The 57,671-nt window shown below is 61.6% G+C and carries 53 protein-coding genes and 1 pseudogene (1 of these 54 running past the window's edge); 23 read left to right on the top strand and 31 right to left on the bottom strand.

Annotated elements, in window-relative coordinates; all coding sequences use genetic code 11:
* Together B0E55_RS19395 and B0E55_RS19390 are read right to left on the bottom strand one after the other, a co-directional pair.
* Nucleotides 1-795 carry the 5' portion of an MBL fold metallo-hydrolase gene (locus B0E55_RS19395; RefSeq protein ID WP_080910253.1) on the bottom strand. 87 nt of this gene lie to the left of the window's left edge, so only the first 795 of its 882 coding nucleotides appear in the window; it begins with the start codon at nt 793-795; the stop codon falls past the left edge of the window.
* 128 nt (nt 796-923) lie between these two features.
* Complete coding sequence (locus B0E55_RS19390) at nt 924-1,505, bottom strand: TetR/AcrR family transcriptional regulator (protein WP_021333266.1); 582 nt, start codon at nt 1,503-1,505, stop codon at nt 924-926.
* Nucleotides 1,506-1,582: 77 nt separating this feature from the next.
* On the opposite strand from B0E55_RS19390, the gene B0E55_RS19385 reads away from it, so the two are divergent.
* A complete protein-coding gene (locus tag B0E55_RS19385) occupies nt 1,583-2,266 on the top strand; it encodes an SDR family oxidoreductase (RefSeq protein ID WP_080910252.1) in 684 nt (227 codons plus the stop codon).
* Between the two features lie 25 nt (nt 2,267-2,291).
* On the opposite strand, the gene B0E55_RS19380 is transcribed toward B0E55_RS19385, so the two are convergent.
* Both B0E55_RS19380 and B0E55_RS19375 read right to left on the bottom strand, forming a co-directional pair.
* Nucleotides 2,292-2,696 (bottom strand): DUF4259 domain-containing protein, encoded by a 405-nt coding sequence (locus tag B0E55_RS19380; protein ID WP_029256654.1) that lies wholly within the window; start codon nt 2,694-2,696, stop codon nt 2,292-2,294.
* Between the two features lie 109 nt (nt 2,697-2,805).
* Nucleotides 2,806-3,891: a PQQ-dependent sugar dehydrogenase gene (locus tag B0E55_RS19375; protein WP_080910352.1), complete on the bottom strand. Its 1,086-nt coding sequence runs from the start codon at nt 3,889-3,891 to the stop codon at nt 2,806-2,808.
* Between the two features lie 178 nt (nt 3,892-4,069).
* On the opposite strand from B0E55_RS19375, the gene B0E55_RS19370 reads away from it, so the two are divergent.
* Nucleotides 4,070-5,278: an MFS transporter gene (locus B0E55_RS19370; protein ID WP_241896096.1), complete on the top strand. Its 1,209-nt coding sequence runs from the start codon at nt 4,070-4,072 to the stop codon at nt 5,276-5,278.
* 27 nt (nt 5,279-5,305) lie between these two features.
* Here B0E55_RS19370 and B0E55_RS19365 read toward each other — a convergent pair whose 3' ends face one another.
* Entirely contained in the window at nt 5,306-6,202 is an 897-nt protein-coding gene (locus B0E55_RS19365; RefSeq protein ID WP_080910251.1) for a helix-turn-helix transcriptional regulator, read from the bottom strand.
* A 134-nt stretch (nt 6,203-6,336) separates the two neighbouring features.
* Here B0E55_RS19365 and B0E55_RS19360 point away from each other — a divergent pair, with 134 nt between their 5' ends.
* From B0E55_RS19360 to B0E55_RS19350, 3 genes are all read left to right on the top strand, one after another.
* Entirely contained in the window at nt 6,337-7,359 is a 1,023-nt protein-coding gene (locus tag B0E55_RS19360; RefSeq protein WP_080910250.1) for a zinc-dependent alcohol dehydrogenase family protein, read from the top strand.
* Nucleotides 7,360-7,756: 397 nt separating this feature from the next.
* Nucleotides 7,757-9,592 (top strand): acyl-CoA dehydrogenase, encoded by a 1,836-nt coding sequence (locus B0E55_RS19355; protein WP_080910249.1) that lies wholly within the window; start codon nt 7,757-7,759, stop codon nt 9,590-9,592.
* Between the two features lie 20 nt (nt 9,593-9,612).
* Nucleotides 9,613-10,098 (top strand): hypothetical protein, encoded by a 486-nt coding sequence (locus B0E55_RS19350; protein WP_047272367.1) that lies wholly within the window; start codon nt 9,613-9,615, stop codon nt 10,096-10,098.
* A gap of 18 nt (nt 10,099-10,116) precedes the next feature.
* On the opposite strand, the gene B0E55_RS19345 is transcribed toward B0E55_RS19350, so the two are convergent.
* The 3 genes from B0E55_RS19345 to B0E55_RS19335 form a co-directional block, all read right to left on the bottom strand.
* Nucleotides 10,117-10,821 (bottom strand): hypothetical protein, encoded by a 705-nt coding sequence (locus tag B0E55_RS19345; RefSeq protein ID WP_080910248.1) that lies wholly within the window; start codon nt 10,819-10,821, stop codon nt 10,117-10,119.
* A complete protein-coding gene (locus B0E55_RS19340) occupies nt 10,818-11,846 on the bottom strand; it encodes an NAD(P)H-dependent flavin oxidoreductase (RefSeq protein ID WP_080910247.1) in 1,029 nt (342 codons plus the stop codon). Before B0E55_RS19340 ends, B0E55_RS19345 begins: the two co-directional genes overlap by 4 nt.
* A 62-nt stretch (nt 11,847-11,908) precedes the next feature.
* A complete protein-coding gene (locus B0E55_RS19335; RefSeq protein WP_108912718.1) occupies nt 11,909-13,093 on the bottom strand; it encodes a YbfB/YjiJ family MFS transporter in 1,185 nt (394 codons plus the stop codon).
* 95 nt (nt 13,094-13,188) lie between these two features.
* Between B0E55_RS19335 and B0E55_RS19330 the strand changes: the two genes are divergently transcribed.
* The 3 genes from B0E55_RS19330 (at nt 13,189) to B0E55_RS19320 (ending at nt 15,326) form a co-directional block, all read left to right on the top strand.
* Nucleotides 13,189-14,109 carry a LysR family transcriptional regulator gene (locus B0E55_RS19330; RefSeq protein WP_080910246.1) on the top strand — a complete coding sequence of 307 codons (921 nt, stop codon included), beginning with the start codon at nt 13,189-13,191 and terminating at the stop codon, nt 14,107-14,109.
* Entirely contained in the window at nt 14,106-14,792 is a 687-nt protein-coding gene (locus tag B0E55_RS19325; RefSeq protein ID WP_046379622.1) for a hypothetical protein, read from the top strand. Before B0E55_RS19330 ends, B0E55_RS19325 begins: the two co-directional genes overlap by 4 nt.
* A gap of 96 nt (nt 14,793-14,888) precedes the next feature.
* The gene (locus B0E55_RS19320) at nt 14,889-15,326 is read left to right on the top strand and encodes an SRPBCC family protein (RefSeq protein WP_007735601.1); all 438 of its coding nucleotides are present in this window, start codon (nt 14,889-14,891) and stop codon (nt 15,324-15,326) included.
* A gap of 19 nt (nt 15,327-15,345) precedes the next feature.
* Here the strand turns inward: B0E55_RS19320 and B0E55_RS19315 are convergent, their stop codons facing one another.
* Both B0E55_RS19315 and B0E55_RS19310 read right to left on the bottom strand, forming a co-directional pair.
* Nucleotides 15,346-15,813, bottom strand: a complete 468-nt coding sequence (locus B0E55_RS19315) for a hypothetical protein (RefSeq protein ID WP_080910245.1) — start codon at nt 15,811-15,813, stop codon at nt 15,346-15,348.
* Between the two features lie 119 nt (nt 15,814-15,932).
* Complete coding sequence (locus tag B0E55_RS19310) at nt 15,933-16,559, bottom strand: class I SAM-dependent methyltransferase (protein WP_198538434.1); 627 nt, start codon at nt 16,557-16,559, stop codon at nt 15,933-15,935.
* 108 nt (nt 16,560-16,667) lie between these two features.
* Here B0E55_RS19310 and B0E55_RS19305 point away from each other — a divergent pair, with 108 nt between their 5' ends.
* Nucleotides 16,668-16,913 carry a DUF3253 domain-containing protein gene (locus B0E55_RS19305; RefSeq protein ID WP_019745995.1) on the top strand — a complete coding sequence of 82 codons (246 nt, stop codon included), beginning with the start codon at nt 16,668-16,670 and terminating at the stop codon, nt 16,911-16,913.
* A 42-nt stretch (nt 16,914-16,955) separates the two neighbouring features.
* Here B0E55_RS19305 and B0E55_RS19300 read toward each other — a convergent pair whose 3' ends face one another.
* The 8 genes from B0E55_RS19300 to B0E55_RS19265 form a co-directional block, all read right to left on the bottom strand.
* Complete coding sequence (locus B0E55_RS19300; protein WP_241896095.1) at nt 16,956-17,867, bottom strand: NmrA family NAD(P)-binding protein; 912 nt, start codon at nt 17,865-17,867, stop codon at nt 16,956-16,958.
* A 10-nt stretch (nt 17,868-17,877) separates the two neighbouring features.
* Nucleotides 17,878-18,378, bottom strand: a complete 501-nt coding sequence (locus tag B0E55_RS19295) for a hypothetical protein (protein WP_080910244.1) — start codon at nt 18,376-18,378, stop codon at nt 17,878-17,880.
* 121 nt (nt 18,379-18,499) lie between these two features.
* Nucleotides 18,500-19,018 (bottom strand): MarR family winged helix-turn-helix transcriptional regulator, encoded by a 519-nt coding sequence (locus B0E55_RS19290; RefSeq protein WP_003943230.1) that lies wholly within the window; start codon nt 19,016-19,018, stop codon nt 18,500-18,502.
* A gap of 31 nt (nt 19,019-19,049) precedes the next feature.
* Nucleotides 19,050-20,516, bottom strand: a complete 1,467-nt coding sequence (locus tag B0E55_RS19285; RefSeq protein WP_080910243.1) for an amidase — start codon at nt 20,514-20,516, stop codon at nt 19,050-19,052.
* Between the two features lie 79 nt (nt 20,517-20,595).
* Entirely contained in the window at nt 20,596-22,104 is a 1,509-nt protein-coding gene (locus B0E55_RS19280) for a carboxyl transferase domain-containing protein (RefSeq protein WP_080910242.1), read from the bottom strand.
* A complete protein-coding gene (locus tag B0E55_RS19275; RefSeq protein WP_080910241.1) occupies nt 22,061-23,308 on the bottom strand; it encodes a CaiB/BaiF CoA transferase family protein in 1,248 nt (415 codons plus the stop codon). The genes B0E55_RS19280 and B0E55_RS19275 overlap by 44 nt, the downstream gene beginning before the upstream one ends.
* Nucleotides 23,309-23,354: 46 nt before the next feature.
* Entirely contained in the window at nt 23,355-24,707 is a 1,353-nt protein-coding gene (locus B0E55_RS19270) for an MFS transporter (protein ID WP_080910240.1), read from the bottom strand.
* Nucleotides 24,704-25,921: a M20 metallopeptidase family protein gene (locus B0E55_RS19265; protein WP_029256671.1), complete on the bottom strand. Its 1,218-nt coding sequence runs from the start codon at nt 25,919-25,921 to the stop codon at nt 24,704-24,706. Before B0E55_RS19265 ends, B0E55_RS19270 begins: the two co-directional genes overlap by 4 nt.
* A gap of 165 nt (nt 25,922-26,086) precedes the next feature.
* Between B0E55_RS19265 and B0E55_RS19260 the strand changes: the two genes are divergently transcribed.
* Nucleotides 26,087-27,160 (top strand): Lrp/AsnC family transcriptional regulator, encoded by a 1,074-nt coding sequence (locus B0E55_RS19260; protein WP_241896094.1) that lies wholly within the window; start codon nt 26,087-26,089, stop codon nt 27,158-27,160.
* A gap of 38 nt (nt 27,161-27,198) precedes the next feature.
* Here B0E55_RS19260 and B0E55_RS19255 read toward each other — a convergent pair whose 3' ends face one another.
* Nucleotides 27,199-27,831 (bottom strand): TetR/AcrR family transcriptional regulator, encoded by a 633-nt coding sequence (locus tag B0E55_RS19255; protein WP_080910238.1) that lies wholly within the window; start codon nt 27,829-27,831, stop codon nt 27,199-27,201.
* Between the two features lie 195 nt (nt 27,832-28,026).
* On the opposite strand from B0E55_RS19255, the gene B0E55_RS19250 reads away from it, so the two are divergent.
* From B0E55_RS19250 to B0E55_RS32650, 3 genes are all read left to right on the top strand, one after another.
* Nucleotides 28,027-29,439 (top strand): pyridoxal phosphate-dependent decarboxylase family protein, encoded by a 1,413-nt coding sequence (locus B0E55_RS19250; RefSeq protein ID WP_080910237.1) that lies wholly within the window; start codon nt 28,027-28,029, stop codon nt 29,437-29,439.
* Nucleotides 29,440-29,525: 86 nt separating this feature from the next.
* Nucleotides 29,526-29,864, top strand: coding sequence for a YidH family protein (locus B0E55_RS19245; RefSeq protein WP_241896093.1), 339 nt, complete (start codon nt 29,526-29,528; stop codon nt 29,862-29,864).
* Complete coding sequence (locus B0E55_RS32650; protein ID WP_050768631.1) at nt 29,861-30,190, top strand: DUF202 domain-containing protein; 330 nt, start codon at nt 29,861-29,863, stop codon at nt 30,188-30,190. The genes B0E55_RS19245 and B0E55_RS32650 overlap by 4 nt, the downstream gene beginning before the upstream one ends.
* A 109-nt stretch (nt 30,191-30,299) precedes the next feature.
* Here the strand turns inward: B0E55_RS32650 and B0E55_RS19235 are convergent, their stop codons facing one another.
* From B0E55_RS19235 to B0E55_RS19215, 5 genes are read right to left on the bottom strand one after another with little or no spacing between them, the layout of a single operon-like run.
* On the bottom strand, nt 30,300-32,225 hold the full coding sequence (locus B0E55_RS19235) for a hypothetical protein (RefSeq protein WP_080910235.1): 1,926 nt from the start codon (nt 32,223-32,225) through the stop codon (nt 30,300-30,302).
* Nucleotides 32,222-33,439 (bottom strand): VWA domain-containing protein, encoded by a 1,218-nt coding sequence (locus B0E55_RS19230; protein WP_080910234.1) that lies wholly within the window; start codon nt 33,437-33,439, stop codon nt 32,222-32,224. The genes B0E55_RS19235 and B0E55_RS19230 overlap by 4 nt, the downstream gene beginning before the upstream one ends.
* Nucleotides 33,436-35,688 (bottom strand): DUF5682 family protein, encoded by a 2,253-nt coding sequence (locus B0E55_RS19225; protein WP_133053428.1) that lies wholly within the window; start codon nt 35,686-35,688, stop codon nt 33,436-33,438. The genes B0E55_RS19230 and B0E55_RS19225 overlap by 4 nt, the downstream gene beginning before the upstream one ends.
* Nucleotides 35,643-36,731 (bottom strand): ATP-binding protein, encoded by a 1,089-nt coding sequence (locus tag B0E55_RS19220; protein ID WP_003943024.1) that lies wholly within the window; start codon nt 36,729-36,731, stop codon nt 35,643-35,645. Before B0E55_RS19220 ends, B0E55_RS19225 begins: the two co-directional genes overlap by 46 nt.
* On the bottom strand, nt 36,728-40,066 hold the full coding sequence (locus B0E55_RS19215; RefSeq protein ID WP_157902086.1) for a DUF4132 domain-containing protein: 3,339 nt from the start codon (nt 40,064-40,066) through the stop codon (nt 36,728-36,730). The genes B0E55_RS19220 and B0E55_RS19215 overlap by 4 nt, the downstream gene beginning before the upstream one ends.
* A gap of 323 nt (nt 40,067-40,389) precedes the next feature.
* Between B0E55_RS19215 and B0E55_RS19205 the strand changes: the two genes are divergently transcribed.
* On the top strand, nt 40,390-40,806 hold the full coding sequence (locus B0E55_RS19205) for a VOC family protein (RefSeq protein WP_020909695.1): 417 nt from the start codon (nt 40,390-40,392) through the stop codon (nt 40,804-40,806).
* A 22-nt stretch (nt 40,807-40,828) separates the two neighbouring features.
* Here B0E55_RS19205 and B0E55_RS19200 read toward each other — a convergent pair whose 3' ends face one another.
* Together B0E55_RS19200 and B0E55_RS19195 are read right to left on the bottom strand one after the other, a co-directional pair.
* Nucleotides 40,829-42,271, bottom strand: a complete 1,443-nt coding sequence (locus tag B0E55_RS19200; RefSeq protein WP_020909696.1) for an amidase — start codon at nt 42,269-42,271, stop codon at nt 40,829-40,831.
* A gap of 39 nt (nt 42,272-42,310) precedes the next feature.
* The gene (locus tag B0E55_RS19195; RefSeq protein WP_080910232.1) at nt 42,311-43,537 is read right to left on the bottom strand and encodes an MFS transporter; all 1,227 of its coding nucleotides are present in this window, start codon (nt 43,535-43,537) and stop codon (nt 42,311-42,313) included.
* A 119-nt stretch (nt 43,538-43,656) separates the two neighbouring features.
* Between B0E55_RS19195 and B0E55_RS19190 the strand changes: the two genes are divergently transcribed.
* Nucleotides 43,657-44,556: a LysR family transcriptional regulator gene (locus tag B0E55_RS19190; protein WP_080910231.1), complete on the top strand. Its 900-nt coding sequence runs from the start codon at nt 43,657-43,659 to the stop codon at nt 44,554-44,556.
* A gap of 68 nt (nt 44,557-44,624) precedes the next feature.
* The gene (locus B0E55_RS19185) at nt 44,625-45,113 is read left to right on the top strand and encodes a hypothetical protein (protein ID WP_070796002.1); all 489 of its coding nucleotides are present in this window, start codon (nt 44,625-44,627) and stop codon (nt 45,111-45,113) included.
* Nucleotides 45,114-45,176: 63 nt separating this feature from the next.
* On the opposite strand, the gene B0E55_RS19180 is transcribed toward B0E55_RS19185, so the two are convergent.
* The 3 genes from B0E55_RS19180 to B0E55_RS19170 form a co-directional block, all read right to left on the bottom strand.
* On the bottom strand, nt 45,177-46,037 hold the full coding sequence (locus tag B0E55_RS19180; RefSeq protein ID WP_007735589.1) for an alpha/beta hydrolase family protein: 861 nt from the start codon (nt 46,035-46,037) through the stop codon (nt 45,177-45,179).
* Nucleotides 46,038-46,222: 185 nt separating this feature from the next.
* Entirely contained in the window at nt 46,223-47,149 is a 927-nt protein-coding gene (locus tag B0E55_RS19175; RefSeq protein WP_020971334.1) for a LysR family transcriptional regulator, read from the bottom strand.
* Nucleotides 47,146-48,036 carry a LysR family transcriptional regulator gene (locus B0E55_RS19170; protein WP_080910230.1) on the bottom strand — a complete coding sequence of 297 codons (891 nt, stop codon included), beginning with the start codon at nt 48,034-48,036 and terminating at the stop codon, nt 47,146-47,148. Before B0E55_RS19170 ends, B0E55_RS19175 begins: the two co-directional genes overlap by 4 nt.
* 233 nt (nt 48,037-48,269) lie before the next feature.
* On the opposite strand from B0E55_RS19170, the gene B0E55_RS19165 reads away from it, so the two are divergent.
* The 6 genes from B0E55_RS19165 to B0E55_RS19140 all read left to right on the top strand — a co-directional run bounded on the left by B0E55_RS19165 (nt 48,270) and on the right by B0E55_RS19140 (nt 54,319).
* The gene (locus B0E55_RS19165; RefSeq protein ID WP_020909703.1) at nt 48,270-49,142 is read left to right on the top strand and encodes an ABC transporter permease; all 873 of its coding nucleotides are present in this window, start codon (nt 48,270-48,272) and stop codon (nt 49,140-49,142) included.
* A gap of 11 nt (nt 49,143-49,153) precedes the next feature.
* On the top strand, nt 49,154-49,927 hold the full coding sequence (locus B0E55_RS19160) for an ABC transporter ATP-binding protein (protein WP_225989415.1): 774 nt from the start codon (nt 49,154-49,156) through the stop codon (nt 49,925-49,927).
* A gap of 90 nt (nt 49,928-50,017) precedes the next feature.
* Nucleotides 50,018-50,974 (top strand): ABC transporter substrate-binding protein, encoded by a 957-nt coding sequence (locus tag B0E55_RS19155; protein ID WP_080910228.1) that lies wholly within the window; start codon nt 50,018-50,020, stop codon nt 50,972-50,974.
* A gap of 50 nt (nt 50,975-51,024) precedes the next feature.
* The gene (locus B0E55_RS19150) at nt 51,025-52,122 is read left to right on the top strand and encodes a hypothetical protein (protein ID WP_080910227.1); all 1,098 of its coding nucleotides are present in this window, start codon (nt 51,025-51,027) and stop codon (nt 52,120-52,122) included.
* Nucleotides 52,119-53,255: a CaiB/BaiF CoA transferase family protein gene (locus B0E55_RS19145; protein ID WP_080910226.1), complete on the top strand. Its 1,137-nt coding sequence runs from the start codon at nt 52,119-52,121 to the stop codon at nt 53,253-53,255. Before B0E55_RS19150 ends, B0E55_RS19145 begins: the two co-directional genes overlap by 4 nt.
* 80 nt (nt 53,256-53,335) lie before the next feature.
* The gene (locus B0E55_RS19140; protein ID WP_021346084.1) at nt 53,336-54,319 is read left to right on the top strand and encodes an NAD(P)H-dependent flavin oxidoreductase; all 984 of its coding nucleotides are present in this window, start codon (nt 53,336-53,338) and stop codon (nt 54,317-54,319) included.
* Nucleotides 54,320-54,736: 417 nt separating this feature from the next.
* Here the strand turns inward: B0E55_RS19140 and B0E55_RS19135 are convergent, their stop codons facing one another.
* Nucleotides 54,737-55,372, bottom strand: coding sequence for an isochorismatase family protein (locus tag B0E55_RS19135; RefSeq protein WP_174531781.1), 636 nt, complete (start codon nt 55,370-55,372; stop codon nt 54,737-54,739).
* 149 nt (nt 55,373-55,521) lie between these two features.
* On the opposite strand from B0E55_RS19135, the gene B0E55_RS19130 reads away from it, so the two are divergent.
* On the top strand, nt 55,522-56,535 hold the full coding sequence (locus tag B0E55_RS19130; RefSeq protein ID WP_021346086.1) for a GlxA family transcriptional regulator: 1,014 nt from the start codon (nt 55,522-55,524) through the stop codon (nt 56,533-56,535).
* A gap of 563 nt (nt 56,536-57,098) precedes the next feature.
* Here B0E55_RS19130 and B0E55_RS19125 read toward each other — a convergent pair.
* Nucleotides 57,099-57,671: pseudogene (locus B0E55_RS19125) on the bottom strand (mammalian cell entry protein); the annotation flags it as partial.

Below are 57,671 nucleotides of genomic sequence, written 5' to 3'. Positions count from 1 at the left end.
TTCGACTGCATCGACGTACGGCGCGTTGACGTGCGGACGGTAGACGAGGCGATGCGCGACGATGTCTTCCAACTGCCTTGGTTCACCGAGAAATTGGACGAGTCTTTCTTCGCGGCTGAGCAGTTTGTCGCGGTAGGCGGTCAGCCGGCGACGGAACTCGTCGCTGCCTTCGACGACGCCCTTTTGATGGAAGGTGCCGTACCACCGAGCGTCGATGCCCGCGGCGCGGTCGATGGAGGCGAGGAAGTCGTCGACGCTACTGCCCAGGTCGCCGTACATCGGGCCGAAGGAGGTGAGATCGATGTCGGCGACATAGAAGAAGCCGTCGGGCTCGATGAGGAGGCCACAATGTCCGGGAGTGTGACCAGGTAGGTGAATGACCGTCGCCGTGCGGTCTCCGAGGTCGAAGACGTGGCCGTCGGCGATCCCGGAAACGTCATCGTGCGTCGGGGGAATGCCGTACTGCGCTGCTATTGAATGTTCGACCTCAGCTCGCTCCTCGGGGCGGAGGCCGTAATTTGTGAGCATCGTGTCAAGGGAGGCGACCGACGGTGCGTCGAGGTTGTGCGCGTACGTCGGTGCTTGAAAATGCCGGAGACCGGCAACGTGGTCCTCGTGGCCGTGACTGATGAAGACGAGGTCTGCGCCCACGGGATCTCGGTCGAGGGAGAGGGACGGGTCGATCACCAGCCTGCGTTCGGATCCGTGCACGACCACGGTGTTTCCGAAGGGGACGGTCCCACCGTTCTCTGGTACCAGCACTGAGACTTTGCCAAATTCTGTGGGTGTGAACATCTCTCGCTTCTCCCTGCGGCCATCGGGTAGTGACGTTGCAGATCTCGAAGCAATCGAAGGTATCGCTGACAGAGACCTCAGTCAGTATGCATGGCCGGGTCAGCGGGCCGTACGCGGATCTTCCTGGACTACCCGGTGAGCTCTTCACGAGCAGCGACAAGGACTTCCTCGGAGAGGGACGATCCCTTGGTGGCTCGCGAGAGGACCAGAGCGCCGATCATGGTCGAGAGACGCACCAGCCCGTCATGCTCCTCATCCGCGAGCGCCTCGGCAAAATCACCGACCCCCTCGACATACACCCGACGGGCCTCACTGTCTGCCGGCTCGCGTGCCATGTCGGCGGCGAGTGCAGCAGCGGGACATCCGTCTGCCGGATTGTCGCGATGCTCCACGGAGAGGTAGTTGTCGATCAGGGCTTGTCGAGCCTCGTCACGCTGGCCAGCGTGCCTTTCGAGACCTGCTGCGTGCAGCTGCGCCAGTTCAGCGAAGGCATGGGTGGTCGCTTCGTCGATGAGCGCGTCCTTGGACGCGAACTGCTTGTAGAAACCACCGTGGGTCAGCCCCGACGCCTTCATCAAGTCAGCGACGCTGAGGTGAGTGCCCTTCTCCCGGAACAGACGAGCTGCGGTTTCCACGACGCGCCGACGGTTCTCTTCCGCTTGTTGCTGCGATACGCGGCCCATCACAACGCCTTCCAGTTTGGATTTCACTTGACATCTATCGTAGCCCACACTTAGATTTGATTCATAATCTAAATGTCACCGACAGTCACAACCCTGGGAGAATCATGGACCTGAACAAGACGGTTGCGGTCGTCACCGGAGCCAATCGCGGACTCGGCCGCCATCTGGCGGCAGGGCTCGTCGAGCGCGGCGCGAAGGTGTACGCGGCTGCCCGCAATCCGGAAACTGTCGATCTGCCCGGCGTCATCCCCCTGAGGTTGGACGTGACGGACGCCGAATCGATCACGGCCGCAGCGCAAATCGCATCGGATGTGACCTTGGTGATCAACAACGCCGGAATCTCTACCTCGGCACCCTTGATCGGAGGCGACATCGATGACGTTCGCCGCGAGATGGACGTCAATTTCTACGGCCCGCTTGCCGTGACCCGGGCGTTTACTCCGGTCGTCGAAGACAACGGAGGCGGAACAGTACTCAACGTTCTTTCGGTGCTGTCCTGGTTCCATCCGGCTGCGCTCGGGTCTTACGCGTCATCGAAGGCAGCGGCGTGGGCGATGACCGACGCCGTTCGAGAAGAACTGGCGCCGCGGGGAATCGCCGTCTCGGCACTGCACGTTGCATACATGGATACCGACATGGCTGCGGGCGTACCGGCCGAACAGAAGATCGATCCGGCCGATGTCGCCGCGCAGGCCCTGGACGGCATCGAACGTGGGCTGGCAGAGATCCTCGCCGACGACACCACCCGGTATGTCAAGGGGAGTCTGTCGTCGTCGAACTCCGAGTAACTAAGGGACTGTTGACGAGTGACACTCATCCCACCGTTTTGAGACTCGCCAATCTGCCCAGGATCGGTGCCCGCCAAGCCGCGAGGTCTTCCGGACCGTTTTCTTCCCACAACTCGTACAACTCCGACGTGTCGCTGTCTGCGACGGCACGCTCGAGTGCGGTGAGGACCCATGCCTTCTGCTCCGGACTCAAGCTTCCGGCGTACCCGGCGGCATCAATCTCGGCCAGCTGCACAGGCGCCGGCGCAACCCCGTGCGCAACCGCAAGGATCTCGGCGACGGCAATAGCTGTTTGAGCATCATCGGCATCGAGGTAGCCGTCGTCGGGGTGGCGTGCGTAATCGTCGATATCGTAGTCACCCGCCTGTACCGCGCTGAGCAGGTCGCCCGCTACGTCGTTGTCGAAAGGTCCTGAACCCCAAGTCCCCATGCTGTCTCTCCGATCCGTACCCGCGTCATCTGTCGTAACGATATTAGTGAATCACCGGCTTCGGCGAGGATCCTCGGGCTGGAAGTACTGCGTTCGCCGGAAATCGACATCAGCGCAACGGCACGCGAATGATGCGGTCATCACCGGGTTTGGGGTCGCCGCGTCCGTCGGTGTTGTTCGTCAGTATCCACAGCGACCCGTCCGGTGCGACTACAACATCACGGAGGCGCCCGTATTCATCGACGAATTGCTCGTCGGCGGTCGCGGGATCGGTCAAGGGCACCGTGCGGAGTCGCTCACCACGAAGATTGGCGATGTAGATCGTGCCGTCGTGGATGGCGATTCCGCTGGGACTGGCATCGTCAGGTGACCATTGTTGGAGCGGGTCGATGAATCCGTCTTCACTCGCAATTCCTTCGACCTCGGGCCAGCCGTAGTTTCCGCCTGCTTCGATCTTGTTGAGCTCGTCCCAGGTGTCCTGCCCGAACTCGCTGGCGTACATCGTGCCGTCCCCTGCCCAGGCAATGCCCTGGGAGTTGCGGTGGCCGTAGCTGTAGACAAACGAGTTCGGAAATGGATTATCTAGCGGCACATCGCCATCCGGAGTCATTCGAAGGATTTTCCCGGACATCGAGTCGAGGTCCTGAGCTCTGTCTCGACTACCGGCATCACCGACGGTCACGTACAGCATCCCGTCCGGGCCGAACGCGATGCGACCACCGTTGTGGTAGTTGGCCGAAGCGAGCCCGTCGAGAATCGTCTCGGCCGGCCCGAGCGCGAATTCCCCCGGAGCACCGATGATGTCGAAGCGTTCGATCCGGTTCTCCCCGTTCGCGGTGAAGTACGCGTACAGGCGGTTTTCACGTACTGCGATCCCTAATAAACCGCCCTCACCTCTGGGGCTGACGCCGTCGACGACTCCCACCTCGCGGCTGTTTCCGCCGGCGTCGAGTTCGAGGATTCGCGCGCTGTCGCGCTCACTGACAAGTGGTGTGTCGCCGTGGAATGCGATCGACCAGGGCGCGTCCAAGCCGTCGGTGACGGTCTCGGGTTCACCGAAGGCCGCGGCGGGCGCCGATCGTGTTGTCGTGCTTGCCTGCGGACGGGGCCCTTCAGGATCCTCGCTACCGCAGGCCGTCAGGAAGGCCGAGACGAGCACGGCGGCGCCCAGTCCTCGGATCTGTCGTCGTGTCATGGGCGCGTCTCCCGGGTTCAGGCAGTCTTTGCGCCGACGGTAGCGCGCAATCGGCCACACCGGGAGTCCCTTCGAGTACCCCCAACGACCGGGACTCCCTCGCAGGCGATGGGCGTGATGCCCTGGACGGGTGCGCCACGACATGCGCGTCGTCAACAGAAAGAGAACTGACCACCTCATGATTTCCGCCCCGACCGTCGAAGAAACCGGCCGCCTGCCGCTCGTGATCTACGTGCTGGCCGTCGGAGTTTTCTTGATGGGCACAACCGAATTCGTCGTCGCCGGCATTCTTCCCGAAATCGCGGGTGACCTCGGTACGTCGATCGCGAACGTCGGCCTGATGATCACCGTCTTCGCGATCGGAATGATCGTCGGCACGCCGGCGATGGCGATCTTGACACTCAGGGTTCCCCGACGCGTGACCTTGAGCTCGGCGCTGGTTGTTTTCGCGATCGGACACGTCATCGTCGCGCTCTCGTCCAACTTCGGACTCATTCTCGGCGCCCGCTTCCTCACAGCCGTGGCGACGGGCGCATTCTGGGCGGTCGCCGCGGTGGTCGGAGCAAAAGCGGCAGGCCCGGCGTCTTCCTCGCGCGCGCTCGGCATCGTCTTGGGCGGAGGCATGCTCGCGAACGTCATCGGTGTTCCGCTCGGCGCTCTGGCCGGTCAGAGCATCGGGTGGCGTGGTCCTTTCTGGGCCCTCGCCGCCCTCGCACTCGTCGCCGCGGCCGTCGTCCACCGATTGGTACCCGCCGACACCGACTCCGGTGCGGTGCCGTCCTGGCGAACGGAGATCGCGAGCCTACGGGACGGACGCATCTGGCTCGTTCTGTCCGGTTGCGCCGTCGTGTGCGGGTCGTCGCTGGCGGCGTACAGCTTCATCTCTCCGCTGTTGACCGAGAACACGGGACTTGCTGCGTCGGCAGTGCCACTGGTGCTTGTCGGCTACGGACTCGGTGCGTTCGTCGGCTCCAATCTCGGCGGGCGACTGGGTGCGAAGAATCAGTACGGCGTCTTGTTCGTCTCGGCAGCGATGACGTTTCTCGTACTCGGGGCGCTCTGCCTCTTCTCGCACAACGTGATCGTGACGGTGATTCTCGTAGTCATGCTGGGACTATTCGGCATGTCGACCAATCCCATCCTGATCGGGATGGCTGTGCGTTATGCCGATCAGGCGCCGACGATGGCTTCTGCTCTCAGCACCTCGTCGTTCAATCTGGGCACGGCGGTCGGCTCCTGGATCGCCGGGTTCGCGTTGGCCTCGAGTCTCGGTGCCACTGGGCCGGTGTTGGTAGGCACCGGCGTTGCCGCTCTCTACTTTCTGCCGCTGATGATCCTGTTGCGCAAGGAACGCACGAAGCGCACCGCCGTCGAAGTGGTCAACTGACGAACCGATCAACCGTCGCGCAGTTCGTCAGCCGTCCGTCAGCGACCGCTCCGACACGTGAGGCGCAGAGTCCGCATTCTCACTGGCTGCCAACGAGGCGAGTAACTGCATCCGTTCCGCGGACGGCGATCCCGGCTCTGCGGTGTAGATCGTGAGCGTCAACCCCGGCTCGGCGGCCATCTCCAAACCTTCGAAGGCAAGCGTCAGCTCGCCAACGGCGGAGTGGTGAAAAGTCTTGAATCCGGTGCCGTGATGGCGGACGTCGTGCGCGCCCCACCGACGCCGGAATTCCTCACTCCGAGTGCTGAGTTCACCGATCAGATCGTGCAATTCCTTGTTGTGAGGATCTCGCCCAGCCTCGGTTCGCAGAATCGAGACGGTCACCTCGGCAAACGCGTTCCAGTCCGGATAAAACTCGAAAGCCCTTTCGTCGAGGAACGTGAAGCGCGCGATGTTCGGGGGCTGCCCCGGCATGTCGTAAAGGTCCTTGTAGAACGCACGCGCGAGTGGGTTGACCGCAAGAAGATCCATGCGACCGTTCCGCACGAAAGCGGGTCCTGCGGTGACTGCGTCGAGCGCCCACTGCAGGCTCTGATGGGGCTTCCAGCCCTTCGCATTTCGCCGACGCGGGGGCCTGGCTGCCGGGCTTGCCGCGTGCGCGAGATCAAAAAGGTGGGCGCGCTCGGCGTCGTCGAGTCGTAGGGCCTTCGCGATACTGTCGAGTACACCTGGCGATGCGCCGCTGATCGCTCCGCGCTCGAGCCTCGTGTAGTACTCGACGCTCACTCCGGCGAGGGTTGCCACTTCACTTCGACGCAGACCTTCCACGCGGCGGTTCGATCCGGCCGGAAGTCCAACTTGTTCGGGCGTGACTCGGGCGCGCCGCGAGGTCAGGAATTCGCGTACTTGCGCTCGATCGTCCATGCCATCGAGGGTAAGTCAGTGACCGGTAGCGAGGGAGTCCCTCGCAGTACCACTATCGCGCGGGACTCCCGCACGCCGCCAAATCGTGATCAGGTTGAAGTGACACGAAGAAACCGATGGTGAGGAGCCACGTCATGCGCGCTGTCGTCATGCATGCCCCCGGCGATGTCCGGGTCGAAGAGATCGATGCACCGGTGATCGTCGAACCGACCGACGCGATCATTCGCGTTACAGCCACCTGCGTCTGCGGTTCCGACCTCTGGCCTTATCGCGGCATCGAAAAGCTGAATGGCCCGACGCCGATGGGACACGAATACGTGGGCGTCGTCGAACAGGTCGGCCCCGAGGTCAACGACATCGAAGTTGGAGACTTCGTCGTGGGCTCGTTCGTCGCGTCGGACAACACCTGCGAAATCTGCGAGGCGGGCTTTCAGTCTCGCTGTATCCACCAGGTCATGATGGGCTCGGTCGGCACCCAATCCGAATACGCTCGCATCCCGCTCGCGGACGGCACCCTCGTCCCTGTCCACGGAGAGCCGACCGAGCGGCAGGCCCGCAGCCTCCTTGCAGCCTCCGACGTACTCGGCACCGGTTGGTTCGCCGCCGTAGCTGCGGAAGCCGGACCTGGCAAAACAGTCGCCGTCGTCGGCGACGGCGCAGTCGGACTCCTGGCGATCCTCGCTGCCAGACAACTCGGCGCCGAGCGGATCATCGCCATGTCACGCCACGCCGACCGGCAGGCACTCGCCACGCAATTCGGCGCCACCGACATCGTCGAAGAGCGGGGCGACGCGGGCATCGCGAAGATCAAGGAACTCACCGGCGGCTACGGCGCCCACTCGACCGTCGAAGCCGTAGGCACCCAAGAATCGATGATGCAGGCTATCGGAGCTACCCGCCCCGGCGGACATGTCGGCTACGTCGGGGTATCCCACGGCGTCGAGCTCGACGGCATGAACCTGTTCTTCGCGACGGTGAGCCTGCTCGGCGGTCCCGCGCCGGTCAGGCGATTCCTACCCGAACTGATCGAGCTCATCATGACCGACCAGATCGACCCGGGCATCGTCTTCGACCTCACTCTCCCGTTGGAGGACGCCGCCGCCGGCTACCAGGCGATGGACGAGCGGCGCGCCACCAAAGTGCTACTCACCCTCTGACCGATACCAAAGGCTCACGAGACAGAACTGGGTTCTCCACGCCGATCGAGGAACGTCTCGGCTACCAACGAGAGGCGCTCTTGGTTTACCGAGCAGCATGTTCACTGATCACAGCGAATGCGTTTGATTCCGAAGGTGAGGATGGGCACTTCGATTGGTGCGCAGCTGCTTTGACCCAAGAGGATGCTACGCGACTGATATGCACCCCCACCAGCGGAAACCGATTGTACGAGTGAATGTTTCAATGAGAGCGGCTCGGCGCTACTTTGTAGCAACGAAACTCGTCTCTACCTACGGTTGCGTACTGAATTCCTTGTGGGGCAGGCTTTCTTGTGTACTGCTGACGAGCCGTATCTGCTGACGAATCGTATTGCTGACGAACCAAGGTCGGAGAACAATGGGTCACTACAAAAGCAACGTGCGTGATATCGAGTTCAATCTGTTCGAGGTGCTCGGGATCGGCGAACTGTTGGATGCCGGCGCATACGGGGACCTCGACACCGACACTGTGCGCAACATTCTTGCGGAAGTAGCGAGACTGGCAGAAGGCCCGGTCGCCGCGTCCTTCGCCGACGCGGATCGGAACCCTGTCGAATTCGACGCACCCAATCACGCAGTTGTGGTCCCGGAACCTCTACGCAAGACGGTCGAGGCGGTGAACGAGGCCGGTTGGTCGCGACTCGGCCTACCGGAAGGCATGGGTGGTGTTCCTGCTCCGGCGCCGTTGGTCTGGGCGATCGGCGAAATGTTGGTCGCGGCAAACGGATCCGCAAGCTTTTTCAACATGGGTCCACTGATGGCGAGCGTGCTCTACACCATCGGAAACGAACAGCAAAAACACTGGGCCAAAGAAGGATTCGAGCGCGGATGGGCCGGAACGATGGTGCTCACCGAACCAGACGCCGGATCCGATGTAGGCGCAGGCCGAACAAAGGCAATCGCGCAGGACGACGGCACGTGGCACATCGAGGGCGTCAAGCGATTCATCTCCGGCGGTGACGTCGGAGACACGGCCGAGAACCTCTTCCACTTGGTGCTTGCCCGGCCCGAGGGAGCCGGTCCAGGAACCAAAGGTTTGAGCCTGTTCTACGTTCCGAAGTCCCATTTTAACTCGGACACACTTGAACTGGGAGAGCGCAACGGTGTGTACGTCACCGGCGTCGAGCACAAGATGGGCCTCAAGTCTTCCCCAACTTGCGAGCTCACCTTCGGAGCGACGGACGTTCCTGCCGTCGGCTGGCTCGTGGGTGATGTCCACAACGGTATCGCCCAGATGTTCCAGGTCATCGAGAATGCTCGAATGATGGTGGGCACCAAGGCGACCGGGACACTGTCCACCGGCTATCTCAACGCCCTCGAGTACGCAAAAGAACGAATTCAAGGCGCAGACCTCACCGAGCTGACAAACAAGACCGCGCCCCGTGTGGCCATTACGCACCACCCCGACGTCCGACGCAGCCTGGCGATGCAGAAGGCCTACGCCGAAGGCCTCCGAGCGGTCTACCTCTACACCGCTGCACACCAGAATGCCGATGTCGCCGAGTTGGTTTCGGGTGCGGATGCCGAATTGGCGGCGCGGGTCAACGATCTGCTGCTGCCGATCGTCAAGGGCGTCGGCTCCGAGAAGGCCTACGAACTGCTCACCGAGAGCCTGCAGACCCTGGGCGGCTCCGGTTATCTTCAGGACTACCCCATCGAGCAGTACATCCGCGATGCCAAGATCGACACCCTGTACGAGGGCACCACGGCGATCCAGGCGCAGGACTTCTTCTTTCGAAAGATCGCACGCGACCGCGGCGTTGCACTCGCTCACGTAGCCGGTCGCATACGAGAGTTCATCGACAGTGAGGCCGGGAACGGTCGACTCAAGGCCGAGCGAGTCCTACTCGAGACCGCCTTGACCGACGTGCAGGAGATGGCCGGGACGCTCACCGGCTATCTGATGGCTTCCCAGGACCAACCCTCCGAGTTGTACAAGATAGGCCTCGGCTCGGTGCGCTTTCTGTACGCGGTAGGCGACCTGCTCATCGGATGGCGCCTGTTGGTGCAAGCGGAAGTCGCGTTGGCAGCCTTGGACCGTGACGCGCCGGCAAAGGACCGGTCGTTCTATCGGGGCAAGGTGGTCATCGCGTCGTACTTCGCCAAGAACATCCTGCCTATCCTGGCGTCGACGAAAGAAATCCTGGGTTCCCTCGACAACGAGATCATGGAACTCGAGGAAGACGCATTCTGACAACGTGCCATAGTGAAAGCATGTATCTGCCCGACTTCGACTACGTGGGAGTCTGGAGCTTTCCGATCATGGGGCCGGATGCACCAGACGACGCTCCCGCCAACGTCGTCGAGGCGTGCCAGGCTGTCGGCAGGGATCTGCAATGCCGCTGGCACGGCCCTGATACGTACATGCAGAACTGCGTGTGGACGGTGTCGATGCTCGATGACGGTCAGTGCCACCTCGCGCTCGACGCTGGACCACGGCCAAAGGGCAAGAGTGCAGGAACCAGTCCCCTGATCGGCGTCAGGGTCGTCGGGCCGCACATCGAACAGCCTGTACAGGAGTTGACGGCCCTGATCGCCGGCGAAGTCCAGGACGAGCTGGCCGGCGGATTTCCCTTTGTGCACTGGCCCATCGAGAAGGACCGACTCTTGATGCCGACATTGCGTGGCGGACGCGCGGTATGGGTGGTTCGCAGCGCTGATCGCATTGTCTCCGAGATCGGCGAACTCTGCCCGAGATGAAAATGCTTGCTGCGTGATTCAAACGTGGTCGTGAACCGGCGACGGAATCTTGTTGGAACGATACGAGTCTCCGCTCCGGTTCGGCCGCCAGAGACGCCAGTGTTTCGCGGACAACCGGAACGGGAGATGGTCTTGTAGGTGACGAGCACCGGACGACAACCGTTCGTCTGCAGGCAGGTTGAGCCACAGGGACAGTGAGGATGCGGCGTTGCCGAGGGTTGCGCGTATGCCTGACTCGCCGAGAATCCGGCCGTATCCATCCACGGCAAAACGGCCGAACGTGTCGGGGGTGATGTCGGGGTACGGCGCGCGGGTGTTGGGGTCGATCAGGCGTACGGGCGCGCTGCAGGTCAGCGCCGCCACAGAACGTCCGTGGGTTGTGACCGCATCGCAACCAACGAGGGCATCGAGCGCTTCGTTGACAGAACCAGGTGGGACGTTCCATTCGGTATGGGTTTGCGCTTTGTAGCGGGGCCCACCGAAGAGCTCGGTAGCGAACGATGACAACTGCGCGGTCGGCTCGGATGGCCCACTCTGGTAGATCTCGAACGTCCACGACGGCAACGACACTGGTTCGGTGCAGGATTCCAGGAACGTCTGCAGCCGCTGAAATGCAACATCGGGACGCTTGACTCGAAGCGAGTGTGCACCACCGGCGGACCCGGGCAACCCGTCGTATGTCACTACTTCCGGCAATCCGGCTTCCGGTGTCCGCGCCGTCACAGGTTAGCCAATCGCGAAAGCACTACCCCGGCTGGTTCCTCCGTCGCGTGGCGATAGCCAGTGCCGGCCCACAGGTGCATTCGCTCGGGATCTGCCTGCGCAACAGCGGCTTTACGCATCGGGTTGGTCAGGTGATGGATGGCCGGATACCCGATGGGCGCTTGTGCGTCGTAGCGATCGATGAACTCGTTCCGAAGTGCCCGTGCAGGACGTCCCGTGAAAGCTCTTGTGACGACCGTGTTCCCGCGGGACGTGTCGGCCAGAGCTGCCTTGTGCGGAGCCGAGGCACCACTCTCCTCGGTGCGCAGCAGTACGGTACCGACGACTGCCGCGTCCGCTCCGGCACGTAAGGCTGCAGCGACGTCGGCGGAGGTCGCCAGTCCACCGGCCGCCAATAGCGGAACAGAGGTGCGATGACGGATTTGTGCGATCAGTTCGGTGATCGGTGTTTCTGCCGGAACCTTCAGGGGAGTGAGAGTTCCGGAGTGGCCGCCGGCAGCCGACGATTGCACGACAAGCAGATCGGCACCGGCGTCGACGGCAAGGTGCGCCTCTGCCTCCGAAGTCACAGTGAGGACGACAAGTGAACCGGCAGCGCGCAGCGCCTTGATGACGCCGGGTGTGGGAAAGCCGAAGGTGAAGCTGACCACCGGAACCGGGCTGGCCAGGAGCAGATCGATCTTGTCCTCGAAGTAGTCGTCGTCTTCGACAGGCTCACCGTCAGCCAGTGTGATGCCGTAGCGATCCGCCTCGACCTGGATCGCCCTGGTATAGGCACGGTAGGCATCGACGTCGACAGGCACCGGGTTGGGCGCAAACACGTTGACACCGAACGACACTCCCTCGGCGCGCACGGTGTCGATCTGGTCGGACAGAGCCTGAGGCGTCTTGTACCCGGCGGCGAGGAATCCGAGACCGCCTGCGCGAGAGGCAGCAGCAACAAGTGCCGGTGTGGAAGCGCCGCCGGCCATGGGGGCTGCGATGACAGGGACCTTCAGGTCGAGATCGGTTGTGAGTGCGCTCATTCGAACATCTCCAGTCCTACGTCGGGTAGTGCTCCGGCGGTTTCGTCATCTGACATCAAAAACTACCTCCTCAGTCGAGGTGGCCGTCCGAGGGTCCGCATCGAGATCGGAAGGGAATCGGAACCGCAAACCGCGGCGGCCACTGCTGCGCCCAGAACGACGGCCGCACCCAACAGCAGAGCGTCGCGATACCCGTCTCGCAGCAACGGAGTGACAACGAGTGGGCCGAGAATCTGACCGACGCTGTATCCAGCGGTCAGCAACGCCACGGCGCGTGGGAACTGCAGGTGCGCGCCGATTGCCAACACAATTGACCCGATACCAAGGAAGGTGACACCGAACAGGAAAGCTGAAATCAGTGCGGGGCCGACGCCTCCGATCACAGCAGGAAGCGCTATGCCCACCGCCTGAATCAACAGGGCAACGAGAAGCAGAGTCGGCCTCGACCAACGCAGGCTGAGCCAAGCCCACAGGGCGCACGAGGGAAATGCGGCCAGACCGACCACTATCCAAGCGCCGCTGCCGACCCATTCTGGAGCGGCGAGATCGATTGCGGCAACAAGGAACGTGCCCGCGATGATGTAGCCGATGCCTTCCAGGAAATAACTGATGAACAAGGCAGTGAACCCGCGTTGGGAACTGGGAGTTCCCGGCGCGTCCGGTGTGATGATCGGACGCGGTTCCGGCGTCAATCCCCAGGCTGCGACCGCACACACCACTGCAAGGGCCGCAGATGCCAGCCAGGCTGTACTCCAGGTACCGATGAAGCGGACGACCAACACGAGGACCCCGGACAGGGCGATACCCAACCCAACTCCACCGAATCCCCATCCGGCCAAGAATTGGGACTGCCCCCGAAGGTGCGCGTGCAAAGCGCTGACGGCGATCATGAAGACGAGGGCACTGGCAATGCCTGCGACGAGCCGCAGGGCGAACCAGATGGATCCGTCGTGGGTAGTGGGCATGAGCGCCAAAGTCGCGATGAGGACCACCAACGACGTACGCATCACCGCTGCCGAGCGCACCACGCCGGGAATGAGGATTCCCGCGAGCGCACCGATCAGGTACCCGACGTAGTTGGCCGTCGCCAGGGTGGCGCCGAGCGAGGCGGACAGACCGGCCTGCGTGTGCATCAACGGCAGGATCGGTGTGTAGACGAATCGACCGATTCCCATGCTCGCCGCCAGCGCAGCGGCAGCTTGGACAGCGTGCGCTCGCGGGGAGACGCCGTTGTGGATTGTGGTCATGGTCTTATCGTGTGCCCCGGCCGCGCCGGACCGCCACGACCGCTTTGCTCCTGACTGATAGGCACAACCTCCCACCGCACGTAGCATGAAGGATCGTGGAGCTGCGTCAGCTGAGATATTTCGAGGTCGTCGCCGAGGAACTGCACTTCGGCCGAGCCGCGGCGCGGCTACTGATAGCCGGGCCGTCATTGTCGCAGCAGATCATGGCACTCGAGCGCGACCTCGGCGTCAAGCTGTTCGTCCGCGACCGCCGTTCCGTCGCTCTGACGCCAGCCGGCGCCGCCTTGCTCCCTGATGTCCGTGCGCTACTCGAGAGTGCCGAGAATCTGCGACGCCGCGCGGAGCGTCTGTCCGGAGCGGAGCCCGTCCGGATCGGCTACGTCAATTGGCTCCCCACGGATCTGATCGCGCGCACTTCAGGGGTCGCGCAACTGCACGTCGACGCCTGGGTGGTGCCTTCGCACGCGCAGGCCGCGCGGGTAGCGGACGGCAGCCTCGACCTGGCGATCGCCTGGGTGCGGAAAACCGATGTCGCCCAACATGCTCTGAGCGCAAGACTGCTCGGTGCGGATCGGCTGTACGCGGTCTCCACCGGAGAGGACACCACACCGGTGCGGGCACGCGACGTCGTCGTACTCGTCGACGACGACACCACCTCCTGGTATTCGTGGAACGTCTACGCCGAAGAATTCGCTCGCGATACCGGCGCACAGATCCTGCGCATCAACGACGGTGGTATCACCGGTCCGGCATTCTTCGATCACGTCCGTGCCGTCGGCCGTCCGGTCGTCAACTCGCCCAAAGGGCAGACCATCACGTTGCCAAGCGATCTCACTGCACGTCCGGTGATCGACCCCGCGGCGATCTGGACGTGGTCACTCCTGTGCCGCGAGAACGAAACGCGCCCTGCAGTTCTCGCGGCCGTCGACGCTCTCACCCGCGGCGTCACTGATCTCGAAATCCACGAAGACGGGATATGGCTACCCATGGACGATCCTTACCGGAGGACTCGATGACACGACGCGCTATTCGAGTTTTCTGGGGACGACGGCCGGAATCGGTGCAGGCCGTGGCCTCCCGGTGGCGTCGGACGTTGGAGCAAGTCGAATTCCTGTTGCCCGAGGTGGTCGGCGGGTCGTGGCAACAGATCCATTCCGCTGGACCTGCTACTGCCGTGACCGTCGACCAGTTGGCGCAGGTCCTCGAGAACGCGCAGGCCGCCGAAGACTGGTCGGATCGTCTGGGAATCGGATTGAGGCTCGCATCCAGTGGAGGGTCCGAATGGGGGCTCGAACTCTCCGGGTTGGCGGGCGGCGAACCTGAAATCGTCCTTCAGTCGATGATTATTGCCGTCAGCGCGCCGGACGCCGCCGAAGTTCCTGAGACAGAGCTACTTCGGATGCTCGCCGCGGTGTGGGAACCGGATTTCGGAGACGTCACCGACGACAACATCCTCGACGCTCTCGAAGACGAGTCCGACTATCGCGTCGGTGATCCCGTGATCGGCCGAGTCGGCTACCTCTCGTCCGCTCGCGCTGACGCGATCCCGGGTGACCTCGCAGCAGGCGTTGCCGCGTTACCGGGCGGCGTGTTGCTACAGATCGGGGCCGTCGATGGGGTCGTTCGGGCGTACGAGCGCCTGCGCGAGACCGGCGCACTCGATCCGCTTCCGCGTCCACTGGACCGCGCAGTCTTCTGAAGGTGGTTACCGTTTGTCGAGTTTGGGTAGCCCGGGCGTCGGAACGAACTCTCACCGCGGCACTACCGCCGAAAAATGAACCGAAAGGCCCACCGCATGGTTGACGTCACCCGCAAATTCACCGCCGAGGTACCGATCGAAAAGGCTGCGGCGTTTCTCCGCGACTTCGCCAATGCGCCGACGTGGGATCCGGGCACCGAGAGCTGCACGCAGATCTCCGACGGTCCTGTCGGCGTCGGAACCCAGTGGCACAACGTGTCCAAGCTATTCGGCGTCACCACGGAACTGACGTACACGCTGGTGACCGACGAGCTGAATCACGTTGTTCTCGAAGGAAAGAACAAGACTGCCACCAGTACCGACGACATCACCTTGACTTCGGTGGGTCCGAACTCGACCGAGATCGAATATCACGCGAACGTCGAGTTCAACGGTGCCGCCAAGATTGCGTCGCCTCTCCTGAAGGCGGGATTCGAAGCCAAAGTGGCACCAGAGACGGTGAAGAAGATGACGGAAGCCCTCGAAGCTCTCTGACAAGTCCGTCAGGTTCTTGTCACTGTGTGTTGCCGCCGCTCGCGCCACCGTTGCGAGCTTCGATGGCATCGATGGACTTCGCGAACGACTTTCCCAGCACTTGGGTGCCGACGAGTCCGAGTACCGACGCCAGGAGCTTTCCGTTGAGGTTCTTGCCGTCCCGGACCACGACGGCGTCGACATCGGTCAGACCCGTCGGCTGCCGGGTCAACGTGTAGGTATGGCTCGACGCCCCGCCCCACAGGTTGGAGTCGGTGGTTGTCATCACGACGCGGTGCGGGTCGGTCCAGTCATAGTGCAGACGCTCCCAGATACCACTGGAGCCCTCGGTGACATCAGCATCGTGGGGTCCTTGTTGGTGCACTTTCAGGTAGCTGTCCGCACTGCGGCCGAAGATTTCCTCACGGCCCGGGCCGAAGTCGGTCAGGCCGGCAAGGACCTGTTCGGGCGTCGCAGTGGTCGTCTTGTGAAGATGGATCGTGGTCATGGCGCCTTCTTTCAACTGTGGATGATCCGGTGCTGAAAAAGCCGGGGAGCGACTCATCCAGCACACCACTCACACGAAATGAATGAAAGACAATTGCTCGCCCGCCCAGTCTCGATCCGCTATTCGCCTCCGCGCCGGCTGGCAGTGATTGCGCCGTGCGGCCTGTAACCGCTCCCCGTCCGGGTATGGGTCTCGATCACGTCGAAACCCGCTGTGACCAGCACCTCGGCAAGTTCGGTCACCGGCCATCGATAACCAGTCGTCGCGGCATGATCAAAAGGCTCTACGGTTGCGCCTTCGAAGAAGCCCACCAGCAACCCACCACCTGGGCGGATCACGCGCGCGAATTCAGCGAGCGGTGCCTCGATATCTTGCGGGTGATGGTGAATGAGCGAGTACCAGGACAGCACGCCGCCCAGTGAATTCGTTTTCGCGTCCAATGCCTCGAAGCCCCCGACCTCGAAGGAGAGATCCGGGTATTGGTTGCGGGCTCGTTCGACGAACTCGGGCACGAGATCGATCCCGCTCACAGCCAGCCCGCTCTGGGCCAGGAAGTCTGTCCACTGCCCCGGCCCGCACCCGGCGTCGAGCACGGGGCCGGTCAAAGTGGCGGCCCAGCTGGTCACCAGGTCCCGATCAGATACGTGCGTCGAATCCATCGAGCCGAAGAGGTCCGTGTACTCCTGGGATCTGGCCGAATACGACTTTCGGACTACGTCGCGGCGCGTTGCACTCGAATTCTCCACGCCGTCAATAATTATCGATGTGCACCATTCCTTCGCCACAACTCGCCGAACCGAAGGTTCATACTCTGTTGAAGGCCTACGGTCACGTCCGGAAACTGAGGTCATACGGTGGAAGAGAAAGAACTGGCGGCGAAGATCCGCGAACTACTCAGTGCCCGATCGGCCGAGTCGAGCATCTGCCCCTCCGACGTGGCCCGCGCAGCGGCACCCGACAATTGGCGTCCGCTGATGGACCCCGTCCGAGAGGCTGCCCGCCACATGGTGGCCCACGGCGAAGTGCAGATCACCCAGGGCGGCGAAGTCGTCGACCCGGAATCCGTACGAGGTCCGATCAGGATTCGGTGGGCTCGTTGATCAACCGCGTGACTTCTGGCGGCACTGCTCTCGCAGCGTGAATCAGCGGAAACGGTCCAGATGCTCACGCAGGAACGCATCCAGGCTTCGTGGCTCACGCCCCAGGACACGTGCCACCGTGTCGGTGGGTGACTCCGGGCGCGAGACGGCAAGTTGCTGGATCTCCAGAATGTGCTCGGCCAGCCACGGAGGCATGTGGGCATGATCGACGAGGTTTTGCCGCAGTTCGTGCGGTGGCAGGTCGATGTATTGGACGGGGCGATCGAGCATGCGTGTCAGAGAATCGGCGATGCCGCCGTAGCCGACTGCCTCGCTGCCAGTAAGGACGTAGGTGCCGCCGGCGAGATCGGCGCGTGTGAGCACGGCCGCGGCGACGTCACCGATATCTCGGCAGTCGATCCAGTTGCACGGCGCGTCCCGCATCGCGCCCAGAATCACCCCCTGCGCAGCCACCGCCGGAGCCAGGAGCAACAGATTCTGCATGAACGCATAGGGGCGGAGCAGCGTATGGCGGATCCCGGATGCACGCAGGTGTTCACCGACGGCGTGGTGGCCGCGGGAGAGAGCTATGGGGGAGTCGGCCGCGGCGGCGGGATCAGAGATCTTGACGATGTGTTCGACGCCGCTCTCGGCGGCTATGTCGATCACACGCGTTTCGAGCTCGACCTGATCGAGTCCGTTGGCCATGGCGAGGAAAAGTTGTTCAGCCCCTTCGAAAGCCGTGCGTAGCGAAGTTGAGTCTGCGGCATCGGCCGACACTACTTCGACCAAACCGTCGGCCAAATCGCCGAGGTGGGCGCGCAGCCTGTCCGGGTCGCGGGACAACGCTCGGCTCGGCACACCCGAGGATGCGAGACTGCGTAGCAACGCGCCGCCTGTGGTTCCGGACGCTCCCATGATGACGATCATCGTGTTCCTTTCGGTCTTCCCCGCGAAGCCGGGGATCTTTGACATGTGTTGTCTGTCAGGGATTCTGACGGCGCCATCGCCAGCTGACGATGACGGCAGCCACAGCGGCAGATATCGGTAGATCGAGTTGCAGGCGAGCAAGCCAAGCGGTGTCGACCACGCTCGTGTGAGCTGGTAGCCAACGGGAGGCGAACCACCCGACGAGGCCTGCAATTGCAGCGGCTCCGACGGCAAGAATTGCCGCCACCATGACGCGAGGCAGGGCCGTGGTCCACGGCCGTGACCTCCCGCGACGCTGCAGCCAGGAGCCGATCAGCAACGCCACCGCTGCCGACGTGCCCGCAATGGACGTAAATGCCGCCATCGTGAGGCCCGATTGGCCGGATGCGACTCCGCCCGCACCCGCCATCAGCGCAGGGGCAAGGTACGCGACCAGCACCTCTCTCCACAGGGTGAATGATCGTGCGGCGCGACGATCGGCAACCGGGACGCGTCGATTGGAATCGGTTATCTCCCTTTTGTTTTCGCGACGGATCGGCGGGGTGAGTCCGGACATGAAGGAGACCAACTTTCCGATTTTAATTAGGTGGCTAACTATTTGGGCATGGAGGGAGAAGCCTTTGTCGAGAATTGACGACGATTCGAATCGCTACACGAATGCCTGGAATCCCAGCCGACTACTCCGCAGTCAGCGCACCGATACCGCGAACGACCCGCGAGAGCAGGTCCAGAAAAACCGCACGCTCGTCGACAGTGAGCTCGTCGACCATTTCCTCGAGACGAGCAAAGTGTTCGGGCGCCATGTCACGTAAACGCTGAGCGCCGCGAGCAGTCAGGACGACCACCGCACCACGCCCGTCCTCCGCGGACGGACGCCGAGCGACCAAACCCTCCTGCTCGAGGCCGTCGACCAGCCCGGTCACCGTGGCTCGCGAGACGCCGAGATCAGCGGCCAGTCGCGAGGGAGATTTCTCCCCGTCATGGTCTTCCAGATCCGCAAGCAATCGGTAACGGCCGGTCGACAGTCCATACCTCGCGAAGTGAACCTCGGTTGCTCGACCGAGCCGCGCGCCCGCCGAGATCAGCCGCACCGCAACCAGCACCGCCTGCGGATCGGACCCGAGGCCGTAATGCTCCAACTGCCGCCGCGCCTGATCCAACGTGGGTGAGTCGTGATCGGTTCCGTCCACTGCCATGCAACTAATATGGCACCTAACTACATTCTGGTCAACCCTTCACCGAGCGAGTGTCAACGCTGCCGAAGCCGTGCGCGAGTTGCAACAGGTCCAGATCGGCATGACTGCGAGCCAGAACCTGTATACCCATTGGCAGCCCCTCAGAATTGAAGCCTGCAGGCAGGCTGATGGCCGGCACACCGAGAAGCGTTGCGATTGTTGCAACCTCCATCCACCGGTGGTACGACGACATGGCCCTGCCGTCGATCGATGTGGGCCAGTCCATTTCGATGTCGAACGGAAACACCTGGACACTCGGTAGCACGATGAAGTCGTACGTATCGAAGAGAGTCAGGAACGCGTTGTACATCGCGGTGCGCTTCACCGAAGCCTCGTAAACGTCCAGCGCCCCGATGGGCGGACGCCCATCCGTTCCATCGACCAGGCCCTCCACCTCATATCGAGCTTCGGGCTTGAGCGCCGCCCGCGTGACCGCGTTGTAGTAGAGGGGGTACAGCTGAGAGCCGGCGAGCCAGTGCCGGAACGTCAGCCACAGCGGCCAGAGATCCTCATTTCCGTTGAACCCGACCGCTTTCGGCAGACCATGTTGTGAATCCATCTCGATTCCAAGCGCTTCGAAGATCTGCAGTGACGATTCACAGAGATCGAGCACTCCCGACTCCATCGGGAGATACCCACCGAGGTCACCCATCCACACTGCCCGTGCGCCGGAGAAATCTCGCTCCAACGTCGACGCCAGGCCTCCGTCCGAGTCGATGGACAACGGAGTGCGCGGATCGTATCCCGACATCGTTTGCAACAACATCGAGAGATCTGTAGCGGTGCGCGCCATCGGTCCGGGAACCCCCGCCTGTTGCACGAACACATCCGGCCCCTTCGCGGGTACGCGGCCGAAGGATGGACGAAGTCCGAGAATGTTGTTCCAAGCGGCTGGATTTCGAAGTGATCCCATGAAATCACTGCCGTCCGCTACCGGAACCATGTGGAGAGCCACTGCGACGGCAGCACCACCGCTACTTCCGCCCGCCGATCGGCTCGGGTCGTAGGCGTTGCCGGTTGCACCGAAGATCTCGTTGTAGGTGTGTGAGCCCAGACCGAATTCCGGAACATTGGTCTTGCCGACGAAGATCGCTCCCGCGTCCCGTATTCGAGCAACGTGAATCGAATCACTTTGCGCTGCAGGGATGTCGAACTCACCCCGAAAGAACCCGCGAGTCGTCTTGAATCCCGCCACATCGGCAGTGTCCTTGACCGCATGAGGGAACCCGTGCATCCATCCCATATCCTGGCCATCGGCCAGGAGCTTGTCGTGCTCTTGTGCCTCCTGCACCAATTCCTGTCGTGGGCGAAGACTGACAATCGCGTTGACCGAAGGGTTCACGGACTCGATCCGGTCGAGATAGGCATTCATCACCTCCTCGCATGACACTTGCCGATCATGAATTGCCGCCGACAAATCGGATGCGTCGAGTCGAACGATCTCGTTTCCAACGGGCAAAGTGGGCTGTGAAGACTTCAAGTGATGCTCCTCGAGTCGGTGCTGATCAGTAGTTCGGTGAATTGGAGCGCGGGCCGGTTTACATCGGTACCGCCACAGGGGATTCCCCGATGCGACTGAAGTGCGTCAGCCGTCCACTCAGGCGCTGTTCGGACGTCTCTCTCAGAGAGGAGACCAACGCGGCACGTAATGACTGGCCGACGCGTTCACAGAATTGGTCAGGTTCGTCGGCGGCATCGGGGTACTCGGGTATCACCGCATGCACAATGCCGTCTGCCAGTAGATCTGTTGATCGAATGTTCTGCGCCGAGACCATCTCCGGCGCATGGACGATGTCGCGGTAGATGATCGCGCTTGCACCTTCCGGCGGTAGCGGGGACAACCAACTGTGCTGAGCGGCGAGAATGCGGTCCGCCGGCAACAGCGCCAGTGCGCCTCCACCCGCACCCTGGCCGAGGAGCAGCGATACCGTCGGCGTCCTCAGCGCCAGGAGTTCTGCCAGGCACTTCGCAATTTGGTTCGAAAGTCCGCCTTCCTCAGCTTCTTTCGACAGATTCGCGCCGGGTGTGTCGATGACTGTCACGAGCGGCAGGTCAAGCTCTCGGGCAAGGCTGATTCCCCGGCGCGCCTGACGCAGTGATGCCGGGCCGAACGACTGTTGCCAGGTCTGGGCACGGCGATCCTGCCCGAGCAGAACGCACGAGATGTCCCCGAAGCGGACCAACGCAAGAATCAGAGCGGGGCTCTGTTGACTTTGTCCGGTTCCATTCAGGAGCAACATGTCTGAAGCTGAATGGCCAAGTAGCTCGCGGACGCCCGGCCGTCCGGAACGGCGGGAAGCAAGGACCGTTTCCCAGGCGGGTGTCGCGGGGTCACTGACATTCGGAAGCGCCAGTCCGCGCTCGTCAAGTGTCGGGCGCGAGGTCAAAACCCGCAATAGCACGTCCAGTGTCTCCGAGAGCTTGTCAGGAGAGCACACTGCATCCACCAGCCCGTGCGCGTGGAGGTTCTCGGCCGTCTGGACCCCAGGTGGAAACGCGACGCCGTACAAAGTTTTGTACACCCTGGGACCGAGGAATCCGATGAGCGCCCCGGGCTCCGCGATCGTCACGTGACCGAGCGAGCCCCAGGAAGCGAAAACTCCACCTGTGGTGGGATTTCGGAGATACACCAAGTATGGAAGGTGGGCTTCCTTGTGCGCGGTGACAGCGGCGGTGATCCTGACCATCTGAAGAAACGCCGTCGTTCCCTCCTGCATCCGTGTTCCACCGGAAACCGGCAGGGCGACAAGGGGTAGTGCTTCTCTCGTCGCCCGCTCGACGGCATCGACGAGGCGTCCGCCGGCCGCTACACCGATCGACCCCGCCAGAAATCCGAACTCACAGATCAGTACCGCGACTCGGCGTCCACGTACCGTTGCGGACCCGGTCATCACGGACTCGTCCAGTCCGGTCCGCTCGCGCGCCGCGGCCAGTTCGTCTGTGTACGCACCACGCGCCATGCTCTGACGGACACTCAAATCCCACGACTCCCACGAGTCAGGATCAAACGTGAGATCGATCAACTCGTGTGCCGTCAGACGATTCATTGCCTTGCTCTCCTAGCCATTTCATGATTTCTTCGCCATCCGCACCGAGCACAGGAGGCGGTCGATGTGCGGTTCGGGTGACCTCACTTCCGTCAGGATCGAAGAACCGCAACGGTGGTCCCGGGATGGTCAGCCTCCCGAGCGTTCGATGATCGACGTCGACGAGGAGCCCCTGCGAGCGGGTCTGTTCCCACTCGTAGACCTCACGCAGGTTTCGGACTTTTCCTGCCGGAACGCCGGTGGCGTCCAGCTTCGTCAACAGTTCTTCGGTCCCGTAGGCCCCGAAGACCGCTTCGACCAATTCGTTGACCTTCTTACGGTTCTCGACCCGTTCCGGGTTGGTCGCCATACCGTGTGTATCCGGGTCGATCCAGAATCCGTCGCAGAAACGTTTCCACAGACCTTCACTGCCGACTGCGATCTGTACGGCACCGTCTGCCGTCGGAAATAGTCCGTACGGACAGATCGACGGATGATGATTGCCCTGAGCCTCGCCGATCTCCCCTGCGACGGTCCATCTCGTCCCCTGAAAAGCATGCACCCCGACAACACTCGCCAGCAGGGAGGTTCGGACAACTTGTCCCCTGCCCGTCACCTCCCTCTCTCGAAGTGCTGCAAGAATTCCGAACGCTCCGTGCACTCCCGCAAGAAGATCGGCGATAGGAACGCCGACACGTTGTGGGTCATCGGGTGACGAACCGGTCAGAGACATCAATCCGGCTTCGCCTTGGGCGATCTGGTCGTACCCGGCGCGACCGCCTTCAGGACCGTCATGGCCGAATCCGCTGATCGACAGCACGACCAGTCCGGGGTTGATCTCCGCTAACCTTTCCATCGGGAATCCCAGGCGGTCCATCACGCCGGTGCGAAAATTCTCGATCAGAACGTCGGCGCGTGCGATCAGGGCTGTGAGAGTTCGACAACCGTTCTCGGACTTCAGATCCAAGGCGATTGATTCCTTGTTTCGGTTTGCCGACAGGAAGTACGTCGATTCACGTTCGCCACGGGCGGGGTCGACAAAAGGTGGACCCCACCCACGCGTGTCGTCTCCACCGTCAGGTGTTTCGACCTTGACGACGCGCGCTCCAAGATCCCCGAGCATCATGGCCGCATGCGGACCGGCCAGTGCCCTGCTCAGATCCACGACGACTGTACCTGCCAGCGGTCCTTGATAATTCGGTGTCACTGCTGCTTCTGCCGGCACTGCCAAATCCTCTCGGGCGATGGGAGATCTGCTCCGTATCTGTGAGCTAAACACTGGAAGGAGAGAGGGATTCGGAAACTTCTCCAGCAGCAGTGAGGTCCTTTCCTTTCGACTCGGGCAGGAAGAAGATCACGGTGGCGACCGAGATCGCCATCAGAACAATGGCGTACCAGTTGAAGACGCCGGGAATTCCCTTGTCGGCGAAGAAGGCCTGGAGATACGGCGTCGTGCCACCGAAAATTGCGACGGCAAGGGAAGTCGGCAATCCGATTCCCCCCGCGCGCATGCGAGTCGGGAACATCTCGGAGAACACAGCAGGACCGATGGACACTGTGCCGGCCATGAAGACCAGTGCAATTGCCATTGCCACGAACAACTGCCACGCCTGCCCCCGAATGATGGAGGTGAGCGGAAACAGCAAGGTGATCATCATGATTCCCGAGAAGATCAAAACCGGGCGCCGGCCGATTCGATCCGAGACGGTTCCCCAAACAGGCAGCATGATGATGAACACCACATTGGCGGCGGCTCCCGCCCACATTGCTCCCGAAGGATCCACGCCGTGGACACTGATGGCATACGCCGGAGTTGCCACGGCCCACACGTAATAGTTGACCGTCGATCCAACCGTCATGGCGGCGACTCGCACCAGCAGGCGACGGTGTTCACGGATCTGCGACCACAGCGAGGGCTTGGCCTGCTGCGATTCCGACTTCTGTGATTTGGCAGATGATTCGAAGATCTCTGTTTCCTGCAACCGTGATCGCAAGTACAGCGCGAACAGTCCGAAGACACCGCCGAGCACAAACGGAATTCGCCAACCGTAACTGCTCATTTGGGCGTCGGTGAGGATTCCTGAGAGGACCGCCGCCAGAACTGCGCCGCAGATGATGCCGATGGTTCCGGAGAAGTAGATCAAGCTGGCCCACAAGCCACGCTTCTCTCGCGGCGCCATCTCCGAGATATACGTATTGGCCGAAGGCAACTCTCCGCCATGAGCAAGACCCTGGATCATTCGACACGTCACCAACACGACGGCAGCCCAGGCCCCGATCGTCTCGTGCGTTGGGGTCAGTCCGATGATCAGACTCCCTACTGCGGCGAGCCCGACTGCCACCGTCATCGAAAACTGTCGGCCACGGCGATCCGCGATCAACCCGAAGAGCACTCCACCGAAAGGACGAGCGACGAACCCGACAGCGAAGACTCCAAAAGTCTTCAGCAGATCAGACATCGGGCTTCCGCTGGAAAAGAACTGTGGCGCGAAGAACACCGCGAAAAGCGCGTAGATGTTCCAGTCGAACCACTCCATCGCGTTGCCGGTGCCGATTCCGAACAGAACCTTGAGGTTCTTCTTCCTCGACGAGGGCGGTGTGGTTTCTTTGTGGTGATCGCTCATCGTGTGCCTCCAGCGGTGACGGCCAACTTTTCGACGGCCAGTGCCGAATAGACCGCGGCCGCATCCCCGAGCACACCCTCGAAGAACTGTGCACGCGGCGAATGGTTTGTCGGAGCAGCGACCGGATCGCAGCCCGGCATTGCAGCTCCGAGCCCGATGAACGCTCCCGGAACTCGGTCCAAGACATAGGAGAAGTCTTCAGAACTACTTGTCGGCCTTGGTGATTCCAGGTAATGCTCCTCGCCGAGCAATTCGCGGATCACGCCCTCACTGAACGCAACTTCCTCCGCATTGTTGACCGTCAAGGGGAACTGGGCACGGAAGTCGATGTCCACCTCTACGCCGTGCGCGGCGGCAATGCCCTCCAGTCCACGGCGAATCACTGCGCCGAGTTGTTCCTCGTTCTCAGCCGACCAGTGACGGACGGTGGCACCGAAATGTGCGGAATCGGGGATCACGTTGTTTGCCGTGCCCGCATCCACGACACCCACGGTGATGACAACCGGATCGAATGCGTCGAAATCCCTTGTCACGATGACCTGCAGCGATGTGATCATCTGCGCCGCAGCCGTGATCGGGTCCTTCGCGCGGTGCGGCGACGAACCGTGACCGCCCGCGCCTCGCACCGTCACGTCGAGCGTGTGCGACGCCGACATGATCGGCCCCGGCCTACTCACGAAGAGTCCGGCCGGGATCCCGTTGGCCATGACGTGCAGTCCGTACGCGTAGTCGGCACGGCTCCCTGATGCATCCAACACGCCCTCGTCGATCATGTTCTTGGCCCCACCCCAGCCCTCTTCACCGGGTTGGAACATGAACACGACGTCACCGGCCAAGTGATCGCGGTGATGTGAGAGCAGCCTTGCCGCGCCGACCAATGCGGTTGTGTGCAAGTCGTGTCCACACGCGTGCATGGCTCCGTTCGTGGAGGCGAAATCCACCCCGGTGCGCTCGTCGACCGGAAGCGCGTCCATGTCGGCTCGCAGCAGCACCGTCGTCGTATCGCCTGAATCCCTTGCTGCACCTCGCAGAACGGCTGTAACCGAGGTGCTCGAAGTTCCGGTGGAGATCTCGAGTGGGAGACCCTGCAGCGCTTCGAGCACCCGCTCCTGGGTTCGTGGCAGCTCGAGACCGATCTCCGGCTCACGGTGTAACTTGTGCCGCAGCGCGACGAGGTCGCCCTGCATCTCGTCTGCGTCATCTTTCAGGTTCACAGAATTTGGCCTTTCATTGGCAGGGGAAGACTCGCGAAGTTCCGGAGACAGACGCAGGTGCGATCTGCAGTTCTTGCAGCCCGGCACGGTGTGTCGTAGGTAACGATCTAGATAGCTATGATGAAGCTTCCCTTAGGAATGATCGAGAATTCGCAGGAATTTCGCATGAGTGATGAATCAATGAAGGAATTCGACATGCTCGACGCGGCGGACCAGGCAATGGTTCACGCTTTGCAGATCAACCCGAGGGCAAGTTGGGCGCAGATCGGGAAAGCTCTCGAGCTCGACCCGGTGACGCTGTCGCGTCGATGGATCCGTCTGGTCGACCGCGGTGCAGCGTGGATAGGGTGCAATCCTGGCCCGATCCTGGCCGCCTCCGGTCTGGGAAACCTTGCCTTCGTGGAAATCGACTGCGTCAACGGCAGCGTGCAAGCCGTGGCGCACGCGCTCAGTGAGCAGCGGATGGTGACCGGCATCGAACACGTGACGGGCGCACGAGATCTGCTGGTCACGGTGATGGTGACGGATTTGAGCGTCCTGTCGCAGTGGGTCACCGAGGAGTTGGGTGCCATTGCCGGCGTCGTATCGAGCCGCATCCAGCTCGCCGGGACGATCTACACCGGCGGTAGTCGGTGGAGGTTGCGTGCGCTGAGTTCGAGTCAGGCAGATGCTCTGGCCGCGACGCGCATCACGGTCGATCACCACGGCGCATTTCGGCCGACAGACATGGACCGACGCATCATGGTTGCACTGTCGGTGGACGGACGCACGTCGTACACCGAGTTGGCCGAGGAATGTGGCGCCAGCATCGACACGATTCGACGACGCGCACGGCGCCTCTTTGCCGCTGGAATGGCACGACCCCGCTGCGAAGTGGCCCGCCCCCTCTCCGGAAGCCAAGTGACCGTCATCCTCTGGGCCCAGGTTTCACCGTCTCAGATCGGCCATGCTGCACTGACGATCTCGGCTATGCCCGAGGTCCGCCGGTGCACGGGGGTCACTGGTCGCGACAACTTGCTGATTGTCGCGTGGGCACGGTCCGTGGACGACGCGCAACGGCTCGAAGGTCGGTTGTGCGAAGCACTACCCGGGCTCTCGATCGCAGATCGCGCGATCTCGCTGTGGACGATGAAGCTCAACGGTCATCTACTCGACGAGCGAGGGTACCGCGTGGGAGCGGTACCGATCAGCCCCGGTGAACCGGTCCGTCGCAGTGTGGAACCTTCCCCCTCGAGCTGAATGTTGCGCTCTTCGAAAGCCCTTGGAAAGCAGGACGATCAACTCTTTGCGGTGCCGGACAAACCGAGCGCAGTCGGCAGTATGTGACCGACCAGCATGTCGACGATGCGTTCAGCTTCGTCGGGATCGAGGAGGCTCGCGAACCGGACGGTCGAACCCGCGATGTGATTGCAGGTGAAGACAAGCTGATCGACGTCGTACTGCATGGACTCCGGCACGACACCCCGGATCACGTCAGCGATGAGAGCACTGGTCTGACGCGTGTTCTCCACATCGATCCGAGCGAGATCGGGGTTTGCGACGGCGGCTGACCACACCGCCGCGTACGTGGTGTCGTCGCGGAAGATCTGCCAGTAACCGCGGACCACGGAACTGATGACTTCGCGAGCGTCTTGCACCGTCCCGGCGGGAGCAATCGATTCGATGAGCCTGGCACGCACCAGAGTTTCGTATCGCTCGAGCAGCGTCTGCACGATGGCGGTCTTTCCCGGAAAGTACCGGTAAATCGACGGGAGCCGAAGGTCTGCTGCCGATGCCAGTTCACTCATGGTCATGGCATCGATTCCGTCGCGCGCGATGAGTTCTGCCGCACAGTCCAAGATGGCCTCGACGCGCGCCTTGCTGCGCTGCTGTTCCGGGAGGCGACGGGAGGGAACGGCGTCGGGCGTCATCGTGCAGTCTCCGTCATGGATACGAGAATATACGGCCTTCACCGCTTGACATGACAGAGTGTCACGTTCACCATATGTGAAAGGTTCTCACGTATCGGTTCGATTGTTCGCCGGTGCGCTGACGATCCACTTCGATCAGTTCGGCCTGACATCGCCGACGACCCAATCAAGTTGACACACAAGAGGAGTCAAGACGTGTTGGAAAAAGGTGTGCCGATCGACCAGGTACTGGCGGAGCTAGCCGAACGGCATCGAATGGATGATCCGTACGCAGATCGCCCGGGCATGGTCAACATGTACAACACTGGTCTCGACACCGTCGAGAAGGTCGCAACGGACGCCTTCGGAATGTACATCCATGTGAATCCCCTTTACTCGTCGACGTTTCCGAGTGTTTATGCGTTGGAGAAGGAGTTGGTCCGCGCCGCGAACGACATGCTGCACGCGCCCAACGACGCCACCGGCAACTGGACGATGGGTGGCAGCGAAAGCATCATGATGGCCACGAAGGCTGCCCGAGACGGGGCGAAGAACATCACGCGGCCGAACATGGTGCTTCCGATCTCGGCCCATGCGGCATGGTGGAAGGCAGCGCACTACCTCGGCGTCGAAGCTCGAACCACGACGGTGGATCCGGAGACGTACAAGGCCGACGTCGCTGCAATCAAAGCGGCCGTCGACGAGAACACGATCTTCGTGGTTCTGTCGGCCCCCCAGTACGGCCAGGGCGTGATCGATCCGATCGAAGAGATCGGTAAGTTCTGCCTGGAACAGGGGATTCGCCTGAACGTCGATGCCTGCATCGGCGGTTGGGTTCTTCCGTTCGCTGAACGCCAAGGATGCGAAATTCCGCTGTGGGACTTCAGAGTTCCCGGCGTCAGCTCGATCACCGTCGACCTGCAGAAGTACGGGTACACGAACAAGGGATGCTCGCTCGTTCTGTATCGCACTCGCGAACTGCGTCTTCCGCAGTTCTTCGCACACGCGAATTGGACTGGCTACCCGATCGTCAACTCCACGGTGATGAGTTCGAAACCAGGCGGGTTGCTCGCCGCAGCATGGTCGATCGTCAAACACATCGGTGACGACGGCTACATGCATCTCGTCGAGGAGGGTCTGCGGATTCGCCGGGAACTGGAAGCGGGGGTCGCCGCGATACCCGGGCTGCGAATCATGGGGAAGCCCGAATCCACACTCGCTGCAATCACCACCGATCCAGACGCGGACGAGGGCGTCGACTTCTTCCTCTGGATCGACGAACTCGCGAAGCGGAACTGGACCATGCAGCCGCAGTTGACGCAGCCCGGCGTTCCTCCGAGCATCCATTTCACGATCGCGAAACAGCACGGTAGTTACATGGCCGAGTTCATCGAGGTCATGCGAGAGGCCTTGGACGCAGCGCGCCTTCGTGATCCCTTGATTCCGGCGGAGCGCCTCGCCGAGATTCACGCCCTTCCGACGGACACGACCTTCGTCGACATCGTGCCCATCGTGATGGAGAGCTTCGAGGACGGCAAGCCGTCGACCAAGACTCACCTCGTGCTCGACGCCTTGCCGATGCCGCTGAGAGAGATGGCGATGCTCGCGTACTTCGACGCACTCACGTGAGCCGGCGATCAGTTTCGATCGACGAGACAACAACTCGGTCATACCGCGACTTCAAAGACCTCCTGTTCACTCGAAGGAGATCGTTGGTGGATCCGGACAGAGCTGATGAGAACGAGCCTGACTATCGATTCACTCTGGCGAACGAGCGAACTTTTCTTGCCTGGATCAGGACTGCATTCGGCCTTCTGGCAGGTGGCGTGGCGATCGATCAACTGATTGCACCGTCACCGGCCAGGACCGCAATCTCGATTGTATGTCTGTCGATGGCGACAGTGCTCGCGACCGGCGCCTATACCCGTTGGCGCCGTGTGCAACGCGCGATGCGGCAAGACAAGCCGCTGCCGAAGTCCGCACTGATGCCAGCAATCGCTTGCGCCAGTGGGATGATCGCTGTTATCGCGATGCTATCGGTGGCTCTGCCATGAACGGCGTCACAGCTCGCGATCGCGGACTTCAACTGGAACGCACGGCATTGTCCTGGCGGCGAACTGCTTTGGCATCTACATCCATCGCCGCTCTGTTCATCCACCAGGCCGCGAAGGAAGGATGGGAGGCATCTGCGATCGTCCCTCTCCTGGCCACCTTCACCTTGCTCGGGACGGCGTGCGCTGCATTCACACGAGACCGAACATTGCGGAGTGGATGCGTAAGACTTTCTCGATCAACGGCATTCGCGGTTTCTTGCGCAACCGCAGCTACGGCGGTCGGCACAGCAGTAATCCGCGTCACCGACACCGGATCGCAGCTGTGACCATCTCCTCAAACAGCGAGATGCTGAACTGCTGCAAACGAGCAACCACGCGTACCGACCCGGTACGAGACCATCGCCCCGGGTCGCAGGCGAGGTAAAGCCGGGTATCTCAACGTGATTCGATGGCCGTGACGATCCGGATCACAGCATGAACCCACGCATCTGCCGACGTCTCCAGCTCACCGAACGAAATCGCATCGGCTACGCACTCCACGGCTCGCGCCGTTGAAGCCATACCGACCATGACTACCCCTGCTGCACAACGACGAAGCGCAGAAATAGTAGGCTCAGCCGCATTTCTCAGCCCGCGGTGAGCGATGTCCGCGAGTACGGATAGAGCTCCCTCCAGTGCACTGTCGATGGCGTCCACACCGCCCGTCGCAACTGCACGAGTCATCGTCGCACTGCCGAGGCCTTCTTCGAGATCGGGAACGATGACGCCGAGGTCGCATGCAACAGCGAATGGTGTCATCCACAACGCACCGGCTCGGACAGTCAGCCGACCGCTCACGGCCCTCGGCCGGGCCGACATTGCCCGGACCATCGCGTCGATTGCACCGGGCGCATACGCTCGATGTACGACGCTCACCTGCGCCAGGTTGCCACGCCCATCTCCGACCCGCATTGTCCACATCTGTTCTGCAGGAGCGTAATCGGTGCTGATTACAGAATCTATTCGCATCACACCGACGCCATCGGTAGTCAGCCGGGCTCGGGCAAACGACGGCGGGCGCTCGATGAACCGGCGATGCATCTCGGCGTAATCGTCCACCACGTCAATCGATTTTTCCCACGCGTCGACGCCGAGAGGGAGAATGGAAGTACGCCCGATCCCTTTACGCCCGAGGCGGATTCTGTGGTTGGCACGGCGAACCGCTGATTCTGTGAGCACTGTCGATGAAGCCAAAGCGGCGACCGTCGAACCGGCAATTCGGCGAGTCGAGATCGCATACCCGGAGAGTGCCTCGTCGGATTCACTCGACCAATCGTGACTCATGAGAAAGACTGCATCCGAATCTGGTTCGGCGAAGTAGATATCGGCGGTAGTCGAATCGCCAGTCGCCGTCACCCTCGCGCCGAGGCTGATCAGACGTGAACGACGCAGCGGAGTTTCACCGGGAGTCTCGGTCCCTAGTGCTGTCCCGGCAAGCGATGAATCGACCGATTCACCGAGTTCGACCCTCGCATGAATCTCGGCGATGATCATCGCCACTCGTGTGCGACTGTGCCCGGCATGCCGCATCGAATAGGCCTCGATCTGGTCGGTCAGTTCTATGCACGCATCGGCCAACCAGATTGCGGAACCTGCCTCAATGGCGCGCGTGTCTCTGACGGCAGTGGCGTGTTGCACCGCCGTTGTGGTGGACAGACCGTCCACGAGGATCGTCCGCGCCAAGGCCCTTGCCAGAGCACTTCGATCAGCATCTCGCACGACTGAACTCCGACCCACGTGCACATGGTCGGTTCCGGATTCGTCCGCCGCCCGAACCGCCCACACGGCAAGTGCTATCGCTTCTGCCGTCGTGTGCGCAGATGCCGAAGAATGGGCGTGACTCAGTTCGTGTGGGACCAAGAACCGGACCGTGCAATGCGGGAGTTCGACTCGCACAACAGGATCTGTACCTCGAGCTCGATGCACTGTTGCCTGGTAGCCCTCCCGCCTGGTCCGATTCGCCCGTGCCAGTACCGCCGCTCCGAGAAATGCCTCCAGCGCCTCGTCATCGAATTCCCCTGGTGTCCAGTCTATGTGATCGAAGCTCGACCCGTGATTCGCCCGATAAACGAGAACAAGACCGACACGGTGCCGGCACACCGAGCTTGCGCCACACGTGCACGACGCTTCCGAGAATGGAACGCCGGCAGGAAGACTGGTTTCGACACCGTCGCCGTACCGGACGAGGATCCGTTCGCTCGTCACCAAGAGTTCAGGCGTTTCCTCGGCGAACATACGCGCGGCTCGCTTGACGAGCCCGCGATTGGCGACCAGCGCAAGCGCATCGTCGGTGAGCGCAGCCAGATCAGGCCGGGACGTCATCGAATACAACCGGCCACGAATTCGGCCAGCCCTCCGGGAGTCATCGCACCGACGTGCACACCCAATCGCGTCAAGCGACGGGCAATTTCACGGTCGTAATCAGGGTCACCAGCATCGTCGAGCGCAGCAAGCGCCAGGACACGCACACCATTGTCAGTGAGACCGGCAACGCTCCGGACGAACCGATCCGGTGCACTTTCGTACAGATCGGAGATGATGACGACAATCGTTCGTTGCGGCGTATCCACCAGTTGCGCGGCATAATCGACGGCCTTTGCACCGTCATTCCCGCCTCCCAATTGGACGCCCATCAAGAGCTCGACCGGGTCGAGAACCTCGGACGTGAGATCGACGACATTGGTGTCGTATGCAATGAGGTGAGTCCTCAATCCGGGGACATTCCAGAAACATGCAGCGGTGATCGCCGAGTGGATGACAGAGTCGATCATCGATCCGGACTGGTCGACCAACAGAATCAACGTCCACGTATCCGTGTGCCGACGAGTTCGCGAAGTGAACAAAGGCTTTTCGATAGCAATCTTGCGTGTTTGCGGTGACCAATGCTGCAGATTGGCGCGAACCGTTGCCTCGAAGTCGAAATTGCGCGAATTACGAAACGCTGTTCTGTGTCGGCTACGTTTGCCGTGGAAGGTCCTGCGGACGTCCACCGAGAGCCTCTCGATCAACTCGCGTACGACATTGTCGACAGCCTTTTTTGCCATCGCCAGAACTCGGGGATCCATCAGGTGTTTGGTACGCAGCACTGCTCGAAGCAGAGTCACGCTGGGCTCGATACGCTGCAACGCTTCCAAATCTGTCACCACTTCGGTGATTTCGTATTTCTCCACGGCGTCGCGTTCGAGTCGATGAACTGTCTCGCGAGGAAAAAGACGATGGATGTCGTCGAGCCAGTCCACGGCCGTCACCGTCGTTTCGCCGAGCCCATTGGGGCGATACCGCCCATCCTTGCGACTCGGCGGAACCGCACCCGGGGAACCGGGCGTATCTCCGCCACCCGGGTTGTCTCCAGTCGTTACGGAGTCGGTACCCTGCAGTCGGGAAGTTCCAGCGCGAACGCCCTGCGCGCTGCGAGCCGGGTCACGGCCGTACAGCCACTCCAACGCGTCGTCGCGTTCAGCCGCATCGCCCGTTGGATCACCGAGTACTCCGGCCGACGCATCACCCAGAATCAGCCGCCATCGTTCGATGTTCATCGCATACCGATCTGGGCAAGCGCGTCGTCCACCCGGGCGTCGAGCTGCCTTCCGACATCCAGGGAGTTCACGACTGCAGCCTCTGGTGTCGACGTTGTCAGGCGGCGCGCGATGATGTCGCGTTCACGGGGAGGGAAGAATTCGAAGGACTGCCGTAGCGCGGGAAGTGCTGTCAGGAACTCGTGTTCGGACAGTCTGCTCACGATTTCATCGACGGCGGTCAACACTGTGTCGCTGGATTCCGCGTCCAGAAAACGCTCACGTGCTACTCCGAACAGTCCGCACAACCAATCACCGAGGTGTTCTGCAGGAATCGATCGAACGGCGTCGACTGCTGCATCGGGGGGAATTCGATCCCAGGACGTTCCCAGGGCCGATCCCCTGATGTCGACCGCGGCACCATTGTCACGTGCCAGAGCGGTCAGTTCGTCGGCCGGATCAGTCGAGAGGATCTCCGTCGCATACTCCATCGCATCGGATAACGCTGCGAGAGCTGATATCCGGAGGAGATCAGCGCCACCGGTCGTGGCCCGAACTCGGTGCGCCAACGCAACGACCTGCGAGGATGCCGAATCAATTATCGCCCCGAGCAGTGTGGACCCTCGGCTCCCGAAGAGTGAATCGTCCCGCCACAGGTCCAGAGCGGCTCGAAGCAGCAGGCCTGTTCCCCCGAGATCTCCTACGCCCTTCAATGATTCGGATGCGATCGACTCGGTTCGGTCAGCCACCGAGTCGAGTCCACAAAGAACTGCATCGAACAGAATGTGTGCAAGACGCTCGACATCAGCCGCAGCCGAAGTCAGCGAAGATTCCAGGGTGGCCCCAGCTGCCTCTACCAGAGTATGGCCTTTGGCTGCAGCCTCGACCAGCACCGGGAGGCGGTCTGCGGAGTCGACAATCATCCACCGTTCTGTCGACACCACTGCAGAACCACTGCCTGGACCTGCAGTTCGCTCGAATCCTGGCACTCCCAGCACACGCAACTGATGTAGTGCACGACTACGCTGACGACTACGCTCGTCGGCCAAGTCGAGTACAACAGGGCCGGGCAAGAGGTCGAACTCCTCGAGGAGCATATCGACGTGACAAACCAATCCCGGCACCGGTGAATCAGGGTGTAGCGTGCCCCGCCGATCACCTCGCATCGTGCGCATACAGGCCGAGATGACGGGGTCGGGTTCGGGCCCCAGAGGTTCCCCTGCGAGTGTCCAAGGCAGCGGCGACGCCAACGCCTCACCCACCAATGTACTTGCTGCAGAATCTAATACATCTCGTCGCGTCGGCAGCGCGTGACCACGGATAGCGGCGAGTCCGCGGATCTGCGTACGGAATCCGATGAAATCCGTTGTCGAGACGCGTTGATTCCGGGATCGCAAATCACGGACGATCGCCGCGGCTGCAACCTCCCCGGCCGATGTCGTTTTCTGCCAGAGCTTCTCGTACCACCATGGTGATTCCAGGTCGAGACGACTGTAGGAATAGGGGACCAGGTAACTGCCGATGTCGACATCAGGGCCCGCGGTCGGAACGGCGGGCCAGGATCCGTCGGTCGGTCTACCGCGAGCCAGTTCGGACATGATCGCCGGCCGATGACGCCCGCCGCAGACGACAACGACAGCACCGCTTCCGGGGCGCTCGCGAGCGGCCCGTATCCACGATGCCATGTACTGTTCGCGCTCGGATACTGTGGCGTCACCTACCCGGATCGCATCGAAGTAGTCGTCGAGGACGGCAGTCAATTCCTCGACAGTGAGCGTATCGGCGCGCGACTCGACGACGTGATCCCACATCGCGTCGACCGTGTCCAGTCCCAGTCGGGCCGCCAATACTGTTGCAGCCACACTGTACTCGTCCGGCGGCCCGTCGAAAGCGGGGTGCCAGGCGGGAAGATCGATCAACCGAACCTCCGCCGACACCTTGGAGGCCGACCGAAGGGCGATCCATTCTGGAGACCAATCGGTGAAGGCAGCCCATGTCACACGTGTGTGCGCTCCTCGTCGCACGTGGGAGTACAGCGCGATCGGTAACTTGTGATCGAGTCTCAGTTCATCGATTCGATCGGTGAAGTCTGCGGGTCCCTCGATCAAGACATGCGTCGGATGCAAGCGTTCAATGGTCTCCGCCACGATCCGAGCACACGCAGGGCTGTGGTGCCGAATCCCGATCACCACGACGTCGCGACCAGCGTCCACCACAGCGACGCTCACGGTCCGGTCAGACGTGCGTGCGCCCGGCGTAGCTCTTGCCATGCCGCACTCGTCCGCTGCGACCCTACTTTCTCGACGTAGCGGCGCAACCGGGCAGCATCCTCACTGTTGTCTTTCGTCGCCGTGCCGGCCAGGGACTCGGCGAGGTCGGTGACGGTACCGGCGTCTCCTCGCAAGAACCACCCACGAATACCGGTGGCATGCGCAAGGGACACCGCTTCAGCCGTGCTCATCACCGATGACAGTCGCTCGACCGGCGATCCGTTCGCGGTGAATCCTGTACGTAGGTCACGAAACAGCGTGACCAACAACTCGGACACTGCCGGATCTTGTTCTGCGGCTACACCGGAAGCACGCAGCAAGGCCGCCGATTCTGTTCGCACGAGTTCGACTTCGGTGTCGAAATCGGCGATCGGGTGCACGGTCTCGAAGTTGAAGCGCCGTTTGAGTGCGGCGCTCATCTCGTTGACGCCACGGTCGCGGGTGTTTGCGGTGGCGATCACATTGAAACCCTCACGGGCATAGACCATTGCGTCGTCTCCGGAAAGTTCCGGGACTGCCAGCACCCGTTCGGACAGCAACGACAACAGAGTGTCCTGCACTTCGAGCGGACACCGCGTGACCTCCTCGAACCGCACGACGCGTCCCTCGGCCATTCCACGCATCATCGGCGCTGGAACCATCGATCGAGTCGAGGGGCCTTCCGCGACGAGCAGTGCATAGTTCCACGAATACCGGATCTGATCCTCGGTCGTGGCGGCACCGCCCTGGATCGTGAGGGTCGAATCCCCGCTCACGGCAGCGGCGATGAGCTCTGACAGTAGCGATTTGGCAGTACCAGGTTCTCCGACCAGCATCAATCCACGTGTCGTCGCCAAGGTGACGAGTGAGCGTTCGACGAGCGATGCGTTGCCTACGTATTTCGGCGCTATTCCCAGCTCGACGTCGCCCATGACGAACGTCCGCGCCGACGTGAGGGTTAGTCGCCACCCCGGTGGTCGCGGCCCAGTGTCTTCTTCGGCCAAACGCGCAAGTTCCTCGGCAAACCGCTCCTCAGCCGGTGGGCGCTGGACTCGTGAAGTCACGAGGCGAACCCTGCCAAGTCTGCGATGAGTTCGGAGACCGTCGCACGATCGACATCGTTCAAAGTCCCCCCACGGAGTTCCACCGAAACGAGCTTCTGATCGGGGTACCCGTTGTAAGGGTCTCCCGTCCCCATCCCGGGCTCCAACCCCAGCAGAACAGACACGTCATCGCTGAGCTGGTACAGCAGGCCTTGTCCCCAGGAAGCAGGGTTCTCCCACACCGGTTCCCATCCTCTGTACGTCAACCGCAGTGCCTGACTGGGGCTGGCGGTTACTCCGGTGAATCGACTCAGACCACTCCCGTCGACGTCATCGGGTAGCGGATCGTGGACAGCACGACCCAACTGTGGGAAAGGCTGCAAGATTTCGTAGTCGGCGAACACGTCGGACCACGCGCCCACCGTATCGGGTATGTGCGCGGGGTGTACTAGCCCGATACGGCCCTCCGGTAGCTCGACGGTCTGGTCGTCGATGTCGGCCAAGGTACTGTCCTCCGCGACCCGGAACACGACTGTAGGCAGACCGCTGTCATCGAACGATGCCCACAGCAGTCGCCGTGCAACGTGAATCAGCAGCGGATGGCCGAGCACGAAGTCGTCGAATTCTGTCCTAGTCCAGCGGCGCCCGGTAACCATCGAACGGTTCAGGCGTTTGATCTGCTCGGCAGCAACAGCTTTCGTTTCTCGCTTAAGCTCGGTGAATCGCTTCTTCGCACTCTCGGCGAGAACAACGTCGTCATTTCTGGTGGGTTTGGGCAGTCCTGACGTCTTCTTACCTCCTCCGTCGAGCACATAAGGCACGAGAGCCTCCGTGAAACCGACGGTGAACATCCGCGTCCCGTAGTCGAAGTTCATAGTGCCGTCCGGCGTCAGATCGAGATCAGGAACGATCCGGTCGGCCAGCTGTTCTCGATCGAGCCCGAGACTGTCGGCCAACTCTGCGACGCGTTGTGCCGCTCCGTTCTTCAACGACTTGAACTTCATTTTTCGGGAGATGTGATCGAGTTCTGTCAACGCGCGGGCTGACCCATGTGCAGCCAGTGCATCGAGACCGAGTTGTGCTCGTGCTGCACCATTCTCACCTGGCCACCGTCTGACGAGGGGTGCCAATCTTGCCACGGTCGAATCGTCGCCGAGCCAACCCAGCGCAAGAATCACCCAGTTGTCCTTCGACGGAGCGCCGGCACCCCACCATCGTTCGAATAGTTCCCACGCGGCCTCGGCGAGCGACGATCGGTCACAGTACGCAGTTACTACATCGAGTCCGGCGTAAGGAGCGTCCGCGGTTCCGATTGCGCACATCGTCAGGATCGTCGACACCGCCGACGTCGGCAGTGCGGCTGATCGATTCTCGTTCAGAATCAGCGGAAGTGAAGAGACATCCACCCAAACCGGAGTTTTCGGTATCCGCTTGGGCAACATCTCGAGCGGGTCGAGATCGACAATGCCGGCGACTACCTGCCCGGCTTCGGGGCCGTACCGGTTCGCTCCGTCGACCACTGTCTCGCGTGAGGTTGTTCTGGCGAGCGCACGCAGGGCGGCGGCAGCATGATCACGTTGAGCACCTGCCGGACCCACTGCGTCTGGAACGAGTAGTGCCACTGCATCTTCAGCGTGTCGAACCAGCCACGCCATCGCAGGTTTGCGGAGATTCTTCCTGGTGGCGAACATCGTCGCATGCACGCGCGCGACATCGATATCGACATATGGCATCAAGTATGGCGCCGCGGCACCTGGATGAGCGCGCGTGAAGCGAAGCATCAGCGGCAGCGCATCGAGTTCGTAGCGAGCGACAACCCGAAGTGGATCCTTGAGCGAGGTTCCGGGCCAGTCCGTCAGGAACGGGCGCGCGATTTCGTCTGGGGCCAGTAGAAAAATCACCCAGGTGTTCCAGTCATGGGTGGAACGCGGTGATACATCCTGCACATACTGTTTGTAATTTTCCCACGTGGTGTAGGAGTAGTCGCTCGGAGTGTTCTTGATTTGTTCGAGTTCACCTGGAAGCCAGACTATTCGGCTGATTTCAGGAGCAACGAGATCACCGATCACCGCGACCTCGAGCGCTTTCTTTCTGTTCGACCATGGCGGCGCGACGAGAATGGGCGGAAGATCCGTGGCCTCGGGCGTCGGCGTCGACAATTCGGCGATCCTTCGCCGTGCAGGCTCGGGAAGTGTAGGCGACAGCTCGGCGGCGATGTCGGGATTCGCCCGCACGTGACGGTCCAACAGGTCGATATCCCTCTCTGCCAATATCTTCAATGCTCGACGTGGGTAATGTTGCATTGCGTGTAGGACCGCGGGCAACGCACTCTTCACGTGGCGACGTTCGACCAGAGCAGTGAAGGCTTCGTCGGTGGGTATCGCCGAGAGCGCCCAGAGGATTCGGAGCAGTGTCGCCTCGTCCCTCATGTGTCCGTACTGGTTTGGTTTGTCGAACGCATCGACCAACAGTCCGGTAAGACCTGCACCTATGCCGTCAACTACTGCGGCAACCATCGCGTCGTCCTCGAGCCAACTGCGCATTGCGTGTGAGTCGGCGACCCGTTCGAGCTGCTGTACCGTGTTCGACGAAACCGTCAGCTGAGTGTTCCAGTGATACCACCGAGCGCGCATTCCCATGATGAGTTCTTCCGACCATCCTTCCTCGGTCGGAAAGATGTACGACGCCGTCAAACGGCGGGTGCTGTTGGTGCGCATCGACGACGCCACCTCTCGGGCTGCGGCGTAGTCCTCGTCAGAGGCTGTCGCCAACAGACCGCGCATACGGTCGAGCATGTGCTCTCGGACCACTTGCGCATCAGGTTCGTCCGTCCGCCCGAGCTGCTCGCGCAGTACATACTCAGGCATCTTGTATCCCGCAGCTGGCGACTCACCGCCGATGTTCGCCACTACAATTACCGCGTCGGGTCCCAGCTCTGACACAGGCACCGAAACATGAACGAACCGCAGGTCGGCCCATTCCAAGAGTGCTTCGACCGCGAAGACCAACCCGTGCCGTGCCACCAACCCGTCCACGAGAAGTGTCGATTGTTGCCGGTCATTATCTGCGTAGCGGCCGAGTATGCAGTACAAAGCAGCTGCACCGACAGCGGAGATCTCACCGGCTTGATACTTCCGGGCGGCGAGGGTGAGCTCGTCAGGATCAGGATCATTGACCAAATACGCTGAACTGAATTCGCCAAACTGGTCGTCGCTGTCGAATTGTCGATCGAGTTCGGCACCGGCTGCGGGATCGACAGGTGCCACGTCGGCGGCAAAACCGCCGCGCCGAGGGTACTTCATCGGCAACCACGACGCGGGCGGCACGGCAGTAGATTCGGTCGTGGTGTGGTTCACGCGTCTCCTCGAGATCCCGGCCCGGTCGGCGGGCGTAGCCAGAATGATAGCGATCCGAACGATCGGCTTGTTCGACATTCCCGAACGCGGCCCCCGACAGCGGTTGCGGTGACGTCCTCCTGCACATTGGCACAGGGCCGAATACGGGATCGACGCTACAAGCGACTGGTCGAGTATCTGCTGCTGCTGACAATCGAGCCGCCGACGGACCGGTGGACTGCCCACGTCGCACGCGGAAATAGCGGCGAGTATCTTGGTTCCGAAGAATGCCGCAAGCTTCCCACCTCCCGACACTCGATTGTCTTGGGCGTTAACATCGACAGATGCTCACTCGAGTCGATCTGACGATGGATTGCACAGACCCCGACCGCTTGGCTACGTTTTGGAAGATAGCCGCTGGATACGTCGATGAGCCACCACCGCAGCCTTTTTCGACCCGGGAGGAGTGGCTGGCCACTTTCGACGACGAAGGCGACGGGATGGGCGGCGCTTGGTTGCACCACCCGCTCGGAGTGGCTCCCCGACTCTGTCTACTACAGGTTCCTGAATCCAAGGTCGCCAAGAACCGATTGCATCTCGATCTCCGGGTATCCGGAGACGGGACCCCAGTTGAGAAGTGGGCGACAATCCTTCGCGAGGTCGAACGACTACTACGCGCGGGCGCCTCAGAATTGGAAAGATTCGAAGGTCACCATGTGAGCATGGCCGACCCAGAGGGCAACGAATTCTGCGTGGCGTGATTCACCCGCCTGCCCGAGATTCTCACGAGAAGGCCTGGCAGTCCGGGTGATTGCCGGGATAGGGCAGAACCTCCTCGAGGGCGAGCCCTATGGCAAAGGCCGTGTGGTCGTCGTACGGCCGCGTAACTATCTGTGTACCGGTAGGGATTCCGTTCCGAGCGAAACCGGTGGGGATTGTCAGCACCGGGCAGTTGCTCAGGATGTTGAAGGTGATGGCCGGTACGGCCTCGAGATAGAATCCCAATTCTGTTCCAGCCACATTGATTCCGTGCCCGACGTAGTCGACGCCGGCAAGAAAGCCATCGGTCACCACTGCCGGAGTGATCAACGCGTCATAGGTGTCGAACAGGGATCCGATCGAGGAATACAGTTCGGCTTCGATCGCGAGTCCGTCGAGGAAAGTCGCGTCACCACGGGTGCGGCGTGCCCATCGCGCGAATTCCTTCGCGTACTCCGTGACCTTGTCGGGGTGCGCGGACGCTTCGGCGGAGATCGATGCACCGAACACGTGATCGTAGTGAATGGCGGCCGCACGCATGATTGCAGCGCGTGACAGGTCGACTTCGATGATCTCCGTGCGTGCGCCCAGCGCAGTGAGGGTGTCCACCAACTTGGCGGTGTTGGCGGCAACGTCCGGATCAACCGGCCAGTCACCCAACGCCGGGATCACGGCGATACGCATTCCTGTCAACGAATGCGTTGCGAGGCCGGGCAGCGGCGATGCCGGCACATGCGAGGCAATGTCAGCGGAAGTCGGTCCCGCGATGACCGACTGCAGTGTGAGGCAATCACTTACGGTGCGAGCCATCGGACCGCAGTGGCAGTAGCGATCGAGATTGAAGGGCGGATCGACGGGGACACGGCCGTGCGGTGGCTTGAACCCGACAATTCCGTTGAGAGACGACGGAGTTCGGATCGATCCTGCAACATCGGAACCGGTAGCCAAGTGCGTCATACCGGTGGCAAGTGCGACTGCCGATCCACCGGAAGACCCGCCGGAGGAGTATTTCGTGTTCCACGGATTGCGAGTGACGCCCCACAACTCGGACTGTGTGAACGCGGCCGAGGAGAATTCCGGGGCCGTCGATCGCGCGTGGACAATGGCACCGGCGTCGACGATCCGCTGCACGAAAGTCGAAGTGTGGGTGGCGATCAAGTCCTCATAGACCTTGGACCCTTGAGTCCACGGTTGGCCTTGCACCGGTTCATCCTCTTTCACCACAACCGGAACACCGGCGAGCGGAAGGCTGACATCCGAACCGCGGGCGTAGTGGCGTTCCGCTGACTTCGCTTGTACCCGTGCAGTATCGAAGAAAGTGTGTCCCACTGCATTCAAGGTCGGGTTGAGCGCCTCGATACGTTCGATGGTGGACTCGAGCACCTCCACCGGAGACAGCGATTTGTCCCGGTAGCGTTCGAGCATCTCGGTCACATCCATGAATGTCGAAACGGGTGTCTGGCGCATATCTGTTGTCCTGCCTCTATGAAGGTTTCGTGTAGACGGCTAGGTTGTCAGTTCGTGCTTTGCCACGACGGGATTGCGGAATGTGGCGAGCAGCATTGCGAGAGTGGCGATTCCCGCGGCTATCCAGAAGACCGTTTCGGAACCGGAGTGGTCATGAATGCGTCCACCCGCGAACGCGCCGAGGGCGATGCTTGCATTGAAGACTGCAACCCACAGAGCCGCAGCGGCCTCTCGGTGAACGGGGGCTGCTTGTGCGATCCATGTTTGAGTACTCACCGATACACCACCGTAGAAGAGGCCCCAAGCCGCCATGAACAGAGCAGCTGTGATCAAGGTGCTAGCCGAGATCGGGAACAGGGCAAGGGTGATCGCTACTCCCGCGCTGAGGATGACGACCACAGTCTTCGGCGACTTGGTGGCAGATGGCCCGGCTATGAAGTTGCCTACAACGCCCAGAGCCCCGTAGATCAAGAGCATCGTGCCGATCTGCGCAGGGTGCAATCCTGCGAAGAACTCCAGCCCCGGACGCACATAGGTGTACGCCGCGAAATGAGCGGTGACGATGAGCGCGGTAATCGCGATTCCGACCCGGACTCCCGGGTTCCGAAAAGCCACCACGAGACTGCCGAGCGACAAAGCTTGATCAGCTGGCATCACGGGTAGGACAGCGAACATGGCGAGCGCGATCAGCGTCGCGGCGCAGCTGAGAGTCCAGAATGCCACGCTCCACCCGGCCGCTGCTCCGATATACGTCCCCGCAGGGACACCGAGAACTGAGGCAACCGCGATTCCGCTGAAGATGATCGTGGTCGCCAACCCGACGGATCTGGAACCCACCAATTTGGGTGCCAGGCTAGCGGCGAGTGCCCAGACTCCGCCCATGCTCACACCGAGTAGGACGCGAGCAACAGCGAGGACAGCGAAGCTTGGTGCGAGAGCCGTGAGGGCGTTCGCCGCGGCGACTACAAGCATCAGAACGATAAGCGTCGACCGACGATCGAAGCGCCGGGTCACGATGGGCACGAACGGGGCAGTGGCCGCTGCCACCAATCCGGTAATGGCCAGTGAGAGCCCGATGGTCCCTTCGCTTTCCACCAGGTCAGCACCGATCGGGGTGAGTAGCCCGACCGGCATCATCTCTGCCGCGACAACGATGAAGGTGGACGCTGCGATCAGGGCGACCGCAGCCCAGTGGTTCTCGATGGTGTGTGCGTGGGTTGAGGACGTGGGCGCGGGGCTGTTCTGCCCGGGCGCGGAATGTGGCATGTAACCAGAGAAGCTCCCGCACGCCCAAGGATCAACGGCGATTCGCTCATCCAACCATTAGCTCAATTCATCGATGAGCCATGATGGAGTGGTCGAATGAGTCGAGGGTCGGAGTGAAAATGTCGGAGCCTCCGATGCGTGAGATCGAGTGTTTCCTCGTTCTCGCTGAAGAACTGCACTTCGGTCGCACCGGCGAACGACTGTTCATCTCCCAGGGCCGAGTCAGTCAGCTGATCAGCGGGTTGGAGCGTCGTATCGGCACCAGCCTGGTGGCGCGCACCAGTCGCCGCGTACACCTGACTGAATTCGGCGCCGAATTTCTTGCGTCGTTGGCTCCCGCGCATCGTGCGCTTGTCGGAGTAATCGAGGACGCTCAGTCACGAGCACGCAACATGCCGACGCCGCTTCGGGTGGGTTTCCAAGGAGCAATTTACGATTCGATCGCGGCTGCTGTCTCTCGCTTCGAGATACAACATCCGCAAACTTGCGTGACCATCAAAGAATTACCCCTGGGTGATCCGTTCAGTGATGTACTCGCCGGGCGAATCGATGCGGCAGTGGCACTTCTCCCCGTAGATGAGCCCGAGCTGACAACCGGGCTCGTCTTTTCTCGACAGCCCCAGACCCTGGCCGTCTCAGTCCATCACCCGTTCAGTGAACTGGGCGTGATCGACGCCGAGCAGTTGGCGCAGATCTGTCTGGTACCCATCACCGGCCCAGCCCCCGACTATTGGCAGCGTGTGAATTCCCCGAGCACGACGCCGGGCGGAGCCACGATTCCCACGCAGGGCGGGGCGAGCACCGTTCAGGAAGGCCTGTCGCAGGTCGCATTCAGTCAGGTCGGCCTCATCCTGTGCGCAGCAACCGCTACATACAGCCAGCGCTCGGACATCACATTCGTACCGATCAACGGATTACCCGAATCTGCTTTGGGCCTCGTGTGGCGTACCGATCTCGAAAGCCCACGACTCCGCGCTTTCGCGAAAGCGATCGAGGAAGCACACACCTGTTCCGCCTGACGGCGATCAGCCAAGTCGCGGAAGGACTCCGGGACGTGGGGATGCATCGCGTGTGGGATGATCGCGCCATGTCTGCGATCACCGACTACTTCACCGCGCGCACGGATGAGCACGCCACCTCCGCCCTCGAGGGACTCGTCGACTTGGAACCAGCGGTGATCGAGGCGAACGATGCCTCTCGCCCGCGGATTCAGTTGGCTGCGGATGGGACTTCAGTTCTGCAGGCGAAAGGCGTCGATCCAGTTGTCGCGCTCGGCCGACTGGAAGCAGCCCTCACCGCTCGCCCCTACAACGAGGTCGCCAAAGGTCCACGCTGCGGGAAACTCGTCGCAATGAGCGACGACGGCGACACCCTCGTGCTCACGGTTACCGACGAATTACGTGATGCACTAGCGGAATTGAACGCTGAAGGCGTCGCCGCCGCTGCGGCGGCCTGGGCAATCGACGAGACGAGTGAACCGTCGGAGGACTCAGTGCCGTTCCTGACCGCCTTCGCCGAACTAGCGACCAGAGCTGTGGCTCAGGGCGAACGGATGTACGGCTACGTCGTCATCTGAGCTTTGCGACTCCGCCGACCTGATTGGAAGGCTGTTCGTCTTCGACAACTCCAGATCTGACCGTCACCCCGGGATCTGCATGGCCAGATCGTTGCGGTCGAAGTCGGAGAACTGCTGGGTGTCAGTGCAGTATCCACAGCTCGCTCCGAAGAACTCGGTGCGGGCGTTCGGATCGTCGAGTAGCCAGTACCGCAGCCACGCCGTGCTCGGCCCGCGCATATCGCCGCCGTTGATCGCCGTACCGAAGTGCGTGGCACCGCGCAGTTCCAGATACTCGGCAGGCACGTGGTCTGCGTCCTCGTACATCGCCCGCACGATCGCCGGCCAAACGATTGCGTCGGCCTGGCCGGCCAGATAGAGAACCGGCTCGTCGATGAGATCGACATCATTGAGCGGGCCTGGCTGGATCGCGACGGCGGTGTCGACGCGGTCGTCGATCGCCGCGTTGATCGCCGCAGACCCACCCTGCGAGTGCCCCACCGCACCAATGTGTTCCAGGTCGACTTTGCCGAAGAAGACGCTCGACGGGCTGGCCGCCTTGTCCGCGATGAGGTCGATTCCCGACCGCATGGTGATGGCGAAGTTACTTGCCGGGGTATTGGCGGCGACCACGATGAATCCGTGGCTGGCGTAGTGGCGCAACAAGGAGGTGTACGCACCGGGGAGCACCCCGGTCCCGTTCCCCCAGATCACAACAGGGTGCTTCTCGCCGCGCGCGCCGAGCTGGCGCGGGTAGTACAGAGTGTGCACCAGCCCGATCGAGACATTCGGCGTGTACGGCCCTGCACTCGCCCAATCGTGCCCGACGCTCGGGATGCCGGGCGCATCGGCAGCCGCTGTTCCGGTTGCGCCCGTGAGTCCTAGCGTCGCGCACAACGCAACCGCCGCTGCAGCATTCACGAAATGTTTCAGAGACTTTCGCATGAAAGTCAACCTTTCGAAGTTGATTCGGAGTGACGTGTATTACATATTCACGGGAAGGCAACCCGTCGGCTTTGTCCCAGGAAACGGACTATCCCAGAAGTGTTGTGTCTGTGGACAAAAATCATCGTTCTCGGTGGACGCCCGGCCGACGCGAATACGCAAAGTCCCAGAGAGATCGACTCCGCCTACAGCTTCCGCGCCGATTGCTCGGCACACAGCCGTAGGAAATGTTCGACGACCTGCGTGTTCTGGCCGTCCTTTGCCACGGCTGCGATCTTCCGTGGCGGCAGTTCGAGTATCTCGCCCACAGTGCAGCCGCGTTCGGATGCTCGCTCGGCACTGGAGAGTTCGAGGATGACAGCACCGATCCCTTCGTATGCGAAATCCGCGAAGGCATCGCGATGCTGTGACCTCATCACGAAGGCATGGTCGATTCGCGGTTCGATCGAACGCAGATGGCGATAGACATCGGAAGTTTCGAACCGCGGTGCGACGACCAAGCCGATACGCATGAGGTCGTCGCCGATGAATACCCCGTCGACCGGTGGCGGGGTGCCGGGCGGGCAGACAAGGCGCAACTTGTGGTCCGGAAGGCGCACCATTCGAGTCCCGGGAACGCCGGTGGGCGGCGACTCCATTATTGCCACGTCAGCGGTGCCGGCCATGACCGGGTGAATCGCATCGGCCACAGATGACCCCGGCGGAACCGAGATGGTGATTCTCAGGTTCGGCACCTCCGTGCGCAGCGCTCCGAGCAGCACCGCTGTGGGATCGTCCGCAAGGCTCGCTGTCGTGGCAACACTGAGGTGGGGGACTGCTGACAGTAAGAACTCGCGCTCGACCACTAATCGGTCGAGCGCGGCCAGCGCTTCGCGTGCTGGATCGATGAGATTCCGTCCGCGCGCAGTCAGCGTCGCGCCGGCCCGGCCCCGATTGAAAAGCCGTCCTCCGACGCGTCTTTCGAGTCGCGCAATTGATTGAGAGACGCTCGATGTTCCTGTGAACTGGTTTGCCGCTGCTGCCGTGATACTGCCGTGTTCGACGACCGCGAGGAAGTCTTGTAGCTGCCGCGGATCGATTCGCGGGGGCGCGGACTCTCCGAAGTTGCTCATCCGGCGTTCCCCATTCCACCTTCGTCACGTAATCGGCTGGTCGTCTCGATAAACGCTTGTGCCGCAGGCGATGGCGTCGAACCGTGGAACATCCAGATATCACGAGTGAGCGGGGGCCGAGTACGACACAGCACCACACCTTCTCCGACTGTATCGGCGACAGATTCGGGAAGAAAGGCGACGCCGACTCCCGCGCGTACAAGTGGGATCATCGAGGCCACAGAGATAGTCTCCGCAACCACCGCCCCGTCCACAGTGCCTTCGCCCAGGCGTTCCGCCAACAGTCGCCGAGTGACATCGTCACGCGGGCTGGTGATCAATCCGATTCGCAACAGATCCGTCAACGCCGCTACCCCCTCGCCTTCACTTCGTGCGGCGGGCACCAGCGCAACGATTCGTTGCCGGCCGAGAAGGATACGTTCAACACCCTCGTCGAACACCTCGTCCACCCCGAGGCCGATATCAGCCTGACCCGAGGCGACCACCTTTCCGATTCCGTCGGTGTCGTTGCTGAGCATCGTCACCGCAACATTGGGAAACTTGCTTTTGAACGCACCGAGGGCCGTGGCCGCCGGATCACGCGCCAATGTTCGCGGACATACGACCGTCAGCCGACCCCGCTGCACGACGTTCAATGGATGCAAAGCGTGATCCAAATCCCGGTATGCCCGAAGTACTTGGGCCGCCGGACCTGTGAGATCGCGTCCAGCGTCGGTCAGGGTGACTCCCCGAGAGCCACGGCGGACGAGCGTCAGGCCGCACTCTTTCTCCATTCTGGCGAGAGCCTCCGAGATTGTCGGCTGGCTGACCCCCAGTCCGCGAGCAGCAGCGGAAATGCTGCCCCGATCAGCAAGGGCGAGAAAGTATTCCAGATGACGCCGGTCCATTGGGATTCCCTTCTCATGGAAGTCCGCGTGCGCGCCCGATTCTGCGCCCGTCAGCCATAGGTAAACCCTATGGCATACCTCTCGAATGTGGCGTAGACGGGAAGAAGAATCCCGTGATCTGCTTCACATATGAATGCAGTGAGCAACAACCCGGGGAGCTTCGACCAGACGCACCCGTCTGCTTTTGTCGAGCACCTATCGCCGCCTGTGAGCACTACGGAGAAGGCGCCGAAATGACCGAAACCATCACCGCCAGTTCGCCATCCGGCGCTACGTCACCCCGTTCCGCGAGGCGGGCACGCTCTGAGCCGAAGCCCGCTCGACAGCGTCGATCCGGTACACGACGCACCATCGGGGTGCGACTGGCCCAGGCCGCACTGCTTCTGGTCCTACTCGGAGCGTGGCAGCTCGTCGCATCGCAAGGTTGGATCGAGCCAGTTCTGGCCAAAACGCCAGGCGAAGCCTGGAACTACTTCACCGCAGCAGTGCAGTCGGGGGAGATTTCGACGAACTTGCGTGCCACGATGACTGCCGTCGTGATCGCGTGGATCCTCGCAAGCGCAGTCGGGGTGGCGGTAGGGCTCTCCCTCGGGCTGCTTCCGACCCTCGAACGCATCATGAGTCCGTTTCTGGATGCGGCGAATGCCATGCCACGTCTTGCGCTGGCACCTCTGCTTATCGTCATCTTCGGGATCACGATGACGGCGAAGGTCGCTCTCGCGTTCACACTCGTATTCTTCATCGTCTGCTCGAGTGCACGAGCCGGTGTGAAGTCAGTGGACGACGAATGGCTCCGACTTTCCACTGTCCTGAATGCCAGTAAGACACAGGTGTTCTGGCACATTCTCCTCCCCGTCGCGACACCTGGCATTTTTGCCGGTCTTCGGTTGGGGCTGATCTATTCACTGCTTGGCGTCGTGGGTTCTGAACTGATCTCGTCACGGGACGGGCTGGGCCAGCTTGTGTCGATCTACTCGGCCCAGTTCCGGATGGAAGCGGTCTACGCGATCCTCATACTTCTCGCAATCGTCGCAGTCGTCCTCAACCAGGCCATGAACTTCGCCGAGCGCTACCTCCTTCGGTGGCAGCCACCGGCTCGACGTTGACAGGAATCATCATGGATACCAACGTGATTACACCCGCAGTCCAACTCGACGGACTGACGATATCCTTCTCCTCGCCCGACGGGTCGGCGAAAACTGTGGTCGATAATCTCGACCTCACAATCCCTCGCGGACAGTTCGTGAGCCTGGTCGGCAGGAGTGGTTGCGGCAAGACCACCCTGCTCAACGCGCTCGCTGGATTGGTGGACGCAACAGAAGGGAAGACCGAGGTCCTCGGCACAACGCCATTCGACGCTCGTTCTCGGATGGGCTTCATGATGGCCCGAGATGCGCTGTTCCCGTGGCGAACAGCGCAGAAGAACGTGGAGTACGGTCTCGAATTGAGGGGAGTACCCAAGGCCGAGAGACGAACTCAATCCGCGCGCTGGCTTGCGGCCGTTCAAATGTCCGAGGCGTCACGGCTGTGGACTTGGCAACTCTCCCAAGGGATGCGCCAGCGTGTCGCGTTAGCCCGAACGTGGGCTCTGGATCCGGACATCTTGTTGATGGACGAACCGTTTGCCGCCCTCGATGCGCAGACCCGAGTCGAAGTACAGCGAGAATTCCTCGAGCTTTGGCAATCCCAGGTAGGCCGGACGGTCATCTTCGTAACCCACGACCTCGGCGAAGCCATCTGTCTCTCCGACCGCGTTCTGCTGCTCGGGGCCGGCCGGGTGATCGACGACGTCTCCATTGACATCGAACGCCCCCGCGAACTCGAAACCCTCACCGCCGAACCTCGATACATCGAAATCTTCAACCGGCTGCGTGGTCAGCTCGACCACTGATGTGCGCAGCCAACTCCGCTTGATTACTGATGTGCCCAGCCAACTCAGCTTGATTTCTGATGCGCCCAGCGATCAAGGAACAGGAATCCCATGAAACTTCGACCTTTTGTCGGCACAGTCATTGCAGCGTCCCTACTGCTTTCCGCGTGTGGAGGGGGAGGGCGTCCGAACGACGGTAGCGTCGCCATCGGGGTCTACCCTGCGAGTGCTTTGTCCCTACCTGTCTACGTCGCCGTCCAACAAGGAATGTTCGACAAGGAAGGCCTCCACGTCGAGCTCATCGACGGAAAGAACGGGCCCGAACTCATCAGCGGTCTCATCGGCGGTACAACCGATCTCGCGGTCGGTGCACCCGGAACCGTCGTGCCGGCCATAGAGCAAGGGCAGAGTCTGCGGCCACTGTCCCCGTACGGGTCGATCGATCTTGCCATCGCCGTGACGAAAGACAGCGGCATCACCACCATCGAGGATTTGCCCGGCAAGCGGATCGCCATACCGTCACGTGGCGGCGCAGCCGAGCAATTCGTTAATCAGCTTCTCGCAGAACGAAACATCGACGCATCCACGGTGCAATTCATCGCAGCGGCACCCACCGCGAGTCAGATACCACTCGCACGAAAGGGCGACATAGATGCCGCCGTTCTCACCGCTGCCAGCCAAGCCGTATTCGATGCTCAAGGAATACCGATGACGGCGATTACCGAAGTAGACCCGGTGGCCTCTGACGGCGTGAGTTCATACGGCCTGGGCACAGTGCTCGTCACGACAGCCACATTCGCTGAATCCGATGCTGCTGCCCCCGTGTGTGCGGCGCTCGAGGCCGCAGCAGGGTGGATAGCCGATCCTGCAAACGAGCAAGCAGGAGCTCAACTTCTCACCGAGCGAATGAATGTTCCTGCTGACAAAGCCAACCAGGTGTGGGCTTCACAGAAGAGCCTCTGGCCTGTGCAGATTTCGGCCGACCGATGGACCCAGAACGTCAGATGGGTGAACAACCAGACCTCGGGCAAGTCCGACGCAGACGTTCCTTTCGACCCCCTCTGCTGACCAACGCCCCATACACAATCCAGTTCGTCTACTACGAAAGAGAAGAAACGATGACACAACTCGCTGACCAGTCAACACAATCCGAGTCCCAGCACGATCGCCGGCAGCTCACCGAGGCTTGGTCTGCAGTCACCGACAGCCTTGCGACATTCGGTTCGACAGCTGCCGCCACAGGATCGCCGCTGGACAGCGCCGAAGGTGTACGGCACGCACTTCGCCTGTTCGGATACCTCGCCGAGATGAATATCGAACGCCAAGACGTGCTCCGACCTGAACTCTTCACTCTGATGTCACCGATGCGAAAGTTCTGGGGAGACGGCATCGACGTCGACTACTGGACTGCGATGATCGACCCCAACGAGACATACCGTATTCACGGTAACCGTGGCACAGTGCCGTACGTCGCCGTTCTCGCCAATCGTGTCGGCGCGTCTGGGACCGACCGGGTCGCCGACAACATCGTCATCGACGACAAGGTGTGTGACGCGGACGGCAACTTCGAGATCTTCGTCGCACAAGAGCTGGAGGGGCGCAGCGGCATTCGGCTGGATGAGCGCTGCTTCGACGTTGTAGTGCGTGTGTATCACAAGACGCGTAACACGGAGATCGATCCCGTTCTCCACATCGAGCGCCTCGGTCCGCCGCCTGGTGCACGCCCCGATCTCGACACGGCGTGGCTGGCCCAGCGCCTCACGAAACTTGCTCGTGGCATGGACGTGAGCCTTCGACGCAGTCTTCAGCTCATCGAAACACTCAGTCAGTCTCCCAACGAGATTCGCGTGACCTCGGAGCAACGAGGGTGGGGAGACTTCTACGGCACCAGCTCCAACCAATACATTGCCGGCTGGTGGTCACTGAAAGACGCTACTGCCGTGGATATTACATTTACTCTCCCGCACTGCACCTACTTCGGAGTGATGCTGTACAACCACTGGTTCGAGTCCTTCGAGTACCGCGACCACACCGTCAACCTCAACGACGCACACTTCGAGCGCAATGACGATGGAACCGTGACAATCCGAATCGGGGGAGCAGAAGGTGACAGAAATCGATTGAACCCCTGCAACCACACCGAAGGCATCCTGTTGGCGCGCTGCCTGGAGCCCGCTGAGGATGTCACTTCGCCTCATGTGGAGATCATTCGATGACCGACGAAGTAGACCTGCCGTTGGCAGGTGTCCGAGTAGTGGAGATCGGTCAACTGATCGCAATACCCAGCGCCGGGCAGCAGTTGTCCGATCTCGGCGCCGAGGTCATCAAACTCGAGCCCCCTGGCGGTGAACCGGCCCGACAAATCGACGCCGATTACGCACGCGGCATCTTCTACGGGTACAACCGTGGAAAGCGTTCAATCTGCCTCGACCTCAAAGACTCCGCCGATCTGCAGCGAGCTCGGGATTTGATCGCGTCGAGCGACATTCTGCTGCACAATCTGCGCCCGGGAACGCTTGATCGACTGGGATTCTCCTCTGCCGAACTCCACCGTCTGCGACCGGAAATCATCAGCGTATCGGTGAGCGGGTACGGGGCGGAGGGCCCGTCCGCCACCCGCGCCGGGCTCGACATCGCTGCGCAAGCAGAGAGCGGACTGATGTCGGTGACGGGTGAGGCGGATGGCCCGCCACAGCGTGTGGGCGCACCGGTCATAGACCATGCAACGAGCTACGTCGTCGCCCAAGCGGTACTGGCAGCGCTACTGCGGCGCGATCGCACCGGCAAGGGCTCCTCCGTCCGAGTTTCCCTGCTCGACGTCGCAATCCACTTGCAGACCGCCAACTGGATCGAGTGGCAAGTATCAGGAAAGGCTATGAGCCGCAAAGGAAACGGACAACCAAGCGTCGCACCTGCCGCAGACGTCTTTCGTGCCGTCGATGGTGAGCTGGTGATCAGCGGCTACCAACCGCGAGCCTGGATCGAACTGTGCAAGGCGATCGACTTACCAGAGTTGGCCGACGACCCGCGGTTCTCTACCAACACACTGCGCGTGGAAAACCGTGCCGACCTCGTCGCCACGATCGAGAAGCAGCTGTGCCACCGCAGCGCCGCTGAGGCGGTAGAGCATCTCACCGCAGCCGGAGTGGTTGCAGCGCTTGTGCGTGACTACGACCAGGTAATCTGCGCCGACGATGTGATTGCGAACCGTACCTTCATCCCCGGCACCAACGAACGTGGCGAGCAATATTTGACGCCTGCCATGCCCTATCGCGCCGAACCTCCGATGGCACGAACTGATCCCTCGCAGGTCCCGGCCTTGAACGAGTGGGCGGCGTCGATGGGCTGAATGCGTCACTCTGGCCGAAAACCACTTGGCAACAACGTAACTGACAAACCGATATCCATGCATCATCGAGGAGATGTCCAGTGCTGACAACCGCATTTACCGAGACGTTCGGAGTTCGTCACCCCATCGTCCAGGGCGGCATGCAGTGGGTGGGGAGAGCAGAACTCGTAGCGGCAGTTGCAAACGCCGGCGCGCTCGGCATGCTCACTGCTCTGACACAGCCGACGCCTGACGATCTTGCCCGAGAGATTTCCCGCACGCGCGAGCTCACCGACCAACCGTTCGGAGTCAATCTCACAATCCTCCCGACGATCACACCTCCGCCTTACGATGAGTATCGCAACGTGATCATCGACTGCGGAGTGAAAGTCGTCGAGACAGCCGGATCTTCTCCCGCACCCCATCTGCCGCACTTTCACGCCGCCGGCATCAAGGTCCTCCACAAGTGCACCAGCGTCCGCCACGCGGTCAAAGCCCAGGCCCTCGGCGTCGACGGCATCAGCATCGACGGGTTCGAATGCGCCGGGCATCCAGGGGAAGACGACGTACCTGGTCTCGTTCTCATCGCTGCAGCAGCAGAGCGGATCAGCATTCCCATGATCGCGTCCGGTGGATTTGCCGATGCGCGGGGATTAGTGGCCGCCCTGGCGCTTGGCGCCGACGGCATCAACATGGGCACTCGGTTCATGTGTACCGAGGAGTCCCCGATTCACCGCAACATCAAAGAGGCGATAGTTGCTGCCTCCGAGGTGGACACCGAGCTGATTTTCAGGTCACTGCGCAATACCGCTCGCGTAGCACGCAACAGCATCAGCCAAGAAGTTGTCGAAATTCTCTCCAGTGGTGGCAAATTCGAAGACGTTCGACATCTTGTTGCCGGTGCGCGAGGCAGAGCGGTGTTCGACAGCGGCGACCCGGAGGCTGGCATCTGGACGGCGGGGACTGTGCAAGGACTGATTCACGACGTCCCCACTGTGGGTGAATTGGTGGAACGTATTGTCGCAGAGTCCGAAGCACTGATTGCCGGACGGCTTACCGGCCTCCTGGATCCTGTAAGCGCCTGAGGCTGTCCGAACCCGCTGAGCGCTACAGTCGGCCAGTCCTTCGCGCATGATCGCTGCCGTTGCGCTCGCCGACCCGCATGCCGCCGATACCTCGTCCTCGATGCGTCGTGCGGTGACGGTGAGCTCTTCCGGATCGCCTCGCGGCTTGTCATCGCGCTCGATCGTTTCGGGTGCATCCGGACGATCATTGACGTCAGGACGAGGAAAGCGCAGGGCGGAGCCGACGAGACGAATGTTTCGAGCTTCTGCCCATCCGGCGCCCCGAAGAAGTAGCTCACGGCCCGCCGGCGCCGACATCCGCGTTCAAAGGACCTATCGTCCTTCAAGTTTCGCGGCATCCAAGGTGTCGATGAGAGTTCGGTCTGCACCGGCAGGGATTAAGGCGTCCCGAATCTATTGCGGGCCTGCAGCATTGCATCAACTGAGGGCCGCCTCGCGTCCTTGGATGGCTGAGACGACAAGATTGCTCTTGGGCAAACTCGTTCCGGAATCTACGGCGTCGACCCATGCGCTTGTTGTTGCGACGGCAGCGAAGTTCGAATGCAAAAGAATCATGAGGGTCTCGTGCAGGGACTGCGCCGATACCTGACCTGCTTCGTTGGCCAGATGGATCGCACCGCTGGCATCTGACAAAATCTCGGCGGCGAACCCGAGAGCTTCCGCTTCCACGGCGGTGCCGAGGTCGCAATTGTTGGTCATGTACCCGACGATCGTGATGGTGTCGATGTCTTTCGCGTGCAGCCAATCGGCTGTATCGGTGCCGGCGAAGACGCTCGCGTACTGCTTGTGGATGCGCTTGGTTTCCGGATCGAGGTGATCCTCGAGCGCTGGGTGAAGTGACCATCCGGGCGTACCTTCGACAAAGACCGGGGCGGCCTCGGGCATCCGATGTTGCACGACGACGACGGGAAGGTCATTCGCGCGAGCGACCTTGACGGCGCTGAGGATGTTGGCCAATGACTCCTCACGCGGCGGGTACTGGATCTGCAGTGGACCGTCGAAGTATTCCTGCTGTACGTCGACGACGATAAGGGCACGGCGAGGTGTAGGCACTTTCATCACTCCTGGAAGGTCGGTCGGGTTCGGTTTCGTATCGGCGATCCTGACGGTTGTCTTCCATTGTTCGGTAGGTGTCTATGCATCCGTGAGTGGCACGGGTGCATACTTTCGATGACTTTGCGCCATGATGTGGAAGAGACCAAATGCGAATCGCCGTCTATGCGTTCGACAGCATCACGATGTTTCATCTCGCAGCGCCGTTGATGGTGTTCGGTGAGGTGGGCAGGCTCGGGCTCGCACCTGACTGGGAAACCAGGTTGTGGTCCGATCGCGCGGGCGCGGTTCGGACCGTCGAGGGATACTCGGTCGGCGATGTGGCGGGACCGCGGACACTCGATTGGGCCGACATCGTGATCATCCCTTCCTGGCCGCTACCACTTTCACCGATCAGCGAGTCATTGCGAGCCAAGCTGTGCCGGGCGCACGCTCGCGGCACCCCGATCGTGGGGTTGTGTCTCGGCGCTTTTGCCGTCGCCGACGCCGGACTCCTCCATGGTCGCTCGGCCGTCACGCACTGGGAGATGATGCCCGCGCTCGCTAAAAACCATCCAAGTATCCGCTTGGACGAGTCGGTGCTCTATATCGACCACGGCGACGTGATGACGTCCGCGGGGACGGTGTCGTCGGTCGATGCTTGTCTGCACCTTGTGCGCAAGCACCTCGGATCCGCAGTTGCCACCCGCGTGGCGAGAAACCTGGTCGTCGCGCCGCATCGAGAGGGTGGTCAGGCCCAGTACATCGAGAGACCGCTTGCGGAACCTGCGGGCGACACAGCTGTTGCAGACGTGCTGGAATGGGCGCTCGGACGCCTGGACGAGCCGCTGTCTGTCGACCGCCTCGCAGGTCAGGCGCGGATGAGTCGACGAAACTTCATACGGCAGTTCCGTCTTGTCACGGGAACCACTCCGGCACGCTGGATTCTCCAGCAACGACTGAGCGAGGCGCGAGTTCTCCTGGAGACGACCGGTTGGAGCATTGACGCAATTGCGCTGGCGTGTGGGTTCGGAAGCACGGTGACCTTTCGACAGAACTTCACATCCGCGTTTGCGACCGCACCTTCCGCCTACCGGAAGCAGTTCGCTGACCACTCCCACAACGATCGCGTCGGAGAAACCGCGACGTCCGTTGGTTCAGGAGGGCGAATACGGAGGGGTTGATGCGCCGCGCGCCCTAGATACGACCGATTCGCTTGCCCTCACTATGTGAAGCAGCAGGCCAGCTCTCTGCCCTTAGCGAGCGGCCCGCTCCAGCCACATACGTCGGGAGTACGTGTACTTGAACCGCTCTTGGACTAATACGAAGCCGGACGCCCGCCCAAAAATGCCTCGACGCTCTGTTCGAATTCCATCGCACGTATCGCGTCGCTTCAATGTCACCAACGGGTGAGTTGACGCACGCACAGCTCTTTCCACTCGTACTGACGATCTGGCGCGCGCTGCTAGACGATGCGGTGAACCCGGACGGGATCATGCACCTATCGGATAATCTCAAGCTTGGAGCACTGGCGAAGCATGTTGAGAGCGTGGGCGTCGCCCTAGTTTCGGTAGGAGTTTCTCGCATTCGCTTTGGCGATCCCGTGTTGACCGTTTGGCGTATCCCAGGATTGCCGTTTCGGGTTGTCCGGCATCGAGTGCGAGGCAGTCCACCGAGAGTTGAGGCCCGGGATGAGCGTCTGGCCGGCCCACTTCACCCTTGTCGCCTCCCGAAGCTGGTGATCATCTCACTTCGGTGTCGCACCGAACGATGGTGCCAGTTGTGTGGCAATAGGGTTCAGGTTGAGCTTGTCCGGGTCCACCTTGGGCTTGTCGTCCCAAGGCTGGGGGGTATTCGGGTCCGCGAATACGACGCGGTTGGCGCTCCGAACCCCCGTTTCACTGCCTTGCGGCGCCAGGCAGCTGGCCGCGACGTTGACCGGGAAGTCCTGCTGAGTGTCATCGAAGTTCGGGTCTTTGCGCTTCATCTCGTCGAGGATCGCCATAGTCCCTTCGTATCCGACCGTGCAGGGGAACGGCGCATTGGTCTCGAGGACAAGTCCCTGACGTTGAGACGGTCCGTCTGCCTCAATGGCGGACGGTATTCCGGCGGCGAGGCCGGGCATGAAGATCAGAAGGGGTTGCAGTGCAATGGTTCGTGGCGCCAATGTTCGTGCTGTGGAAGCAAGGTTGCTCAGGTCTGTCGTCAGACTCGGACCCCCGTCACGGACGAGAGCCCCGACCTGTTCGCTGGCCGGTATGCCGTTGTCGATCACGCGTCGGATGTCGGGGTCGCTGGTGCGCAATTGCGCAGCCAGTGC

The organism is Rhodococcus sp. 66b, assembly GCF_002076325.1.
Taxonomy (GTDB): domain Bacteria; phylum Actinomycetota; class Actinomycetes; order Mycobacteriales; family Mycobacteriaceae; genus Rhodococcus_F; species Rhodococcus_F erythropolis.
This window is presented reverse-complemented; position numbering and strand designations above follow the sequence as displayed.

Bases quoted from the DNA above. Each gene is read 5' to 3' on its own strand.
- B0E55_RS19360 (WP_080910250.1), top strand. From the start codon at position 6,337: ATGCGCGCTGTCGTCATGCATGCCCCCGGCGATGTCCGGGTCGAAGAG.
- B0E55_RS19145 (WP_080910226.1), top strand. From the start codon at position 52,119: ATGACCGACGAAGTAGACCTGCCGTTGGCAGGTGTCCGAGTAGTGGAG.
- B0E55_RS19255 (WP_080910238.1), bottom strand. From the start codon at position 27,831: ATGACGCCCGACGCCGTTCCCTCCCGTCGCCTCCCGGAACAGCAGCGC.
- B0E55_RS19325 (WP_046379622.1), top strand. From the start codon at position 14,106: ATGACACGACGCGCTATTCGAGTTTTCTGGGGACGACGGCCGGAATCG.
- B0E55_RS19160 (WP_225989415.1), top strand. From the start codon at position 49,154: ATGGATACCAACGTGATTACACCCGCAGTCCAACTCGACGGACTGACG.
- B0E55_RS19165 (WP_020909703.1), top strand. From the start codon at position 48,270: ATGACCGAAACCATCACCGCCAGTTCGCCATCCGGCGCTACGTCACCC.
- B0E55_RS19335 (WP_108912718.1), bottom strand. From the start codon at position 13,093: ATGACCACAATCCACAACGGCGTCTCCCCGCGAGCGCACGCTGTCCAA.
- B0E55_RS19270 (WP_080910240.1), bottom strand. From the start codon at position 24,707: ATGAGCGATCACCACAAAGAAACCACACCGCCCTCGTCGAGGAAGAAG.
- B0E55_RS19180 (WP_007735589.1), bottom strand. From the start codon at position 46,037: ATGCGAAAGTCTCTGAAACATTTCGTGAATGCTGCAGCGGCGGTTGCG.
- B0E55_RS19200 (WP_020909696.1), bottom strand. From the start codon at position 42,271: ATGCGCCAGACACCCGTTTCGACATTCATGGATGTGACCGAGATGCTC.
- B0E55_RS19225 (WP_133053428.1), bottom strand. From the start codon at position 35,688: ATGGCAAGAGCTACGCCGGGCGCACGCACGTCTGACCGGACCGTGAGC.
- B0E55_RS19205 (WP_020909695.1), top strand. From the start codon at position 40,390: ATGCTCACTCGAGTCGATCTGACGATGGATTGCACAGACCCCGACCGC.
- B0E55_RS32650 (WP_050768631.1), top strand. From the start codon at position 29,861: ATGAACGGCGTCACAGCTCGCGATCGCGGACTTCAACTGGAACGCACG.
- B0E55_RS19385 (WP_080910252.1), top strand. From the start codon at position 1,583: ATGGACCTGAACAAGACGGTTGCGGTCGTCACCGGAGCCAATCGCGGA.
- B0E55_RS19380 (WP_029256654.1), bottom strand. From the start codon at position 2,696: ATGGGGACTTGGGGTTCAGGACCTTTCGACAACGACGTAGCGGGCGAC.
- B0E55_RS19300 (WP_241896095.1), bottom strand. From the start codon at position 17,867: ATGTCAAAGATCCCCGGCTTCGCGGGGAAGACCGAAAGGAACACGATG.
- B0E55_RS19295 (WP_080910244.1), bottom strand. From the start codon at position 18,378: ATGTCCGGACTCACCCCGCCGATCCGTCGCGAAAACAAAAGGGAGATA.
- B0E55_RS19375 (WP_080910352.1), bottom strand. From the start codon at position 3,891: ATGACACGACGACAGATCCGAGGACTGGGCGCCGCCGTGCTCGTCTCG.
- B0E55_RS19350 (WP_047272367.1), top strand. From the start codon at position 9,613: ATGTATCTGCCCGACTTCGACTACGTGGGAGTCTGGAGCTTTCCGATC.
- B0E55_RS19185 (WP_070796002.1), top strand. From the start codon at position 44,625: ATGTCTGCGATCACCGACTACTTCACCGCGCGCACGGATGAGCACGCC.
- B0E55_RS19155 (WP_080910228.1), top strand. From the start codon at position 50,018: ATGAAACTTCGACCTTTTGTCGGCACAGTCATTGCAGCGTCCCTACTG.
- B0E55_RS19370 (WP_241896096.1), top strand. From the start codon at position 4,070: ATGATTTCCGCCCCGACCGTCGAAGAAACCGGCCGCCTGCCGCTCGTG.
- B0E55_RS19320 (WP_007735601.1), top strand. From the start codon at position 14,889: ATGGTTGACGTCACCCGCAAATTCACCGCCGAGGTACCGATCGAAAAG.
- B0E55_RS19175 (WP_020971334.1), bottom strand. From the start codon at position 47,149: ATGAGCAACTTCGGAGAGTCCGCGCCCCCGCGAATCGATCCGCGGCAG.
- B0E55_RS19150 (WP_080910227.1), top strand. From the start codon at position 51,025: ATGACACAACTCGCTGACCAGTCAACACAATCCGAGTCCCAGCACGAT.
- B0E55_RS19315 (WP_080910245.1), bottom strand. From the start codon at position 15,813: ATGACCACGATCCATCTTCACAAGACGACCACTGCGACGCCCGAACAG.
- B0E55_RS19230 (WP_080910234.1), bottom strand. From the start codon at position 33,439: ATGAACATCGAACGATGGCGGCTGATTCTGGGTGATGCGTCGGCCGGA.
- B0E55_RS19355 (WP_080910249.1), top strand. From the start codon at position 7,757: ATGGGTCACTACAAAAGCAACGTGCGTGATATCGAGTTCAATCTGTTC.
- B0E55_RS19280 (WP_080910242.1), bottom strand. From the start codon at position 22,104: ATGAATCGTCTGACGGCACACGAGTTGATCGATCTCACGTTTGATCCT.
- B0E55_RS19130 (WP_021346086.1), top strand. From the start codon at position 55,522: ATGCGAATCGCCGTCTATGCGTTCGACAGCATCACGATGTTTCATCTC.
- B0E55_RS19195 (WP_080910232.1), bottom strand. From the start codon at position 43,537: ATGCCACATTCCGCGCCCGGGCAGAACAGCCCCGCGCCCACGTCCTCA.
- B0E55_RS19340 (WP_080910247.1), bottom strand. From the start codon at position 11,846: ATGAGCGCACTCACAACCGATCTCGACCTGAAGGTCCCTGTCATCGCA.
- B0E55_RS19170 (WP_080910230.1), bottom strand. From the start codon at position 48,036: ATGGACCGGCGTCATCTGGAATACTTTCTCGCCCTTGCTGATCGGGGC.
- B0E55_RS19260 (WP_241896094.1), top strand. From the start codon at position 26,087: ATGAGTGATGAATCAATGAAGGAATTCGACATGCTCGACGCGGCGGAC.
- B0E55_RS19190 (WP_080910231.1), top strand. From the start codon at position 43,657: ATGTCGGAGCCTCCGATGCGTGAGATCGAGTGTTTCCTCGTTCTCGCT.
- B0E55_RS19365 (WP_080910251.1), bottom strand. From the start codon at position 6,202: ATGGACGATCGAGCGCAAGTACGCGAATTCCTGACCTCGCGGCGCGCC.
- B0E55_RS19235 (WP_080910235.1), bottom strand. From the start codon at position 32,225: ATGACGTCCCGGCCTGATCTGGCTGCGCTCACCGACGATGCGCTTGCG.
- B0E55_RS19290 (WP_003943230.1), bottom strand. From the start codon at position 19,018: ATGGCAGTGGACGGAACCGATCACGACTCACCCACGTTGGATCAGGCG.